We start from the raw sequence: 57,419 nt of genomic DNA, 5'->3' as shown, positions 1-57,419 counted from the left end.
GGCGTAGGAGTCGGCGGAGAAGAACACCGGCGGGTTCCGCTTGCTGTGGAACTTGTCCGCGAACATCACCAGCTCCTCCTCGACCGACTCGGCCAGGTAGTCCGCCTCCGGGACGGGCAGCCCCTGGTCGCGGATGTCCTCGCGGGTCAGGCCCACCCCGGTGTGGTGCGAGCAGAAACGGCACAGCGCCTCGGGCAGCCCCTCCTGGGCGAGGATTTCGTGGCCGAGCACCCCGTGGCTCACGTAGCGCGCGTGGTCGAGCCGGCCGGAGGAGTCGTACAGGCGGTAGACCCCGATGTCGTGCAGCAGGCATCCGGCCCGCACCAGGTCGCGGTCCAGCGCGAGGTCCGAGCGGTCGATGAGCTGCTCGGCGATGGCGCAGACGATCTCGCAGTGGGTGTGGACGAGGTCGAACGCCTCCCGGGTGGGCGCGTACCGTTCGTGCAGCGCACGGATCTCTTCGTCGTTCGGGATCACCATGCTCAGACGGTAACCGGCATGGAGACCGCTCGAGGACGGGGCTGCGACGCGGCGCGCTCGCACAGGCCGGGGTCGGCGCCGGGGTGTGTGTTGTCCCGTGCCAGCTTCTGCGGGGTGATGTGACCCGCCCACGGGCGCGGCGGTGCACGAGGGGCCTCAGAGGCAGTGGCGCACGGTGATCGGATCGGCGCCGGCCAGGCGTCGTGGCGGACCGGCGGTCGGGTCCGGCCCCCAGAGGCCGCTGTGTGCATGGACCCCGGGAACGGCGATCAGCCGCCGGTCCGCTGTTGGACGGCGGGGAATCCACCAGGGTGGAGGTGCGCCATGAGCACTCGGAAGTGCTCCTGGGATTCGGCTTCGGTGCCGTCACCGATCCGGTACCAGACCGCATGGGTCAGGGGCGGCCCGACCGGGACCGCGGGCACCGGGGCGGCCAGTGCCCGTTCCGACCCGATCGAGGCCACCCCCTCCACGCCGATGCCCAGACCGATCGGCAGGGAGGGGCCGGAACGGCGTGCCTCATAGCCCAGGTCAGGTCGTCCGGTGCGACGGTGCACGCTGATCGTCTGGAGGACCCCTCGTGAGGTGAACTCCTCGACCAGAGCGGACAGGACCGACAGGTCGGGCTCCTCACCCGGCGAGTGTCCGACAGCGAGCGTGATGCTCTCCTTCACCCCTTCCGGCACGCGGGTGACGAGCAGGGTTCCGGAGAACGGCCGGGCCGGTGCGGTGCGAAGGGCGTCCGGTGGGCCGGTGAAGAGGAACCACGAACTTTCTGGAGCGCGTTCGCGGGCCAACGCGGTCAGGTCCGCGGTGTCCCACGCCAGGGTCGCGGGCTCACCGGTTCCCCACAGGGCCGGTACGGAGCCGGCCAGGGTCTGGGACAGGAACTCCACCGACCTCCCCAGGCGGAGCCCGGCATCGGCGGGGTTCAGGACCTTCAGATCGACGAGGATCTGGGTCCCCTGGTCCTCCTCCGCCCCCCGGAAGGCCGAATGCGGCACGTCCTCGGGGGCCGCGGTCGTGTCGCGGACGAAACCGGCCTCCTCGTTCCAGGCCAGGGGGACCCCGGAGAAGCCGTCGTAGTACCGGCCGTCCGGTGCCCGGACCACCCAGCGGGCCATCGGGTTGCCCAGGACCGAACGCAGCGCGTGGGTGATACGCGAACCCGAAGGGGTCACCAGCTGGAACGCCCGGCCCTCCTTCGCGTGCTCGGCGACAGCGTCCACCAGCCATGTGGAGAGCGGGACCACCGGGCGGTCCTGGACGGCCAGCGCCACCCGGTCCGTGACGCGAGTGATCGCGGGGTGGTCGGTGGCGCCGGTCAGCAGGGGATCGTCGCGGTCGAGTCGGCGCTCGGGCTCCCAGACGAGGCCTCCGAACTCCGCTACGAGGGCATCGGCGAAGGCGCGGACCGCCCTGGCCGTGTCCGCTCCTCCCGGGCCGGTCTCGGCTCCGCGTGCCTCCACCCACCACGGCTGGGCGGGCAGGTCGTCGGCGATCCCTTCGGCGAGCAGGCGGTCGGCCTCGAAGGACGATGCGAGCCTCTGTGCCGCTTGGACGGCCGCGACCATGCGTCCCGACCCGTCGCGGAGCTGGACGACCGCGCCGCCGGCGACGGCGCGGACCTGTAGCTCCGGTCCCGCCTGGACCAGGGCCCTGGTCATGCCGCGCAGGGTGGGTGCCCTCTCGAGCAGGGCGACCACGTCATGTGTCATGGGGTTCCTCGGATCAGAGACGCTCGGTCACGTCGAGTCCTGTGATCTTCGAGCCGCCGCGCGGTGCGGCCACACCGTAGTGGAAAGCCGTGCCGAAATAGGTGGGTTCTCCCTTTTCGGTCTCGCTCCCGAGCCTTGTTTCGAGGGCTCTCAAAGCCTGCGCCAGTCGGGGGGCATTGCCGTCATGGACCTCGGGATGTGGGCGTCCGAAGAAATCGTTCTCCGCCCAGATGTCGTGGTGAACGCTCAGTTCGACCATGGTGTCCTCGGTAGCGACGTCGACGGAGACACTCACGAGTTCGGGTTCGCCTCTCCTGCTTCCGTTGGGCGCGATCCAGTTTCCGGGGCCGAGAAGAAGCAGAGTCTCCGGGTGGGACTCCGGTCGGCTTACGGGTTGGGAGCCACGAACCCTGTCTGCCAGAGCGGTGGCGGTGAGCTCTCGACAGTGAAGGATCCGGGATCGGTAGCCGGTGTGGCCGGTACCGAACTGGAACCAGTCCACGTCGACACTGTCGAGGTACAGCAGATCGCTGTCCTGGAGAACCTGTGCTATCGACATCGCGGCAGTGCAGCCCACCTCCAGTGCATTCGAACCCTCATCGTGCTCGACCACCCACGTCCACGTGGCGGTGGCCTTCGGGGACCTCGTCAACAGGGCCATGCTTTTCCGGGGAACGGTCGGGAAGTTATAAGTCTTTCTATTCCTCACCCGAAGGTGTGGTAGGGCGTTCTATGATTGGCACGTCGTTCTCGTCGAACCCCAAGGCCAGGCGCCACGGTGTGGCTTCCGAGAGGCGTCCGAAAAATGAACGCGCGTTTTCCTTTGCGTTTTCCCGGGAAGTTCCGTAAACATCCATGGCCGTATAGAATCCTGGGTAGATATCGATTTCCTCTATGTCCAGCACCAGATTGTCGATTCGCGCCTCGGTGACGCCGGTGTTGCGGCCCGGGGAGACGGAGGCCTCGATTCTGCGCATGAGGGAAACGACTTCTTCCGGTGTTGCGGAGATCATGATCGTTTCTGAGTATGCCATACTATCAACTCTCTCATGGCCATGAAATAACGTAGTCGTTTCCGATGATGAGGACCTCTTCGAGATCGCCTCCGTATCGTCGTAGCGAATCGCGGAGAGCCGACATCGAAGTTTCCTTCGGTGTGTTGACGGAACGGACGTCGATGACGAGGCGGCTCGACTGTTCGCGCCCCTTCCGAAGATTCTGGATGATCGCGTTCTTGGAGGCCGTCTCCGGAGTCTTGAACTCGATGGTCACGTCCCTTCCGACAACCACGGAGTCGGGTGACTTCACACCGTCTGACCGGGCGACATCCACCGACCGTACCTCGATGCCGTGCTCACGGAGGTATTCCGCGATGGCTTGTTCCTTGCTGTCGTAGAATTCCCAGCCCTCGCCGATACGGTCGCGCAATTCGTCCACCGTCGGTTGGTTGTACCGTGCCGGCGCTGTGTCCTCGGGTCGCGGCAGCTGTCCGTCGTGGGGGACGGCGTCCTCGAAGTCACCCAGCAGCCGTTCTTGCCGGGGTGGAGGGTCGGCGTCCGGGCCGGGGGGCTCCGGTAGTCCACCACCCTCGGGAAGGCTCGGCCCCCTCGGTGGCTCCGCAGGGCCTCCGGAGGTCGGCCCACCGGTGGTTGGCTCGGCTGGGTTCCGGGGCTCCGTTCCCTGCACGGTGACCGGGTCGCTGTCCTCGTCGAGCCGGGGCCCGTCGCCGTCGGCGCTGTTGTTGATCGTGCCGTCGGCGTGCATCTCCATGCCGTCGGGGGTGACAGGGACCCGGGAGTTCTCGTTGCCGCCCGGGCCGTCCCCACGTCCGGCGGAGCCGCTGTTCTCCAGGGCGTCGATGGTCCAGGGCGCCTCACCGTCGAGTTCGGCCATCCGGCCTCCGTCGGCGGTGTCCATGTCATCGGCGAGGTCCTCGTTGCGCCGCGCGATCTCGGAGAAGGCCGCGTCGACCTCTGCGGTCGTCGGGTCGCGCCGCGCATCCTCGTCCGCTCGCTGACCGGGTGTGTCGGTGTCCTGAGAACCGGCACCGTCCCTGTCGGACTCCGGGAGTTCCGGGGGGTTGCTCTCCGGGGTGGCGGGCTCGGCGGGTGGTGCAGAGGGTTCCGGCGTCGGATCCGGGCTGTTGCCCGGTGCAGGGGCCGGGTCCGATTGCGGCCCCTGGTTCTGATGGGCCTCCAGGCCGCTCAGAGACTCGTGCATGTCCCCGAGACCTGCGGGGACGCCGCTTCCGTCGGGCTCGATGTTGTCCGGTGCGGTAGGCGCGTCCGGGTGGGTGCCGTCAGGCCGGAGAGTGGGGCTGGACCCGTTGTTCGCGGAGTTGGAGGAGCCGTCGGAACCCTCGGAGCCGCCCGCGTCGATGCCCCCGCTGATGGGGCCGTCGCCGGTTCCGGCGCCTCCCAGGATGCGCGACACCCGGGCGGCGATCATGGGCACACCGACCACTGCCCCGACACCTGTGGCGCTCAACGCCGCGCCACCCGCGATCATGCCGATGTTGGTCAGAACGGTGCCGAACACGTAGCCGGGACGCTCTCCCAGTTCGGTCCAGGGGAAGAAACCGTGGATCGCGTCGCCCCAGGCGCCCCTGGCGGTGTCCCACCACTCGCCGGGGCTGTTCACCATCTCACCGGTCTGGGGGTTGTAGAAGCCGGTCATGGCTCCGAGGCCCGCGATCGAGTCGCCCCAGTACGAGGTGAAGTTGTCCCCCCAGCCTCCGGTGAACCAGCCCTCGGAACCGTGGATCCCGACCGCGCCGCCCATGTCCTCCAGGCTGCCCATGAGGACGTCCCCGCCCCCGTGGATCGCGTCCACGTACCACATGTGGTCGGTGCCCTGAGGCGATCCCCACGGGGTCCCGACGTCCTCGGGCGCCTCCTCGAAGCCGTAGACGGCCTCGCCGGCGTCGGGCTGGGTGGTTCCGTCGGCGTTGCTCGCGATGAAGGTGGTGCCGCCGAACAGTGCGGTGATGGCGTTGGCGCACTCCCGTTCGGCCTCCTGGTACTGCTGGTGGAGCGAGTTCACGTGGTTGAGCAGGTTGTTGTGCTCCTCGACCTTGTCGCTCTCGCCGCCGAAGAAGCCGCCGTCGTCCCAGTCGTCGTCGCTCCGGATCTCCGCGACCAGGTCTCTGGCGTCCTGGCGGGCCTGGACCAACTCGGAGCGCAGCTCACACGCCCTCTCGGCGAAGGTCTCCAGTGCGGTGGCCGCCGTGCCGAAGTCGGTTTCCACCGAGTCGCCCGTGGTGGCGACGGGGTCGACCGCCAAGTACAGGGTCTCGGCCTCGGGTGCGCTGTAGACGGCCTGGAGCCCGGCCCATGAGCTTTTGATGCTCTGTCCTGATTCGGCGATGTTCTCGCCGTCGGTCCTGAGGCCGCCGGCCGCGCTCTCCAGCAGCACGGTGTTCACGATGGGGACGGGGATCGCATCCGGGTCGATCAGGTCATCACTCACTGAGCATTCGCTATCCGTGTAGGGGGTGCACTTCAGCGGTGGCTGGGGCGAGGCCGGTCTGTGTGTCGTCTTACGTCGCGTCCGCGGAGGAGGGGTCTCGTGACCTTGGTACGGGTCGTCGGAGAAGGAGTGCCTGCGGCAGTGCCGTGGGGCCGGAAGGCGCTGTGGAGGCTGTCCCTTCCTCCGTCGGGGAGTTCGGGTGGCACGTTCATGGAGTGGACGTGATCCCTGGAGGGAGCGTCCCTACGCGATCTCTCCCGCGTTGGCCTGGGCGTCCGCGGCCATCTGCAGGTTGCCGTTGACATAGTGCAAGGTGGCATCGCTGGCGCCCCCGACCGCACTGGCGCTCTTTTCGACCATGCCGCCGACCTCGTCGAAGTAGTGCTCGGCGAACTCGGAGAGGGCTACCCCGATCGGGTCGCTGTTGGCCGCGCTGTTGGCCTCGTTCAGATGCGTTTCCATCGAATTCAAGTGCGAGGTGAGCCCTTGGCTGCCCTCTTCGTCGCCTATGTGTCCGGAGACGCCTGAGAGGACGCCGAAAACCTCTCCGGTCTGGATGTTCCAGGCTGACATGGGGGTCTCCCCTCTGTCTCGGGGCGTGGGGACGGGGTGGTATTTCTGGTGGCGATGCAGACTCTATTGCCATGGTTTCGCCCCGTGCATCACTGTTTCCGCGTCCTCAGAGGTCAAGCGGACGATCGGTGGCCGATTCCGGCCAGTACTGCTTCGGCAGGGCACAGGAGAGGTGTGGGCCTGGGCCCAACTGTGTCGGTCCCATGCGCTTCGGAAGGCATGGGCATTCCAGCGCGATCATGGCCGATCAAGTGTCGGACTCAGGCCTCGACCACCTTCGTTCGCCATTGCACGGGCAACCCACCGAAGGCACCCGGTCCCCGCATTGCCATACAGACGGAAGAGGGACCTGCTGACAGGGTGTTTGCTGCAGAGAGCTCGGTTCGCGCGCAGGGCCGGCGGAGGGCACACCGGAAGCTCACAGCGGACCGACCATCTGCCGACTGGTCGGACGACCGCGCCGTCGGCATGGTGGCCCTCCCTGGACCAGGGCCCTGGTCATGCCGCGCAGCATGGGCGCCTTCTCGAGCAGGGCGACCACGCCATGCGTCAGGGGGTTTCTCGGTCCTGCCCCGCTTCCCGGAGTTTCTGAAGCAGCCACTCAGGGATGTGCTCCTCGTCGCGGGGGAAACGCTGGTGGTCGAGTCGGTATTCGTGAGGGCCGGGTTCGGGAGGGAGAAAATCCGGTTCGTCATTGTAGTCGTAATCGACATTGAAGGAACCGTTGTTATCCAAAGTGAAGGTCGCTGTGTACCATGCGCCCTTTCCTTCGTGGTACATCAGTTCCCGAAGACGCATGAAGTGTCCCGAGATCTTGCCTGGCGTGGTGATTCGAGTCTCGCCTCGGCCTCCTGGGGAAACGTAGACCAGGCATTGGCCCACGTGTCCGACCGCTGACATGCGGGCTTCGACCGACGTCCACCCCTCCGGTGCCGAGCCGAAGAGAACGGTGCCGATCTTCTGTAGGTGCTCCTGTGTGCCTTCGACGTTCATATTTTGTTCCTTCGACCTTTGGTTCGACCAGGAGGACTCTCTCAGAAGCAGCCGCAAGGGATGTTTCCTGTCGATGGAGTCAGGTCTGTTCTCCGAATGCCCGGACGCAGAACTCGACCCTGACGTCGGAGGTCCGGTACCGTTTTTCGTGCCATCGGGTGGGTCCTGGCCGCCGGTGCTCTCGGGTGGAACCATCATGCAGGGTTTTTTCCCGGGTGGAACTGTCGGGTGTCAGGGGCTACCGGTCCAAGAGATCCAATGCTTCTGCATCGATGGATGTCTTTGCTTTGTCGGCCCGATGGCTCGCGGGGGATCCTCGCTTCATGGCCGCGTAGTCTACCTGAATCATTCCTGTGGTGTCGATGCCGAAGCCTCCTCCGCGTTCATAGAATATGACCAGCGGATCGAACATGTCCGGCAAATCTGGCAGGGCTTCTCCCGAGTCGCGCAGTGCGCTGAAATGAAGCGCCCAGACGCAGGTGTCCATGACCAAGGGGAACTGATGGATTATCTCCTCCTTCTCGATGATTTCGGAAACGAGTTCCTCGCCGGCGCGCACATTCGGGTTGGCCAGTGCGGCCGCGTCGAAAAAGGGCCATTGCTCGGCGCGGAGCTGGTGCGACCACAGGGCCGCGCGCCGAAGATACTCCTTCATCAGGGCGACTCGGGACCGTGTGTGGTTGAAGCCTCCGTGCCAATCGGCACGGATCAGGCGTTCGGTCAGTGCGGAGGCGTGGTCTTTCAAAGCGGTCCTCGAATTCCATGGAAATATTCACGATCTCGTCCAAGTCGGAGAGAACATCGGCGATCCCGAAGAGTGGTTCCATCATCCCGTGACTCCTCCAGGGCCTGAAGACGGCTCTGTTGTCCTCGGGGAAGGCATGTCGTGGGCACCGTGCTGATCGGGATGGGGGAGTGGGCCTCGCCGTCCCACGCCTCGGGTCCATGACCGCAGAAGCGGCCCGGTTCGGGCGCAGTACGGACAGAGGGCACGCAGGAAGCCGAGAACCGTACCCGGACTCCTGCGCCGAACAAGCCGGTGGTCGCGACCTCCTCGGTCGGCAGAGGTGACGCGGGCGGCGGGTGCCGCAGCGCCGGACGGACAACGGCCCATGAGCGAAGCCGACCGGGGCGCACACCGAATCCGGATACGGCGCCGACCCGAGGAACCGCTCACCCCCAAGAGCCTGAAACACGAGGTTTGCCACCGAATATGGTCTGATGGGATCAGATATCTTTTTCGGTGGACTGGACCAGGTGAAGGGGTGTCCGGGGTGGACGTCCTCCGCAGGAACAACGTGACGATCACCGGGACGGACGAGGGGCCCACGGTGGTCCTCGCCCACGGGTTCGGCTGCGACCAGAACTTGTGGCGCCTGGTGGCGCCGGCCCTCGCTGAGCGGTACCGGGTGGTGCTCTTCGACTACGTCGGCTCCGGCGGGTCGGACCTGGCCTCCTGGAGCGAGGAGAGGTACTCCTCGCTGGGGGGCTACGCCCAGGACGTGGTGGAGCTGAGCCGGGCGCTGGACCTCGAAGGAGCCGTGTTCGTGGGCCACTCGGTCAGCGCCATGGTCGGCGTTCTGGCCGCTCAGGCGGTGCCGGAGCGCATCGGCGCCCTGGTGATGGTGACCCCCTCGCCCCGCTACATCGACGACGGGGACTACCGCGGCGGCTTCAGCACACAGGACATCCACGAACTGCTGGACTCCCTGGAGTCCAACTACCTGGGCTGGTCGTCGGCCATGGCGCCGATGATCATGGGCAACCCGGAACGGCCCGAGCTGGGCCAGGAGCTGACCGACAGCTTCTGCGCCACCGACCCCGACATCGCCCGGGTCTTCGCCCGCACCACCTTCCTGTCCGACAACCGCGCGGACCTGAAGGGCGTGGAGGTCCCGACCCTCGTTCTGGAGTGCTCCCAGGACCTCATCGCGCCCCGCGGGGTCGGCGCCTTCGTCCACGACTCGATCCCCTCCTCCCGGCTGGTCACGCTGGAGGCCACCGGCCACTGCCCGCAGCTGAGCGCACCGCAGGCCACCGCGGAGGCGATCCTGGGCTTCCTGGACACCCTGCGGCGCACGCCGTGACCGGGGAAGCCGAACCGTCCGAGAGGAGCGGCCGCCCCGACACGGCCGTCGGCGCGCTGCTGAAGCAGGGGGAGGAGGAGCTCTACGAGTTCGCGCCCTGCGGGTACCTGTCGACGCTCATGGACGGCACGATCGTCCGGATCAACGCCACGCTGCTGGAGTGGCTCGGCCTGGAACGCGACGCCGTGGTGGACCGGATGCGCTTCAGCGACCTCCTCACCGTGGGCGGCAGGCTCTACCACGAGACGCACTTCGCGCCGCTGCTGTACATGCGGGGCCAGGTCAGCGGTATCGCCCTGGAGATGAGGGTCGCCGGGGGCGCACGCCTGCCCGTGCTCGTCTCCTCCGCCGTCAAGCACGACAGCGCGGGCGAACCGCTGCTGATCCACACCAACGTCTTCGACGCCACCGAACGCCGCGCCTACGAGGAAGAGCTGCTGCACCGGCGCAGGGAGGCCGAACGGGCCCATGCCGAGGCCGACCGGGCGCGCGAGCGGGCCGACACCGACCGGGCCCGCCTGAAGGACGCGCTCACGGTCCTGCGGAAGGCCCTCCTGCCCGACAGCCTGCCCGCCGTGCCGGGCATGGAAGCGGCCTCCTACTACCACCCGGCCTCTCCCGACCAGCTGGGCGGCGACTTCTACGACCTCCTCCGCCTGGACGACACCCGCTGGGTCTTCTTCCTCGGCGATGTGCGCGGCAAGGGCCCCGAGGCCGCGACCCTGACCTCCCGGGCCCGCTACGCCCTGCGCGCCGCCGCCCTGCACACCTCGGAGCCGGCCGAGGCCCTGGGCACGCTGAACACCGTCCTCCTGGAGGGCCAGGCCCACGACGAGGAGGCCCGCCACTGCACCGTCGTCCTCGGCACCCTCGAACCCGGCAGCGACGGAGGGACCGCCCGGGTCCGCCTGGCCTCGGGCGGCCACCCGCCGGCCCTGGTCCTGCGCGCCGACGGCCGGGCCGACCTCCTGGACACCCCCGGAGGGATGCTCGTCGGCGTGCTTCCCGGCGCCGAATTCGCCACGGCCGAGACCGTCCTGGCGCCCGGCGACACCCTCCTGCTCTACACCGACGGCCTGACCGAGGCCCGCACGGGACCCCGGCGCGACACCCTGTACGGCGAGGACGGCCTGCTCGCCTTCGCCGCCGAACACGCCCCCTCCAGCCCCTCCAAGGTGATCAACGCCCTGAGCGACCTGCTCTGGAGCTTCGGTGAGGGGCTCGACGACGACACCGCGCTGCTCGCGCTCGGGGCGCCCGCTGTCCCGGGTACCGCTGCCGGGAGGGCGGCCACCGCGTGAGGGCCGCCGGGGGCTGTGTCGTCGCGGGCGGCCCCCGGACCTGCTTCAGCGGAGCCGCTGGCGGATACTGGTGCCCATGGCGATCATTCACAGTGCGACCCTCACACCGAGCAAACCGGCCCTGATCGGGGCCTGGCTGGACGGCCGTCCGTGGGCGGGGCAGGGGCCCGACGAGGTGCTGGGCGCGTACCGGTTCGACGACCCGGAGGGCGAGGTCGGGGTGGAGGCGTTCCTGGTCCGGCGCGGGGACCGCCTGCTCCACGTGCCGCTGACCTACAGGGGCGCGCCCCTTGCCGGTCACGAGGAGCACCTCGTCGGAACCCTGGAGCACTCCGTCCTCGGGCCGCGCTGGGTCTACGACGGAACCCGGGACGGGGTGGCGCTCGCGTGCTTCCGGCGGGCCCTGGCGGGCGAGCAGGAACAGGCGGAGCTGGAGATCCACGAGGGTGGACGCGTCGTGGGACGCAGGCCGCAGCAGGTCCTGGTCTCCAGGGAATCCGGTGAGGAGAGTACCGGTGCCGGTTCGGCCCAGGGCGGGCAGGTGCTGATCCCGCGCGTGCTGGACGCCGAGGCCGAGGGCAGGTCGCGCCTCCGCGCCCGGTGCGGGGACCTGCAGGTGGTGGTCGCGACCCTGTCCTGATCCGAGGTCCTCCGACCCCGGCCTCCGTCGTGTGCTCCACCGAAGCCCCGGCGGATCGCGGACGATGCGGTCGACTCCGCCGGCCCCGGCCGTTCCGCCCGGATACGGCCCGCCGACGTCCCCCGCGAACCGGATCGGACGGCGCAGGCCGCCGGGGCCGCTCCCTCCCCACCGAGAAGTGAGGAGGGAACGGTCCCGTGCGGCTCAGGCCGGGGAGGGTTCCAGGCCCAGCTCCCCGGTCAGGAACCGGCGCAGGTGCGCGCGGGCCTGCTCGATGCTCAGCGGCGGAGCCCCGCGCAGGCGGCGCAGGGCCAGACCGTCGACCAGGGCGTTGAAGCGGGTCGTGGTCTCGGCGACGTCGCGGCAGCGGAACTCACCCCGGTCGCGGCCCCGGGCGATCAGCTCGGCCACCCGGTCCGACCACTCCTCGTACCGGCGGTGCTGGCGCGAGTCCGGCTCCAGGCTGGCGTCGGCCGCCCAGTTGTCGAACCACAGCCGCCAGTGCCGGTCGGTCTCCGCGCTGAACACGCCCTCGATGAGCGTGGTCAGCCCCTCCGCGGCGGTGGGGCACGCCAGCATCCGCTCGCCGAGCGGGCGGTAGTAGGCGTCGATCTCGATCGACACCGCCTCGCTGAGGATCTCCCGCACACCGCCGAAGTGGTACGTGACCGTGCCCACGGACACCCCCGCCGCGCGGGCGATGTCGCGCACGCCCACCCGGCTCGCCCCGTGCTCGATCACCAGCGGCACGACGGCCTCCAGGATGAGCCGCCGCCGCACCTCGGTGGGCTGGCGGGTGCGCTTGTCCGGTGCGACCGCGCGGCGCCTGGCCCCCGCCGTCCCGGCGGCCGGCGCCCCCTCGGCAGGGCCGGTCATCCCGCGGTCCTGGGGATCTCGCGCTCCCAGCGCCGGGTGGCGACGACCTTGCCCCCGGAGCGGGCCTCCACCGTGCTGTGCACGACGAAGTGGTCCGCGGTGGCGGTCAGCTCGCTCGACGTCCGCACGGAAACGTCCCAGTCCTCCCGGCGCATGGTGATCTCCCACTCGGATCCTGCCATGGCCGACAACGGGTCGTCGACCCGGATCCGGTACCGTTCCCGCGCCTTCTCCGTGTACACGAGACCGTTGGGGTAGGTGCGCGACCCGCCGTAGTTGGGATCGACGTCGAGCACCCACTCGCCGGTCCCGACGTCGTGCGACACCAGGCGCTCGGGCCGGGGCTCCGACGCGCCCAGCTCCACCGCCAGCGGCGGTGCCTGCTCCGGCTCCTCGAACTCCACCGGCGCGCGCCCCTCGTCGGTGCCCGCGGGCCGCACCGGGAGCAGCAGCGCGCTCCGGTCGGGCCACACGGTCAGGGACGGGTCGTCGGGCTGCGGCCACACCCACGGCCAGTACGCGGTCGACACCGCCACGCGGATCCGGTGCCCGGCGGGGAAGGCGTACCCCGTCCCGGTGAGCTCCACCTCCACGTCCTCGGGGTTTCCCGGCTCCCACGGCACCGACCGGTCCCGGCCGTACCGGCTGCCCAGGTTCAGCACGCCGCGGGTGACGAGGGTCGAGGCCCCGTCGGGGGCCACGTCGCACACGCGCACGATCACGGTGCCCCGGGGCCTGTCGGCGTCCAGGCGCAGGCGCACCCGCGCCCGGCCCAGGACCTCGACGCGCTCGGCCAGCGGCTCGCCGTCGAAGCAGGTCGACCGGCCGTCCTCCTCCCGCTGGTCGGGGGGCAGGTCGGTGGCGTTGCCGTAGGGGAAGAAGCGGCCCGCGTCCACGCCCGTGTGCTGGGGGCTGTGCACCGTCACCGGCGCGCAGCCCGCCGCGCCGAGGGCCTGTTCGGACCAGCGGGTCGCCGGGGAGGGCCAGGCGTCGTCGGTGACCCAGCGGCCGGGCCGCTCCGTGTAGGCGGTCGCGGGCGGCACCGGCTCCTGGACCCAGGAGCGCAGCCGGGGGGTGTCCATGGCGCCGTTGTCCGCGTCCTTGAGCCAGTGGTCCCACCAGCGCAGGGTCTCCTGGAGGAAGCCGATGTGCGGGCCGGGCGGCCGCGCGATGTCGGGGTACTGGTGCGCCCAGGGCCCCAGCAGCCCGCGCACCGGGCCGGGCAGGTGCTCCACCAGCCGCAGCACGGTGTCCCGGTAGGGGTCGGCCCAGCCGCCGACGGCCAGCACCGCGGCGTCGATCGCGGAGTAGTCCTCGCACACGCTGCCGTGCCGCCAGTAGTCGTCCCGGGTCTGGTGGTCCAGCCAGGTGTGGACGAACGGCTCCAGCGCGTCGAGGCGCTCCTTCCACATCGGCAGCCACGCGTCGCCGACCGTGATCGGGTCCGGCGGACGCGACGTGAACGCCAGCATCGTGCCGGACCAGCCGGCCATGTCGATGCCCAGCACCGAGCCGCCGATGTAGTGCACGTCGTTGTCGTAGCGGTCGTCGGCCGAGCACACCGTGACGATCGCCTTGAGCGGCTCGGGGCGCCGGGCGGCGATCTGGAGCGAGTTGAACCCGCCCCAGGAGATGCCGAACATCCCCACCCGGCCGGTGCACCAGGGCTGTGCGGCCAGCCACTCCACGACCGCGACCCCGTCGGCGGTCTCCTGTTCGGCGTACTCGTCGAGCATCACGCCCTCGGAGTCGCCGGACCCCCGCAGGTCCACCCGCACCGACGCGTAGCCGTGGCCCGCGTAGTAGGGGTGGCGCTGGGCGTCGCGCGGCGACGTCCAGTCGCCCTTGCGGTAGGGCAGGTACTCCAGCAGCGCCGGGACGGGGTCCGCCAGGGCGTCCGCCGGCAGCCACACGCGCGCGTGCAGCCGCGTGCCGTCGGCCATCGGGATCCAGTCCTCGCGGACCTCGACCTCGCGCGCGAAGTCCTCTCGGTAGCGCATGCTCCCCCGTTCGTCTCTCGTGTGGGCCCGTGCGTGACGGGACCGTTCGTGTGCCAGGAACCGTGTGTCAGGACCCGTGTGTCAGGACCGCGGGCCGGTCCCGTCGGCGTCCCACCGGCGGATCCGGTGGCCGCCGCCCAGGTCGATCCACTCCGGGTCGGGGACCTCCGCCAGGTCCCGGGGCAGGGCGGCCGTGTCCCCGGCCGTCTCCCCGGCCGGCTCGGACGCCTGCGCGGTCGTGCCGCCGCCCGCCCCGACCGGCCGCGGTTCCAGGACCGCGTCCAGCAGCCGCCGGGTGTAGGGGTGGTTGGGCCCGGAGAAGACCGCTTCGACCGGGCCCTCCTCCACGACCAGCCCGTCGCGCATGACCGCGACCCGGTCGGCGATCCCGCGCACCACCGCCAGGTCGTGGCTGATGAACACGAACGCCAGGTCCCGCTCGGTGCGCAGGTCGTCCAGCAGCGCGAGCACGGCCGCCTGGACCGACACGTCGAGCGCCGTGGTGACCTCGTCGGCGACCACCACGCGCGGGTCCCCGGCCAGGGCGCGGGCGATGCCGACCCGCTGGCGCTGCCCGCCGGAGAGCTGTCCGGGCAGCCGGTCCGACAGCGCCGGGTCCAGGGCGACGTCCGCGATCAGCTCGCGCGCCCGGTCGTCGGCGCGGGACCGCTCGGCCAGGCCGAAGAACCGCAGCGGCCGGCGCACGGCCTCGCGGACGATCCGCCGCGGGTTGAGGGAGGTGTCGGCGTTCTGGAACACGAGCTGGACGCGGCGGCGGACGCCCGGCGGACGCAGCCGCGCCCGCACGGCCAGGTCGCCGTCGCCGTCCTGGTTTCCGTCCCCGGGGCGGTCCCCGCCCCCGGTGTCCGCGCCGAGCAGCCGCATGGTTCCGGAGGACGGTGCGCGCAGGCCCGCCAGGGACCAGGCCAGCGTCGACTTCCCGCTGCCCGACTCCCCGACCAGGGCCAGCACCTCGCCCCGGCGCAGACCGAGCGAGACCCCGTCGACGGCCCGGTGCGCGCCGTAGTCGATCGTGACGTCACGCAGGGACACCACCTCGGGCGCGTCGTCGGGGACCGGCACGCGCTCGCGCACGGTCCGCGTCCCGTCCTCGGCGACCTCGGCCAGTCCCCGGTCGCCGATCCTGGGCACGCTCGCGAGCAGGCGGCGCGTGTACGGGTGCCGCGGAGCGTCGAACAGCTCGGCCGCCCCGGCCGCCTCCACGACCTCGCCCTCCCGCATGACCACGACGCGGCCGGCCATCCGGGCGACGACCCCCAGGTCATGGCTGACCAGGACCGACGTCAGGCCGAACTCCTCGCCGAGCCCGGCCACCAGGTCCAGGATCCGCGCCTGGGTGACCACGTCCAGGGCGGTCGTGGGCTCGTCCAGCACCAGCACCTTGGGCCGTGCCGCCAGCGCCATGGCGATCGCCACCCGCTGCTGCTGCCCGCCGGAGAGCTGGTGCGGGTACCGGCGCACGATCCCCCCGGGATCGGGCAGCCCGACCTTCTCCACCAGGGAGCGGACCCGCTCGCGCCGTTGCGCGCGCGTCAGCCCCTGTGACAGCAGGGACTCCCCGATCTGGGCGCCGACGCGCATCGACGGCGTGAGCGCGTGCCCCGCGTTCTGCCCCACCATCGCGATGTCGCGGGTGCGCAGCTCCCGCAGGCCCCGCCGGTCCAGGGACAGGACGTCCTTGCCGTCGACCAGTACCCGGCCGCCGGTGACCCGGGAGCCGTGCCGCAGGTGGCCGAGCAGGGCCCCGGCGACGGTGGACTTGCCGCTGCCGGACTCGCCGACCACGGCCACCGTCTCCCCTGCCGCCGCCTCGAAGGACACCTCGCGGGCCACGGTCACGTCGGCGCCGCCGGAACGGTAGGCCACGGACAGCCCCTCGACCCGCACCAGGGGGCCTGACTCGGTGCCGCTCATGAGCTCTCCTTCGCGCGGTCGACGCCCCAGGCCCGGGACAGGCCGTCGGCGGACAGGTTCAGCCCGACGACCAGGGTCGCCAGGGCGATGATCGGGGCGAGCGTCGCCCACGGCACCACGACCATGGCGGTGCGGTTCTCGGCGACCATCAGCCCCCAGTCCGGGGTGGGCGGGTTGGCGCCGAACCCGAGGAAGGACAGCGAGCTGATCAGCAGCACGACCCACGAGGCCCGCATCGCGAACTCCACCGACACCACGTGGGCGATGTTCGGCAGGACCTCGCGGACCAGGATGGAGACGGTGCGCTCACCGCGCGCCCGCGCGGCGGTCACGTAGTCGAGCGGGGCCACTCCCAGCGCCGCGGCGCGCACCACGCGCACCACCTGGGGCGCGTAGACCACGGTCACGGCGAGGACGATCACCGCCGGGCCCGTCCCCAGCACGGTCACCACGACCAGCAGCGCCAGGATCGGCGGGATGGCCAGGATCGCGTCCAGCACGCGCATCAGCGCGTCGTCGAGCCGGCCGCCCTTGAGCGCGGCCGCGCAGCCCACGACGGTGCCGAGCGCCACCGCGCAGGCGGTCGCGGCGAAGGACACCGTCAGCGCGTAGCGGCCGCCGTACAGCACCCGGCTCACCACGTCGCGGCCGTAGGCATCGGTGCCCGCCCAGTGGTCGGCGCCCGGGCCGAGCAGCGCGCTGCCGGGGTCGTTGGCGGTGGGGGAGTAGGAGGTGAGCAGCGGTGCGAGCAGCGCCAGCAGCACGTGCAGGGCGACCAGGGACAGGCCGACCACGGCGGGCGTGGACCGCGCCAGTGAGCGCAGCGTCGTGCGGGCCGTTCCGGTTGACCCGGTTGACCCGGTCGTCTCGGCGGGCCCGGAGGCCCCGTGCGGGGACCCGGTCATCGGGCGCTCCTCTCTCCGGTGCGCAGGCGCGGGTTGAGCGCCATCGCCCCCAGGTCGGCGGCGAGGTTGCACAGCACGTACACGGCCGCGCTGACCACGGCGATGGCCTGCAGGACCGGCAGGTCGCGGTTGTGCACGGCCTCCAGCAGCATCCGGCCGACGCCGGGGTAGTTGAAGACGTTCTCGACCACGGCCACGCCGCCGACCAGCCACGCCACGTTCATCGCGATCACGTTCAGCGTGGGCAGAAGCGCGCTGGGCAGGGCGTGGCGCACCACGACCCGGCCCGTGCCGAGGCCCTTGAGCCGCGCGGTGGTCACGAACTCGCTCTCCATGACGTCGATGACGCTGGTCCTGGTCATCCGCACGATGTAGGCGGTCATCACCACCGACAGCGCGATCGTCGGCAGGACGACCGCGGGCAGCAGGTCGGCGACCGGCGCGGACGCCTCGTCCAGGACCACGGCGGGCAGGACCGGCACGGTGATGGACAGCGCCAGCACGAGCAGGGTCGCCACGACGAACTCCGGCACGCTCATCCCGATCAGCGTCAGGGTGGAGACCACCGTGTCCGGCCAGCGGTCCCGGTACAGGCCGGCGACGACGCCCAGCACGATCGAGGAGGTGACCGCGACGGCGATGGTGGCGACCGCGATCAGCATGGTGTTGCGCAGGTGCAGCCACAGGGTCGCGGAGACGGGCTCGCCGGAGACCAGGGACACCCCGAAGTCGCCGCGCACCGCACCGGTGATCCAGTCGAGGAACCGCAGGACGGCCGGGCGGTTCAGGCCCATCTGCTCGCGCAGCGCGGCCACGGCGTCGGGGGTGGCGTCCTGGCCGAGCACCTGCGTGGCCACGTCGCCCGGGAGCAGCTGCACGGCGGCGAACACGATCACCGACGCCAGGAGCACGGTGACGACCGCGGACAGCAGCCGCCTGGAGATGTAGACGATCATCAGGGCCTCAATCCGATGTTGAGGTAGTCGAACTCGAAACCCGACTCGTGGTAGTTGAGGACGTCCCGGGACAGGCCCACCAGCCGGTCGGCGAACATCGGGGTCATCGCGCCGCCCTCGTCCACGACCATGCGCTGGGCGTCCTGGTACAGGGTGCGGCGGCGGTCCTCGTCGGCCGTGGCGCGGGCGGCGTCGAGCAGGTCGTCGAAGGCGCCGTCGGACCAGGCGGTCTCGTTGTAGGAGGAACCGCTGCGGAAGACCTGGTTGAGCAGCTGGTCGGCCGGACGCCCCGTGTACCAGTACGTCGCCATCAGCGGCTTCTGCATCCAGATCTGGGTGTAGTAGGAGTCCGCCGAGGTGTTGCGGACGGTGATGTCGATCCCGGCCTCGGCCGCGGAGTCGCGGTAGGCGAGCGCCATCGGGGTGAACACCGGGTCGTAGGCGGAGGTGTAGAGCTCCAGGCTCAGGTCCTCGTGCCCGGCCTCGGCGAGCAGGGCGCGGGCCCGGTCCGGGTCGCGTTCGACCGCGTAGTCGGTCCAGTAGGGCGTGTCGGGCGGGACCGGGTTGTCGTTGCCCGGCACGCCGGTGCCCTGCAGGGCCACGTCGATGACGTGCTGCGGGTCGTAGGCCAGCTTCATCGCCCGGCGCACGCGCGCGTCGGTGAACGGCTCGGCCGTGGTGAGCATCGGCAGCACGTACCACTGGGCGTTGACCGAGCGCGCGATGGTCGCGCGCTCGGAGGCCTCGACGACGCGGGCGGTGGCGAAGTCCAGGTTGGTCTGCGAGATCAGGTCGACCTGGCCGGCCAGCAGCGCGTTGGTCCGCGCCTGGATGTCGGTCATCGAGAACATCTCGATGGCGTCCAGGACGGGCCGCCCCTCCCAGTGGTCGTCATGGGCGACGATGCGGCCCCGGCCGCCGGGGGAGAAGGAGTCGAGACGGAAGGGCCCGGTGCCGATGCCGGTCGCGCCGATCGTGTCGCCGTCCCCGTCGGGGACGACGTAGCAGTGGTAGTTGGTGAGCAGCGCCGGGAACTCGAAGTTGGGCGTGGTCAGCTCGACCACCAGCACGCCCGGCTCGGGGGTGTGCACCCGGCCCGGGTCGACCAGCGGGCCCAGGACCGTCCCCTGCGGCGAGGCGAGGTCGGGGTCGACGATCCGGCGGAGCGTGTAGGCGGCGTCCGCGGAGGTGAAGCCGCGGCCGTCGTGGAAGCGGACCCCGTCGCGCAGCCGGAAGGTCCACACCAGGCCGGCGTCGTCGGACTCCCACCCGGTGGCCAGGTCGGGCACGGTCTGCCCCTCCGCGTCCATCCGGACCAGCCGGCTGTACAGGGCGCCGAGGTACTCGTAGGCCGACAGGGAGCTGGCCGGGTCCAGGGTCTCGGCCTGCGACGCCGGCGGCCGGGCCATGCGCAGCACGCCGCCGTCGGCGGTGGCGCCCGTGGCCGCGGCCTCCGGGAGCGCCGGCGCCGCCTGCGGACCGGACGCGGCGCAGCCGGGGAGCAGGACCGCCGCCCCGAGTACCCCGGCTCCCCCCAGCAGAGCCGTTCTGCGCGGGATCCGCGGCGGGGCGCCCTCGGCCCCCGGTGAACGCGGCATGTCTTCCCCTCCGTGGTGTGCTGCGAACGGATCAATCGTTCACTGAACGATTGATACGACTCATGCACGATAGAGGTCGGAAGTCGATGGTTCAACGGGTGGTAAAGCGGGTAAACGCGAGGGGTCACGTGTGTCCGCCGCCGATCACCGCAGGTCAGCCGTGTCAGCGGACGGTAGGCCTTCCGCGCGCCGACACGGAACCGACGCCGCGCGCACCAGCTGCTTGCACGGTGCCCACCGCCCGCCGACGGGAAGAGGCGGTGCCGGATGCGGGCCGGCAGGCCACGGCGGCGGTGCGCGGCAGTCCGAGCGCGGACACGGCGGTGCGGCGGAGCCGGGAACGCGGAAGAAGGGGGAACTTTTACCGCTCACAACGGCGACACGTCCAAGACCCTTGTGCGAAGATCGCACACATGAGGGAAGAGCTGAGTTGGGCGCAGATCGGCGAGCGGGTACGGGAGAGCAGGGCCGCCGCCGGACTCTCCCAGCACCTCCTCGCCGAGAGAGTCGGCTTGGAGCGCAGCATGGTCTCCAAACTGGAGAACGGTGAGCGCCGTATCGACGCCGTCGAACTCACCCGCCTCGCCCGCGCACTCGACTATCCTCTGTCCCACTTCCTCCACCCCGCCCCTGAGGTCGTCTCCCGCAGGGCTGCCATAGCCGACGGCGGAGACATCGGGGAGAGCCGGGCCGCGCGCGACGCCTATCGGACCGAGGCCCTGCTCTCCGAATGGCTGAGAGACGTACGCCGACTCATCGGGTTCGGAGTCCTGGAACCGCGACGGATGCTCCTGTACCCCGAGCAGGTACGGGACGCGCAAGAGGCGCGCCGGTCGGCCCTGTGGCTGCGCGACCGGCTGGATCTCGGCACGGGTCCCATCGAATCCGTCTCCGCCGTGTGCGAGCAGGCGGGGCAGTTCACCGCCGTCGTCCCCCTGCCCTCGGACGGCGCCTCTCTGGTGGACGCAGATGTCGCGGTGGCCGTGGTCAACAAGGAGCAGGCGCCCGGCCGGAGGCGCAGTACCGCCGCGCACGAGCTCGGGCACATGGTCCTGGGGGACGAGTTCTCCAGCGACCTCGGTGTACACGCCTCACGGGAGGACCGGGAGAAGGTGGTGGAGGCGTTCGCGGCCGAGTTCCTCCTGCCGACCTCGGAGATGGGGTCGGCCGTCGAGCAGGACGGCGAGAAGGCCCGGCGCCGTGAGCTGGTCCGGTTGTCGGCGACCTACCGCGTCTCGTGGGGTCTGGCGGTGACCCAGCTCCGGCGCACCGGAGAGGTCGAACCTGAGGAGGTGCGCAGGCTGCGGACCCGCACGCCGACGGACGTCGAGTTCAAGGACGCCCTGGGGTGGAAACCCCAGCCCGACCTCGCCTCCATCCGGGTTCCCCCGGGTTACGCCTCCGCGGTGGTGATGGCGATGGAGACCGATAAGATCACTCCCCACCGGGCAGTGGAGATGCTGCGCGGCCAGGTCTCGCTCGCAGCCCTCACCGAGGAAGCAACGGATTGACTCCTCCTCCCGCGGTCCCGGTCCCACTGCTGTTCGACGCCTCCCCGCTGCTGCACGCCGCGAAGGCCGACCGTCTCGATGTCCTGGGCGACCTGGTCAGCGGATCCTCGTGTCTGACCACCCAGGCCGTGATCGACGAGGTCGGCCGCAGGCATCCCGGTGCCCGCTCGGAGGTCGTGGCAGCCGCGTGGCTCACGGTCGTCCCCACCGACTCACTGCTGTTCCTCGTGGCCTACGGCGAGTGGAGCGCACGCATGGGTCTGGACGATGACCACAACATCGGGGAGACCACGCTGTGCGCCTACGCCGAACTCCACGGCGGGGTCCTGGTCCTGGACGACAAGAACGCGCGCAAGGTCGCCACGCAGTACGGCCTGAGCGTCCGCGGAACGGTCGGCCTGATCGCCGACGCCTGCTCTCGGGGGGACTGCACCGTCACCGGAGCCTCCGTGCTCGTCGACGACCTCCACGAGTCCGGTATGCGGCTGCCCTTTCCCAAGGGCGGGTTCGAGCAGTGGGCCAGGGAGAAGAAGCTTCTGGGGTAGCTGCGCTGCCCCCTGTGTCGGGGGAGCCGCGCGAGAGACCCCTTGCGCGTTCCTGCTGCCCGCTTCGTGTGGCCCGGTCGTGTGAGCGGAGCCACGACCTGGGTACCGAACGCGCGGAGGAACCCCCGGCCCGGGGTGTGGGCCGGTCACACCGCAGCGCGCCTCGCCCCCTCCCGGAACACGCGGCCGAACACCAGGGGCGCCGTCAGGAGCAGGGCCCCTCCGGCGATGAACGGCACGTGGAGCCCGAACCCTCCCAACAGGCCGCCGGTGAAGACCCCCAGGAGGACGGAGGCCTGGGCGAGGAGCATGCGGGCCATGGACGCGCGCCCCAGGATCGGCATCGGCGTCACCGCCTGGAGGATGGAGGCGGCGCTCACGGAGATCGTCGTCGCCGCCAGGCCGAACACACCGAGGGCGAGGGCTCCCACGACGACGTGGGGGAAGAGCCCCATGGTCAGCAGGACCCCGCCCCCGAGGATGTGGGCGACGATGAGCAGGAGCCCGTGGCCGCACCACCGCCCCAACGGGGCGCACAGGAACGAGGCCGTGAGCGCGCCCACCGCGGACAGCATCGTGTAGACCCCGAACAGTGCTTCCGGGACGTCGAGGGTCCGGGTCACGTAGAGCACCAGGATGGCCGACACCCCGCCGGTGGCGAACCCGGAGAAGGCGGCGGCCACGGCGAACCCCCGTTGGACGCGGTCGTCCGTGACGAACCGGAGCCCGTCCAGCGCCTCGCGGGTCAGCGAGGCGCGATCCGGGACCGGGGCCCGCTCGCCCTCGTCCCTCCCCTCCCCGCCGAGGGAACGGGCCGCGACGGCCGCGGAGAGCAGGAACAGCGCCCCCACCAGGTAGGCCCCCGCGTTGAACAGCAGCGCGGTCCCCGTGGAGAGGGCGAACAGCAGACCCGCGATCGGGCCGCCGAGGAAGTCCGAGGCCACCACACGCGTCCCCTGCAGGCGGCTGTTGGCCCTGATCAGGAGGTTCCGCGCGACCAGCGCGGGGAGCAGCGCCCGGGCCGAGCCGTCGTGGAAGACCTCGCAGACCGCCAGGGCGAGGACGAAGAGGCACAGCCCCCAGACGGGAACCGGGCCGAACCAGGAGACGACCGCGAGCACTCCGAGCAGCACGCAGCGCAGGAGGTTGCCGACGACCATGGCGCGGCGCTTGTCGATCCGGTCGATCAGCGCCCCGGCGTGGAGGCCGAACAGCAGCCAGGGGGTGTAGGCCGCCGCGGTCAGCATCGAGACCGCGAGGGGGTCGGAGGTCAGGGCAGCGGCCATGAGCGGGAAGAGGGTCAGGAGGACGCCGTCGCCGAGATTGGCCGACGTGTGTCCGGCCCAGAAGCGGTGGAAGGCTCCCCCCAGCCCCACCGCCGGCGGATCGCCCCTGGCCTGCGAGGAGTCGATGTCCATGCGCTTACTCGAACCTGGCCTTCCGGGAGCCCTCCAGACTCATCGGCGGGTGGGAGAGGACCGCGTCCCCGTTGGCGTCCACGGCGGGGACGCCGGCGGAGAGGACGTACAGCGCGGTCTCCCGGACCCCGTCGACGCCCAGCAGCTCCTCGACGGCCGAGTCGTTGAAGGCCGCGGTCTGGAAGGGGCCCAGCCCCAGCGCCGTCGCCGTCAGGACGAAGGTCTGGCCGAGGTGCCCGGAGTTCATCAGCATGACCCGGTAGGCGCGAGGGTGCCGGTACTTGAAGCTCAGGCGTGGGACGACCGCGGTCAGGACCACGGAGAAGGGCGCTTCGCCCACCCCCGACTGCGAGTCGCACGCACGGGTCAGGCTGTCCCGGAACTCGCCCTCCCTGAGCAGTTCCAGGGAGTGCTCCCGGACGTTGTAGTGGTATATCCCCGGGGCGATCCCGGCTACGCCGGTGACGACCGTGTACGCCTCCAGTTCGTGACGGGCGCCGCCGGCGGGGCTGGTGCGCAGCATGAGGGCGCCGAACTGCTGGGCGTCGATGAAGTCCTTCACCCCGAAGGTCATCGCCATGAGGGTCGAGAAGACCTCCCGTCCGACAGGCGCGTCGGCGAAGTCACGATGGGTCCTTCGCCGGTAGAGGACCTCACGGTAGGAGCGGCCGGGATCTTTCTGGTGCCGGGGGAGGAAAATCCTGTCCGCGTCCTTGTACTCCTTGAACAGGGGAGGCGACGGGTCCTTGGTGAGCTCCTCCCGGATCTCGTCGGTGCTCTCCGTGAAAGGGGCGTCCCTGGTGGAGAAGTGGAACGAGAGGCCCTCCCTTCCCCAGGGCGCCCAGGCGTCGAACCCCTCTGTGCCGATTCCGGCCCCGTCCTGCTCCTCGGATTCGAGGAAACCGAGGGTTGAAAGGGAGGACGCCGCACTGTCCAGGACGTCCTCGTCCAACCCCAGTTCCTGTGCGACATCAGAAACGGACCGCAGCTCGGAAAAGCTGTGGAGAACGCTCGCGGTGATCGGATCGGTGCTGATTTTCGCTTTGGTCAGAGGGTTCTTGACGAAGAAACCGGATGCGTCCCAGAAGCATTCGAGGTGTTTTGCCGACCTGTACTTCACAGTGGTGCTCCCTGTAAAAGGAGGAGGTCGGCCCCGCCAGGGGGCCGACCTCCTCGGGCCGCGTGCTAGCTGGGGCTGAACTGGATGATGATGGTCAGCTCTTCGACGGGCTCGATCTTGATCATGGCCTTCTCCTTAGCTGTTGGAACCGGGTTCCAACTGGGGGATTTCCGCGGTCAAGCCACGGAACCTGTACGTCGGGCGACGTACAGAGCCTTGGGGTGTCTTCCGTCGTCCAGGCCGTCCTCCAGAGCTCCTCCGTGGAAACCGCGGACGGAGACGAACTCCAGGCCTGCGGAGGCGATGCTCGCGAGGATCCGCTCGTGCGTCAGATGACGCAGCCGGTGCCGTGTGACGGAACGCTCCCAGAGGTCGCCCGCCACCCGCGCGAAGGAGTCCACCTCGAGGTCGATGGCCTCGCCGGGGGAGAAGTCGGCCGGCGCCAGAGGCGAGAAGGAGATGAATCCGTCGTCGGACCTGCGGATGTTGGGAGCCTGGGAGAGCACGCGGAAGGACAGCTCGGTGTTCACTTCCACGATCAGAAGGCCGGCGGGAACCAGCACCCGCGCAGCCTCGGCGAAGGCTGCGTCCAACTCCTCGTCGTCGGAGAGGTAGTGGAACACCTCGCCCGCGGAGATCGCGGCATCGAATTGCGCATCAGGGATGGGGAGGTCGGTCAACCCTCCTACGAGAAAATCGATCCCCCGCATCTCCTCTTTGTCCTTGGCCGCCGCCACCATCGCGGGAGAGAGGTCGACTCCGGTGACCCTGTATCCGCTCTTCTGGAGTTCCACAGAGCTGTTGCCGGTGCCGCAACCGAGGTCGACCAGTCGTTCTCCTGGGGTGCTGAATTCTTTCAGGAGATCGCTGAAAAGGTTCATCCAACGGTGGTAGTCGGAAGTTCTCGAGGTCGCGTCGTATTGACTGGCAAGCCCTTCGTAGGCTTCCAGGGGAGACGCCGAGGGGGGATGAGTGGAAATCTTCGGCCTCCAAATTCAACCCTGAGGTTATTGGGTAAAAATTATGGTAGGGCCCGTCTTCGGTCAAGGGGGTGGCCACATACGGACAGCGGTGGAACGGCGGTGCATCCAAACTGGTGATATTCGACGAAGAGCCATGTGGCCGAGTTTTTCCAAGGAAACAGGGGGCTGGTGTCGGCAGGAATAAGACGCTATGGGCCTGACTTGACCCCGGGCACTTGTGAAGATCCCGATAGGTCATAACCCATGACAGGATCGTCCCCTGAACCGGCGGCTTCACGCCGTCCCGGTTCTGCCGTGCCCGGCGTCCCCCGCCGCGCGGTCGAGCTCCTCGGCCGACGCCCCCATCGGTTGTGGTTGCGTCGGCGGCTCGGAGGAGCCGGAGGGGCAGCGGACGGGCGGTCGCCCCGGGCCTCATCGGAACCGACACGCCACGCGCGGGCCCTACCCGCGCCCCCACCTGCGGGAACCTACAGTCGGTGGCAGTCCGGCAGGTGGCCGACGGGTGTGCCGAGGGGTCGGGACAGGGGGAACGCGTGTCCTGTGACAGGAGCGACCAGGAGCGGGCCTACGCCCTGCTCGACCTGGGGGACGAGATCGTCCACGCCCGGGCGCTGCAGATCGCGGCCGAACTGGGCATCGCCGACCTCCTGGCTTCGGGGCCCCGCTCGTCCGAGGACCTGGCGTTGCGCACGGACTCCGACCCTGGGGCCCTCCACCGCATGATGCGGCTGCTGGCCTCCCGCGGCCTCTTCCACGAGACCGGGCCCGGTGTCTTCGAGCTGACGGAGACGGGCGGCCCGCTCCGCTCCGACCACCCGGCGTCCGTGCGTTCCGTCCTGGCCCTGGCGGGAACGGTGGCGCCCCTGGTCCTGGGGGGAGTCCGGCACAGCCTGAGCACCGGCGAGGCCACCTTCCCCGTGGTCGCGGGGGAGCACATCTACGACTACATGGCACACCGCCCCGAACACGGTCGCCTGTTCGACGAGGCGATGCGGGAACTGACCCGGGTCGCGGCGCCCGCGGTGCTCGACGCCTACGACTTCGCGGGCGCCTCCCGCATCGTCGACGTCGGCGGCGGATCGGGGGCCCTGCTGAGCGCGGTCCTGCACCGCGAGCCCGGCGCGAGCGGGGTCGTCTTCGACACCCCCGGTGTCGCGGACTCCGCCCGGGAGAGGATCCGGGACGAGGGTTTGGCGGACCGGTGTTCGGTGGTCGGCGGGGACTTCTTCCGCGAGGTGCCGCCGGGCGGCGACCTCTACGTGCTGAAGTGGGTCCTGCACAACTGGTCCGACGAGCGCGCGACCGCCATCCTGCGCAGCTGCCGGAGGGCCATGGGGGAGGACGCGAAACTCCTTCTCATCGAGTCGGTGCTGCCGTCGGACGGCACTCCCCACCCGGGGAAGGCCATGGACCTGTCCATGCTCGTCCTCTCCGGTGGTCGGGAGCGCACCGAGGAGCAGTTCGCCGAACTGCTGGCCGGGGCGGACCTGGAACTCCGACGCGTCGTCCCGACCTCTTCGCCGCACAGTCTCGTCGAGGCCGTGCCCCGCTGAACCGCTCCTGTCGCGCACCGCCTCCCAACGGGGAGGGAAGATACCGGGCTCAGGGTCCCTCACCGAGCCAGACCGGGGTGATGTCCACCGTGTGGAACCGCCAGGCCGTGCCCGCACGCCGGTAGGTGTTGTCGTACCAGCCGCCGACCGACCACCAGTCCGTGGGGTCGTCCGCGCTGCGCAGGTGGACGGCGTGCATGGAGGAGCGGGACGTGGCGCGGTCGCCGTCGACCTCCACCCGGTGGTTGGCGCTCAGGTGGTGGGTCCGGTGGTAGTGCCCCAGGTCGGCCTCCACGTACTCGGCCAGGCCGGCGCGGCCGCGGTGCTCCCTCCCCGGCATGCGGAGGACCCCGTCCTCGGTGAACAGCGCCGCGTATCCGGTGAAGTCCCGGTCGTCGAGGCAGCGGACGAACTCGGCCAGCAGGTCGTAGATGTCGGCGCGGTCGAACAGCGAGCGCAGGCGCGCGGTCTCCTCGTGCACGGTCCCTCCCCGAGTTCGGTGCGGCGGCGCGGTTCACGTGCCCTGGAGCAGGGCGGTGTACAGGGTCAGGCCGGGGCCGAAGGTCATGGCGACCCCGTGCTTCCCGGGAGCCAGGGGGGTGGTGTCCTGGAGCTCGGCCATGACGAGCGGGAGCCCGGCGGAGGAGCAGTTCCCGTACTCCTGGAGGACGTGTCGTGAGGCCCGGGTCGCCGCGGGACCGAGGGAGAGGCTCTCCTCGGCGGCTTCGATGATGCGCCGGCCGCCGGGGTGGACCGCCCACCAGTCGACGTCCCCGGGGGTCAGCCCGTGAGGGGAGAGCAGGTCGGCGACCAGGCCGGGCAGGCAGGTGGCGATCAGGTCGGGGATGGCCGCGGAGAGGCCCATCCTGAACCCCTGGTCCCCCACCTCCCAGGTCATGTGCTCCTCGTGCCCGTGGTCGGTGTGGGAGGCCAGGTCCAGCACGAGCGGCGCGGGGTGGTCCGGGGGCCGGCCCGCGTCCCCTTCGACGACCAGGGCCACGGCCGCGTCGCCGAACAGGGAGTTGATGACGAACTGCTCCACGTCCCACGGCGGGGGCTGGAGGTGCAGCGAGGACAGTTCGAGGCTGAGGAGCACCGCGGGTTCCGGGTGGCAGCTCGCGAAGTCGACGCACGCGGCCAGGCCGGGAAGCGCGGCGAAGCATCCCATGTGGCCGACCACGAGCCGCCGGGTGGAGGGGCGCATCCCCAGGTCGCGGAGAAGCCGGGAGTCGACCCCGGGGGTGCCGTAGCCGGTCGAGGAGACGAGGCACAGCAGGCCGACCTCTTCCGCTGGGACCCCGGCCCGGTCGAGCGCTCCCCCGACCGCTGCCGTCGCCAGGGGCAGGCCCTCGTCCTGGAACCGGCGCATCCGGGTGGACGTGGACCAGTGTGAGCCGTCCTCGACACGGGGGTCGATCACCAGATGGCGTTTGCGGATCCCCGAACCCGCCAGGATCCTGCGCAGAAGCCGCTCCCCGGGGTGGTCGGCGGGCAGCAGACCGGGCAGCTCCGCCTGGTCCAGGGCAGCGGGCGGCAGGGCCGTACCGATACTGCTGATCTGCACCGCTTCCATGTCGAAGCCTCCTCGCCGCACCGGTGGACGCCGTACCGCCGTGTCCACCGGGTACCCGCTGCTCGCCCCGGTCGGGGAATGTGCCCCAATTCCTCCCTTTTGTGTACTTCCCTACCCAGAATCACGGTGTGCCCCCTGGTCAGGGCCGGGACACGCTTCCTCCCCGACGGCCTCCGCTGTGTCGCCGGCCGTGCCCGCCGGGGTTCCGATCCGTGTGGACCAGGGCATGGGCGGACGAGCGTTCCCGAGCCCCCACCGGGCGCGCGGTGTCGGTGGGATGTGGTTGTCTCACCCCATGGGTGTTGAGATCGAGCGGTTTCTGCGGTTGGTACGAGCTCTTCCGGGGTGCGAGCACACGGAGTCGGACCGGTACACGACGTTCCGCGTGCGCGGCAAGCCGTTCGGCTACCTGTGGCCGGACACCGCCACCGTGGGGCTGAAGCAGACCCTGCTGGAGCAGACCGCGCTCGTGGCCGAGCGGCCCGAGGTGTTCGAGGTGCAGTTCACGGCGGGCGGGTTCGGCTGGGTGGTCGTCCACCTCGACGGAATCGACCTGGACGAGCTCAGCGAGCTCACCCTGGAGGCCTGGTACCTGACCGCGCCCGACGAGCTGCTCACCGTTCCGCCGACCCCGGCGGCTCTGGTCGAGGCCTGACCCGGATCTCGGTAGCCGAGCCTCGGCCTGCTCATCAGAGTTTTGTGCTCTCGGCCCCGGCCCGCCGGACCGGGGCCGAGCGAAGGTCAGCAGAGGTAGGGGAGCAGCTCACGGAGGACGTGGGCGGCGTTGCGTGCGGCCAGGTCGTGGCTGTCGTCGTTCTTCTTCTGGTCGGCGTTGTCGGAGATCCCCCGGACCACGAGCCAACTCGGATTGGTACTGCCGCCCACGGAGTTCTCCTGCCAGTACTGGCTGAGCCCTCCGGACTCCATGTCCACGGCCAGGACCTTGTCGTTGTAGTGCTTCAGGTATCCGCGGACCTCGCTGTCGCGGGCCGCGATCACGGCTTCCCCGGAGCCGATCAACCCGGGGAGGGCCGCGTAGGGCTCGGTCTCGTAGCCGGGCGCCTGACCCCGCAGGGGAGCCGGAGAGCCCCGGTCGCTGAAGTAGGCGTTGACCGCGTGGACGATCTCGGCCGGCGCCTCCCTGTCCTCCCCGCGGTGCTGCACCGACTCGCCTTCGGTGATCTTGCGCTGGTCGTAGTAGACGACACGTGTGGAGACGATGACGTTGCCCATACGGGCGTCCACGGGGTCGAGTCCTCCTCCGATCCCCAGCAGGACCCACCGCTTGGGAGCGAATCGGCTGCCCAGGTGTCCCAGGGTCGACATCACCGAGCGCTGCCCGGGGCTGTGCGTCTGCATGGCGGCGATGCGCAGGGTCTGGTCGCCTTCCCGCACCGTTCCGGTCCGGAAGTAGAGGCCCGTGCTGTCGCGTTCCGAGCGGAGTGCGAAGGCGTCGACCACGGCCCGTGTCTCCACCGGCAGGATCGTCACCACACCCAGGTCCCAGCGGTCCGTCGCGGTGGAGTCGGACGCCTCGGCGGGTGTGAGGAGCGCGGTGGGCGGGAGCGTGTTGGTGACGCTGGCGCCATGGCCCATGGCGCTGTTGCTGATCCGGGCGTTGTCACCGAGGTTGAAGTCTCCGCTGTTCACTGCTGTGCCTCGCTGTTCTGTGGTGCGTGGGGATGCGGTCCCCCGCCGTGGTTGTTCGCGTGAGCTCCGTGGCCCATGGCGCTGTTGCTGATCCGGGCGTTGGGGCCGATGTTGAAGAAACTGTTCTGGATGATGTGATCAGCGCGTTTCCTGAACTCCGAGGTGTCGACACCCCTCTCCTCGAGGAAGTCCTGGGTGGTGTCGAGCAGGCGCTGTTCGACGATCTTCATGTGGCTGAGGATGCGCGTCTTGTCGAACTGGTCCGTGCTCCACGCCTGGGTGTGCTCCTCGCGGACGCTGATCTTGGTGGCGATGCCCAGGTTCCTGATCGGGGTCCGTGTCATGTCGTGCGGCAGGAGAGCCCTGACCAGGTAGTAGGGGTAGCGGGCGAGGCGCATGCACTCGGCCGCCTCCCTGGGGAGGCCGAGCAGGCCCCGGAACGCCGAGGCGAGGACGGCGCGTTTGCCGTTCTGGCCGTACTCCTCGGCCCGCTGGAACTCCTCCGGGGTCCGGGTGAGGGCGCAAGCGGCGAAGAACAGGCTCAGGGTGTTCCCCTGGGACCTGACGTGCAGGAGTGCGGTGGCCACGAGTTCCGAACCGTAGTCGGGCACACTCACCTCGAGGAAGTGCAGGCCACTGGCCTTGTCGCCGTCGATGATCCGGCGCATCTCCGCGGTGGGGATCCCCTCCGGCGACAGGTAGCTCCTGTCCTGGGACACCTCGGTCTCGGCCATGTACACCCGGTCGCGCACCTCGAGGGGCAGCCGGGTCCGGGCCCTGTCCCTGTTCAGGTCCCCGACCGCCGTCAGCAGCCGTTCCACGAGCTCGTGTGTGTGGAAGGGCGGGTTCTTGTACTCGCGTTCCCGCCGGGGTTCGTCGTTCTCACGGGGGCGACGGAGCCGGATGACCATGGGGTCCCACTCGTGGATGAGCTCGCCCGCTCCGACGAAGGGGGACTCCTTGTCGAACAGCCTGAAAGAGGACGGCTCGTACTTGTCGGCGTCGCTGTGCTTGGGCCGTCGGTAGACGACGCAGGCGTGGCTCTGCTGTGCGCTCACTTCCCGTTCGCGCTTGGAGAACCTGCTGGGCGTCAGCGTCACCGCCCGTTGAATGCTGTTGATCCGCGCCTGGCGAACTGCTCCGGCCAGTATGAACACCGCTGCTGTCGATCCGAGCAGAAGGACCGCCGTTCGCCCCTGTTCGGGCTGAGCCAGGCCGACGACGAGGAGCGCTACGGCAATTCCCGCCATCCATTTCCCCACGGCGCTCAGACTCCTCGCCTCGGGACGCCAGGCCCAGGCGCTTACGGGGAACGGCCTCCACCGCTGTTCGCGCTGCGACTGGGGAGTGGTTCGCCGTTCCTGGCGGGCGATGTCGCGGAGGAGGGTGACGGCCAGGTGGAGCAGCGCGAGCAGGGCTCCGGTTCCACCCATCAGCAGACTCGCCCACGGGCTGCCGAGGAACACCGGAGCGACGGTGGCGGTGACGGCCGTCAGACGGGTGGCAGCACTCAGATGGGACGCCCACCACGCGTGGCGCATCACGGGGACGAGGTCGAACCCGTAGGAGGGCGCAACCCGGCGGTGTGGGGAGGTGCATACCTGTTTCAGAACCAGGTTGCGGAGCTTCTCGTTGATGTAGACGCCCGCACACAGGTGGCGAGTGGCACCGGTCGGGTTCTCCCGTACGGATTCCCGGCCAGGGGATGTCTGGATGGCGCTCATGTGTCTCCCACGAGGCTCGTTCTGGTCGTGGTGACCTTAATGGGTGAAGCCCTTTAGGGTCAAATTGACTTTAAGGAATTCCGGCGAATTGCGACATAAAGGCGTCGAACATCCGGCGCCTCGGCATGCCGACATCATCGCGACAGGGTGTGACAGTCCGGTGTCTCAACGTGCTGACCTGTGCGGACCCCGTGCCGGAGAGGCCGGCCTCGGCACGCCGTGCCCTCGTCGAAGGGGATAGGCCGGTTCGGGGCGGGCGGTTCCGGCTCGGCCGAGGGGCTGCGCCGCCACCGTCTTCGGGACCCGATCCTGGACGGTTGCCGCTGTGGCTGGTCACGGCGCTGGGAGTGCTGCCTCGGCCTCGGGAGTTCGGCGCCGTCCGCCTCGGGGCGCAGTCCTGGGAAGGGAAAGGCCGAGGTGGCCGGAGGCCCTCCGACGCGAGCCCGTGTAATCCACCTGGTCGTCCGGAGCGTCGCAGAGGTGTGCGTCCGTCCGGTGGGTCTGCCTTCCGGTTCGGACGCGGTGCCGTGTCCGCCGCTTCAGGAGGGCACGGCGCCTCCTCAATTCATCCCCCCGGAGGTGCGCGTGCTCTCCCAGAGGCGCTTACGGCAAGACCAGAACCCTCCACCGCCCCGGATAAGGCCCGCCGTTCCCGTCGTTGAGAGCGGTGGGCACGACACGGCGGCGCTGGTTCTCGGCTGACGAGGTGCCGCCGCGCGTGTGCGGCGGTCCCTGGTTCTCTCTTGTCGTTTCCCTTGTCCGGGATTTCACGAAGGGTGTGTCATGCAGTTCGAAGAAAAGGTGTCGGCGCTCGCCTCCAAGGTGCAGAAGCAGCGTGACATGACCCAGACGGAGGAGGCGGCGAAGAACGCCTTCGTCATGCCCTTCATCGCGACCATTCTCGGCTACGACGTCTTCGACCCGCGTGAGGTGGTCCCGGAATTCACCGCGGACGTCGGCATGAAGAAGGGCGAGAAGGTCGACTACGCCATCGTGCGCGACAACGAGGTGCAGATCCTCATCGAGTGCAAGAAGGCGAACGGCGAGCTGAAGGTGGAGCACGCCTCCCAGCTCTACCGCTACTTCTCCGTCACCAACGCCCGGATCGCGGTCCTCACCAACGGTGTGGAATACCAGTTCTACACCGACCTCGAAGCGCCCAACCGCATGGATTCCAAGCCGTTCATGGTGCTCGACTTCAGTGATGTCGACGAGAGCCTGCTCCCCGAACTGCGCAAGCTGACGAAGGAGACCTTCGACCTGAACTCCGTGATCGACGCCGCGGAGAAGCTCAAGTACCTCGGTGCGATCAAGCGCACCCTGGCCGAGGAGTTCCAGGACCCGGAGGACGAATGGGTGAAGTTCTTCGCCAGCCGCGTCTACGACAAGTCCTTCACCAAGCGGGCTCGTGAGCAGTTCACACCTCTCGTCCGGGAGGCCGCTGCCGCCTTCCTCGACGACCAGGTCAACATGCGGTTGAAGAAGGCGTTGGAGTCCACCCGCCCGCAGACGGAGGCGGAGGAGGAAGCGGTCGGCAGCCGGGAGGCCGCCGACGAGGACTTGGAGCGCGGCACCGGTATCGAGACCACTCTGGAGGAGCTGGAGGGTTACCAGGTCGTCAAGGCGATCGCGTGCAGCGAGGTCAAGCCGCAGCGGATCGCCCACCGCGATTCCAAGAGCTACTTCGCCATCCTCCTGGACGACAACAACCGCAGGCCGATCGCCCGCCTGCACTTCAACGCCCGGTCGAAGAAGTACCTCGGTGTCTTCGACGCGGACAAGAACGAGACGCGCCACCTGCTCGGGTCGATCGACGACATCTACCTCCACGCGGACAAGATCCGCGAGGTGGTGCGGAGCTACCTGTCCTGACGCCGTGCCGACGGCTTCCGTGTCGGCTCTGCGCCGCTGTACCCGCCGGACCGCCAGGGGCGTCCGGCGGTCTTTTTCTGTGCGGACCGTCGGCGCCCCGCTCACGTGGGGCCCGGGCCGTGGCCGGACCCGCCCTCGTCCGTTGCTGGCGCGAGGCACCCCGGTCACGACTCCGCTGCTCCCCGGTGAGGAGACGTCGCCACCCGTCCGTCCCGGCCGAGCCCGTGCGCCCCGGTTCCCTCGAACCGCCCGGCCGAGGAAGACCGAGAGGTTTCGAAATATTTCGAAAAAACGGACCTGAGTCCCGGCTCTGTGTGTCGACAAGTCGTGGGATGATCCGGATTTCGCTTTCTGCAACCTCCTGAACTGGACTTTTGGCCATCCGTGGCGCGCATCAGTTTACGAAACATTTCGGAAACCATTGACAACCCCGAGGAGGCGGACGAATACTGCCGGTCACGGCAATCCGCCGTTCCCCCAGCGCCGTACGGCACCGACGTGCGGTGACCGCCCCCGGTCGCCGTCATCCCCACCGGGTCGTGCCGCGCCGCCCGGCTCCGCGCCGGCCTCACGAAGAGGAGAGCGACCATGACCGACAACCCCCTCCGCCCGTTCGACCGCAGGAGATTCATCGGCATAGGCGGCGCCGGCGCCCTGGCGGTGGCGGCGCCCGGGCTGATGGCCGGACCCGCCCTGGCCCGGACGACCATCACCGAGAACCAGACCGGCACCCACAACGGGTTCTACTACTCCTTCTGGACCGACGGCGGCGGGTCGGTCTCCATGACGCTGGGCTCCGGCGGCAGCTACAGCACCTCGTGGAGGAACACGGGCAACTTCGTCTGCGGCAAGGGCTGGGGCAACGGCAGCCGCAGGAACGTGAACTACTCGGGCAGCTTCAACCCGTCCGGCAACGGCTACCTGTGCCTGTACGGGTGGACGTCGAACCCGCTGGTGGAGTACTACGTCGTCGACAACTACGGGACGTACCGGCCCACGGGGGAGTACCGGGGCACGGTCAACACCGACGGCGGCACGTACGACCTCTACCGCACGATGCGCTACAACGCCCCCTCGGTGGAGGGCATCCGGACGTTCCCGCAGTACTGGAGCGTGCGGCAGTCCAGGAGGACGGGCGGGACCATCACCAGCGGCAACCACTTCGACGCGTGGAACCGCGCGGGCATGGGGCTGGGAGCCTTCAACTACTACATGGTCCTCGCGACGGAGGGGTACCAGAGCAGCGGGAACTCCAACCTCGCGGTCAGCGGCTGAGGGACCGCACGGCAGGCGCTCCCGGGGGACGGCCCGCCCCGGATCCCGCTGAACGCCGAGCCTCTGCACCCCTGCACCCGCGCCACCGCCCCTCGCGACGGTGGCGCGGCGGACCGCGGCCGCCGCGCCACCCCGCGGACACCCGCCTCCGGGCGGCGGGGAGGGGCTCAGCCCGCCGCGCCGCCCAGGAGGTTCTTCTGGATCTTGCCCATCGCGTTGCGGGGGAGCGTGTCCACCACCCGCACCTCGCGCGGGCGCTTGTGCACCGACAGCTGGGCGGCGACGTGGTCGATGACGGCCCCGGGGTCGACGCCGTCCCCCACCAGGTAGGCGACGATCCGCTGGCCGAGGTCGTCGTCCGCCTCGCCCACCACGGCCGCCTCGCGCACCGAGGGGTGGCCGAGCAGCGCGGACTCGACCTCTCCGGCGCCCACCCGGTAGCCGCCGGTCTTGATCATGTCGACCGACATGCGCCCCACCACCCGGTGCCAGCCGTCCCGGTCGGTCACCGCGGCGTCGCCGGTGCGGAACCAGCCGTCGTCGGTCCACGCGGCCGCGGTGGCCTCCGGCAGGCCGAGGTAGCGGTCGAACAGGGTGGCGCCCCGGACCTGGAGCTCGCCGACGGCCTCCCCGTCCGGGGCGACCTCCTCGCCGTGCTCGCCGCGCAGCCGCGACTCCACGCCGGGCAGCGCCGTCCCCACCCAGCCGGTGCGGCGGGGCGCGTCGGCGCGCGCGGCCAGGGTGATCAGGGTCTCGGTCATCCCGTAACGCTCCACGGGGCTGTGTCCGCAGGCGGCCCGCAGGCCCTCGGCCACCGGGTCGGGGAGCGCCGCGCTCCCGGACACGAGCAGCCGCGCACCGGCCATGGCGCGGGCGGAGTCCGGGTCGCGGACGATCCGCGACCACACGGTCGGCACCCCGAAGAACAGGGTTCCGCGCCCCTTGCCCCTCGCGCCGCTCCTCGCGGGCGCCGCCGGGCCCGCGTGGTCCCCGCGCGCCGCTGCGGCGTAGGCCGCGGGGGTGGGGCGGACGGTGTGCAGCAGGGAGCTGCCCACGCGCAGGGCCCCCAGCACGCCCAGGACCAGGCCGTGCACGTGGAACAGCGGGAGCCCGTGGACCAGGACGTCCTCGGAGGTCCAGTCCCAGGCGTCGGCGAGCGCGTCCACGTCGGCGGCGACGGCCCGCCGCGACAGGACGGCGCCCTTGGGACGGCCGGTGGTCCCGGAGGTGTACATGATCAGGGCTGCGGCCCCGGGCGGGGGCTCGGGGGCCGTGAACGGGGCGCGCTCGGCCGGGTCGACCGGCACCACCGGGAGGTCGATCCCCTCCTGCGGGGCGCCCAGCCACAGGGCGGCCCCGGAGTCGCGCACGATGTGGCGGCGTTCGGCGGTGCCCGCGTCCGCGGGCACGGGGACCACGGGGACCCCGGCGAGCAGGCCGCCGACGACCGCGACGACCGTGGACAGGGAGGCCTCCCCGTGGACGGCGACGGCCCCGGCCCCGGAGATCCGGCGGGCCACGGCGCCCGCCGCGGCCCACAGCTCCTCGCGGTCGAGTCCCGCCTCGCCGACCCGCACCGCGGACCCCTCGCCTGCACTGGGGTTCAGCAGCATGCCCCGCTCCCGTCCGTCGCTTCCGATCCGGTCGCGAGCCAGTACACCACAGGCCGTCGGCCGCCACCGCCCCGGAGGGGACCACGTGGACTCCCCGTGAGGAGGCGGTGCGCACGCGGCCCCGGCCGCCGACCGCGGTGTGCTCCCCAAAAGCGTGGCCGCCCTCACCGCGCCGGAGGCGAGCACGTGTCGGGCGAGGCAGAGGGGCACTTCTAGCATGGAACCCATGAACGAACTCTCACCCGAGCAGACCGGGCGGATCATCGCCCTGGCCATGGACCTCGCCCGGGAGGGCGGGACGCAGGAGCTCATGGAGTTCCTCGACCACGGCCTGCCCGTGGACACCCAGGACGAGCAGGGCAACAGCCTGGTGATGCTCGCCGCCTACCACGGCCACGAGGGGACGGTCAGGTCCCTCGTCAACCGCGGCGCCGACGTGGACCTGCGCAACGGCAAGGACCAGACGCCGGTGGCCGGGGCGCTGTTCAAGGGCGAGGAGGGTGTGGTCGCGGCGCTCGTCGAGGCCGGGGCCGACCTCGACGCGGGCACGCCGAGCGCCCGTGCCGCCGCCGAGATGTTCGGCCGCACCGACCTGCTGCCCTGATCCGGGACGGCCGCTGCCCCTGACCTGCGCCTGCGAGGGCCCCGCTCCGGGCCCCGGTCCGCGGACTCCCGCCCCGGGAGCCCCCGGACCGGGGCCCTTCCAATGGGCGCGGCCGGGGCAGCGGCGGAGACGCGGCCCACTCCTCGGCGGGCACACGCGGTGCCGGTGCCGGCGAAGGCTTTTTCCTCCGTCCCCGTGTGCCACGAGGGGGCCGTGCCCGCCGGGGACCTAACGTGGCCCTGCGGGGGCCGCCCGGGGGCCGCCCGGGGGCCGGATCCCGCCGGCGCCTGCGGGAACAGCGGTGCCGGTGTCGGCGTACGGGCGGGCCGAGGACATCCGTGGTCCGGAGGGGCCGGACACCCAGCAGGGGAAAGGTGCGACGACATGGCGGGACCGATTCTCATCACCGGCGCGGGCAGCGGCTTCGGCAAGGAGGTCGCGCTGCGGCTCGCCGAGGCCGGACACGAGGTGATCGCGGGCGTGGAGATCATCGCCCAGGTCGGCGTCCTGCGCGCCGAGGCCCGGGAGCGGGGCGTCGGACTGCGGGTCGAGAAGCTCGACGTGACCGACCCCGGCGACCGGGAGAGGGCCTGGACCTGGAACGTGGAGGTCCTCCTCAACAACGCCGGTGTCTCCGAAGGCGGCGCCACGGCCGACATCCCCGAGGAGCGGCTGCGCCGCCAGTTCGAGGTGAACGTCTTCGGTCCCGTCCTGCTCACCCAGGGCATCGCCCGGCAGATGGCGGCCCGCCGCGGCGGGCGCATCGTGTTCATGTCCTCGGTCGCCGGCCTCACCGTCGACCCGTTCACCGGCGCCTACGCGGGCTCCAAGCACGCGGTGGAGGCGTTCGCCGACGCCCTGGACCAGGAACTCGCGGAGTTCGGTGTCACGGTGGCGACGATCAACCCGGGCCCCTTCCTCACCGGGTTCAACGACACCATGTTCGAGACGTGGAAGGAGTGGCGCGACGACCCGGCCGACCGCCTCTACGACTACGCCGAACTCGCCTTCCCGCACGAGCAGTACGACCCCGAGCCGGTCTACCGGCGGACCGTCGAGGTGCTGCTGGGCGAGGACCGCCGCTACCGGCACCTGCTCCCCGCCGAGATGGAGCCGCAGGTCCGCGCACAGGTCGACGCCCAGTGGGGCCGGCGGCTCAACGACGGACGCCGCCCCGACCTGGTGCGGAAGGCGTACGACATCGCCCCCGGTACACCGGTCGAAGCCTGACCCTCCCACTGCGGCGCGCACGGGGACGGCGCCGGGCGTGCTCCCCTCCCTCCCCGGGCGCCGGCATCCTCGCCGTGCCCGGCCTCCGTCCCCGGCCCGTCCCGGAAACGGGCCGAGCCGACGCGGTCGGGACCGCGTCGGCTCGGTGTCCTGGCACCCGGGTGCTCAGGCGTTCAGGCGTGTGATCAGGCCGGAACGTTGTTCGGGTTGGCCTCGGCCGGCGAGACCTTGCCCGCCTGCAGGGCCTCGATGGCCTTGCGCACGCCCTCGCCGTAGGCGGCGTCGGCCTTGGTGCAGTTGCCGATGTGGCGCTCGATGGTGGCCTGGGAGGCGCCGTCGATCGCACGGGCGGTGTTCTCGAACAGGACCTGCTGCTGCTCCGGCGTCATCTGGCGGAACAGGTTGCCGGGCTGCTCGAAGTAGTTGTCGTCGTCCTCGCGGTAGTCGAACCGGTCGGCGGTCGCGCCCACGGCCAGCGCCGGCTCGGCGTACTGGGGCTGCTCCTGCCAGCGGCCGTAGGAGTTGGGCTCGATGCCGGGGACGCCGCCCTGGTTGCCGTCCACGCGCATGGCGCCGTCGCGGTGGTAGGTGTTGACCAGCTTGGCGCCGCGCGGGTAGTTCACCGGGATCTGGTGGTGGTTGACGCCCAGGCGGTAACGGGCGGCGTCACCGTAGGAGAACAGGCGGCCCTGGAGCATGCGGTCGGGCGAGATGCCGATGCCCGGGACGATGTTGGCCGGGGTGAAGGCGGCCTGCTCGACGTCCGCGTGGTAGTTCTCGGGGTTGCGGTTGAGCTCGAACTCGCCGACCTCGATCAGCGGGTAGTCCTTCTTGGACCAGACCTTGGTGAGGTCGAAGGGGTGGAAGCGGTAGTCCGCGGCCTCGGCCTCGGGCATGATCTGGACGTAGAACGTCCACTTCGGGTTGTCGCCCCGCTCGATGGCCTCGAACAGGTCGCGCTGCGAGGACTCGCGGTCCTCGGCGACGACCTTGGCGGCCTCCTCGTCGGTGAGGTTCTTGATCCCCTGCTGGGTGCGGAAGTGGAACTTGGCCCAGAAGCGCTCGCCGGCCTCGTTGACGAACGAGAAGGTGTGCGAGCCGAAGCCGTGCATGTGGCGGTAGCCGTCGGGGATGCCGCGGTCCGACATGACGATGGTGACCTGGTGCAGGGCCTCGGGGAGGTTGGTCCAGAAGTCCCAGTTGTTCTCGGCCGAGCGCATGTTGGTGCGCGGGTCGCGCTTGACGGCGCGGTTCAGGTCGGGGAACTTCAGCGGGTCGCGGAAGAAGAAGACCGGGGTGTTGTTGCCGACGATGTCCCAGTTGCCCTCTTCGGTGTAGAAGCGCAGGGCGAAGCCGCGGATGTCGCGCTCGGCGTCGGCCGCGCCGCGCTCACCGGCGACGGTGGAGAAGCGGGCGAACATCTCGGTCTGCTTGCCGATCTCGGAGAAGATCGCGGCCTTGCTGTACCGGGTGATGTCGTGGGTGACCGTGAAGGTGCCGAAGGCTCCGGAACCCTTGGCGTGCATCCGGCGCTCGGGGATGACCTCGCGGTCGAAGTGGGCGAGCTTCTCCAGGAACCACAGGTCCTGGAGCAGCATCGGGCCGCGCGGGCCCGCGGTCAGGCTGTTCTGGTTGTCCGCGACGGGGGCGCCGTTGGCTGTCGTCAGCGGCTTGGTGTTGTCGTGCGACATTCGTTCCTCGTCCTAAGGTGGGATCTCTTGGTGCTGCGGTGGAGCACCGGTCGTGTGTCAGGCCTCTTGGCAGGCGGGGCATACGCCCCAGTAGGTGACCTCGACCTCGTCTATGGCGAAGCCGTGGTCCTGTGAACCCGTCATGCAGGGGGCGGCTCCGGTGGCGCAGTCCACGTCCGCGATCACGCCGCAGCTGCGGCAGACCACGTGGTGGTGGTTGTCCCCCACCCTCCGCTCGTAGCGCGCCGCCGACCCCTCCGGTTCGATCCTCCTGACGAGCCCGGCGTCTGTCAGAGCCCTGAGCACGTCGTACACCGCTTGTGTGGACACCGCACCGAGCTGGCCGCGGACCGCCTGGAGGACGGTGCTGGCATCGGCGTGCGGATGAGCCCCGACAGCCTCCAGGACCGCCACCCGTGGCCGGGTCACGCGTAGCGAGGCCTCCCGGAGGAGAGCCTCCGTCTCCGTCTGGTGCATGGGCCCATTCAAGCACTTTTCTGGAATGATTCCAACAAAGGCCATCCTAACTGCCCGTGAACACCGCCACCGCGATCAGCACGAGGAGGAGCTGCACGATCAGGGCGGCCACGAGCCCCGGGCGGACCTCCCACCCGCCCGCCGCGGCTCCGCGCACCACGAGCCTGCGCCCGAACCCCGGGTAGCGGTGCTCGACGATCCGGGTGGCCAGGTCGCTGATCCGGTCCGGGTCCCGGGTCCGGCCCAACTCGTCGAGGAGCCGCAGCAGCTCCTCCGGGGCGCGGTCCGCAGGCACCGCCGCGGGTTCCGGCCGGCCGGGGCGCCCGAGGGAGGGGACGACGGTCCCGGGCGCCGGGTCGGCGTCCGGCCGGAGGGCCGGTCCCCGGTCCGCCGGGGGAACACGCGGCCCGCCGGTCGCGGGGGAACCGGGGACCGTGCCCGGAGCCCCTTCCGTCCGCGACGAGGGGCGCCGGAGCGGAGGGGCCCGGTGCCCGGCCCGGCCGGTGCGCTCCGCCGGTTCGGCGGGGCCCGCGGAGGCGTTCGGGGCCGTGGGCTCCGCCGGCCGCAGGGCGTCCTCCATGGCGCTGGGCGAGAACCGGGGCGGGCCGCCCCAGGGGGCGCTCCCCCACCGGGAGGGGCGCGCCGACGACCGCCGCATGCGCCCGGCCAGGAGTTCCAGAACCCGGGGGTGCTCGGACGCGCGGTCCTCCTGCAGCCCTTCGGTGGCCTCGGGCAGGGTGCCCGCCTCCAGGTGCCCGACGAGCCAGCGGGCGAGGTCGTGGTGGAAGGACCCGTCGCCGCCGGAGAGGACGTCGAGCGCGGTGCCGGACCCCGCGCCGGCCGCGGGCCCCGGCGGCCGGAACGCGATCTTCGGCCGTGTCGGGACGGTGCCGCGTTCCGGCCAGGGCTCGTAGGTGGAGAACGACCAGTCGGACCGCCCGCCCCGGGGCTTGCGCTCGGTGCCGACCACGTCCCGCAGGACCACGTAGGCGCCCCACAGCAGGAGCAGCCTCGTCCTCTCGTCCGGGGCGGGGGCGCCCGCCGGGACGACGACGTCCACGGGGGAGCCGGGGGCCTGCAGCAGCCTCGCCACCAGGGGCGCCAGGCCCGCCTGGGCCGCGGCCTCGCGATTCAGCCGCCCGGGCAGGTCGGAGAAGCTCCCGGGGACGAGGGCCGGAGCCGTGCAGGCCCACCCCCGCTCGGAGTCCCAGGGCTCGGACAGCCACGCGCTCAGCTCGGGCACGGCCTCCAGCGCGACCAGGAGCGCGCGGGGCGCGTTCAGGTCGTCGCCGACCACCGCCTGGGCGCGGCTGCCCCGGCGGTCGGACGGGGCGGGTTCGGGCAGGCGGCGCAGGAGGACGCCCTGCCCGTCCTGGAACCTGCGGTACCAGTAGCTCGGCGCCGTGTGCTCGGGAGGCAGCTCCGGGGCCACCACCCCGTCCAGCCGGTCCCGCCACGTGACGAGCCGCATGTAGCCCTCGGCGCTGTCGGACAGCGAGGTTCCCACGGGTCCGATGCCCGTCCCCAGCAGGCCCTGCCTGCGGTAGCCGAACGAGATCCGCTCCAAGGGCTCCCTGCCGGTCCCCCCGGCGCCCTGCTCCGCGGTCACAGCCCCACCCCCCGCGCCCCCGGGGCCGTCGCGACCCCGGTCATCGCCATCAGCGTGAGGAAGGGCTGGAGGGTGCGCTGCGGCCGGACCGGGCGCGAGTAGCTGGGACTGTCCGGAAGCCGGGCTCCCCCCGTCGCGGAGACCGCGTGGATCGCGCTCCTGCCGAACTCGGTCCACGGCCTCAGGTAGCTCCCGCCCTTGTCGTACCGGTCGATGAACGCGTAGAGGTCCTCCGTCTCGGCCGCGATGCGGGAGGCGTCGTCCAGGCACACCCCGTCGCGCAGCCACCGGTCCACCGGGTGCTCGTAGCGGTACACGTCCGCCTTGCCCACCACCACGACGGCCGCCTTGTCCTGCTTGTCCTCGACCACGTCCAGGACCGCGGAGAAGGTGGTGTCGGCGCGGTCGTCCTCCAGGTCGTCGGGGGAGACGACGAACACGAACCCGTCCACCTTGTCGAAGAACGCCTGCCGGGAGACCTTGCCGACGGTGTCCATGACCTCTCCCGCGACGTCGAAGAAGGCCACGGCGCGCTGGTCGGAGCCGTCGGAGACCATCAGTCCGACCTCGAACTCCCACACGTCGTCGTTGGTGCGCGCCAGGACCCGGCCCTGGCCCAGGAGGGGGCGGACCCGGGTGTTGGTGAACCGCTCGTACGCGTTGACGTCCAGGGGGGAGGCCGACAGGCCGAACCGGTTCAGGCCCTGTTCCTGGATCGCGCCGACCATCGACGCGAGCAGGTGGGTCTTGCCGGACCGCGGCGCCCCGACGAGGGCGACCACCACCGGGTCGCGCCGCTGGTTGACGTACTGGTAGGGGAGGTGGTGCTCGGGGTACTCGTTGCCCCTGTTGGGGCACAGCACCTGGGCCCGGGTGCGCATGATCCGGAGCCGCATGTGCTCGGTGGCCCCGTCCGGGACGTACAGCGGGCGGTACTCGCCGTCCCGCCACTCCCTCAGCTCCCCGCTGTCCGGTCCGACCCGGCTCAGGCACACGGGGCAGAGGACCCGGGGGGCGTCCGCGGAGTCGTCGGTCATGGGTGGTCAGCCTCTCGGTCAGCCGAAACGGAGGAACAGGGCGACGGACACGGCCACCATCAGCACGAGCAGGAGCGCGAGGCCGACGTAGCCGGACCGGCCCGTCCCGCGGGCGGTCTCCACGTCGGGGACGGGGCTCTGGAGCGGGGGCCCGCCTGGAGTGGGCGCGGCGGGGGCACGGGGCGCGGGCCCCTCGGGCGCGGACCCGTCCCCGTCCGGCGGGACCCACCCGGCCGCGAGCCTCTTGCGCTCCCTGTTCTCCCGGAACCTCGTGCGGCCCTGCCGGAGGTGGTCGCCGACCCCGGTCCGGTGGGGCGGCACCGCGCCCGACACCCGGGCCAGGAGCTCCCCGGCCCCGGGACGCTCCTCCGCCTCCCTGGCGAAGACCCCCTCCAGCTGCACGGCCAGCCCGGGGTGCCCGTCCAGCGGAAGGATGCCTCCGCCGGACACGTCGTGGCCGCTCAGGGCCTGGAACAGGACCAGGCCGGCCGACCACACGTCGTCACGGGGGTCGCACCGCCCCACCGCCGCGCGCTGCTCGTGGGAGGCCCACGGGCCGACGCCCACCGACTCGCGCGCCACACCGGCCACGGTCGCGCTGGTGAAGCCGCACACCTGCACGCCCCCGCCCCCGCCGTCCCAGCGGACGGTCCCGGGCCGGATGTCCCTGTGCACCACTTCGCAGGCCTGCAGCCAGAACAGGGCCCGGAACAGGCCCTCACGGAAGGCCGCCCGCTCCTCCTCGAACAGCAGCCGCCTGCCCAGGACCGCGTCGAGGGGTTCGCCCCGGTAGGGCTCCAGCAGGGCGAAGGGCTCCGCGGGGTCGTCGCGGTAGCCGACCAGGCGGCTCAGCTCCGCCGGCGGGGGACCGTGCGAGGCCCTGGCCAGCCTGACCCCCGCGAGGATCTCGTTGTCCAGGGCGGCGAAGGCCCGGGCCCGGTCCTGGACGCGCTCGCCGTCGAGGGGGCGCACGGACAGCCTGAGCAGGTCGCGCCCGGACACCTCGTCGTGCACCGCCACCAGGTCCAGCAGCGGGTGCGTCGGCGCGTCGACGGTCCGGTCCGGGGCCGGGACCAGGCGGCACCGCGCGCCCTCCCGGCGGGGCGTCAGGTAGGCGGCCTCCACGGCACTGTGCTCGTTCAACGCAGGTAGTCCTCCTCCGGCCGGTCGGTCCCGGCCCCCCTGCCCTCCGCGCCCCCGCGGGGCCTGTCCGCGGGGTCCTCCCCGAAGGGCGCCTCCGGCGCCTCCGCCGGCCCCCCGGCCGCGCCCGCGGCGAACGCGCCCGCCGGGTCCTCCTCCGGGTCCGGAACGGGACGCCCCGCCGCGCCCCCGTGCCCGCCGTCCGACGGCTCCGTCCGGGACCACCGGGTACGCACCACCCCCGGGCGCAGCGGGACGAGCCGCAGGACTCCCGTGAGCGCCCCCTCGCGCGTCCACACGGCCGAACGGTCCGGGAACGCCGAGTCCGGGTCCCCGTACACAGCGGCCCCCGCGCGCAGCGAGTACGGGGCGAAGCGCACCGCCCGCACCGCGGGGGCGCTCTCGCCCAGCAGGGACAGGTGGCCCGGGTCGCACAGCTGCAACATGCGGTCCTCCGGGGCCAGGCGCAGCGTGTCCAGCGCCCGGTTCAGGTCGGGGCCGCCCCGGACCTGCCGGGGCGTGTCCGGGTCGGCGAAGCGGGGCGGGACGTGGGCGCCCGCACGGGCCAGGTGCTCCCGGTACCCCTCCAACAGGTCGGTCGCCGTGCCGTGCACCCTCCGGGAGAGGTCGCCGACAGGCGTACCCGAGCGCAGCCCGGCCAGCACCGGCTCCAGCGCGGCGCGCGCCAGTGCCGACAGGTCCGAGCGCACCACCGCCTCCAGTTCCTCCGGGTGCGAGGAGGGCGGCGGCAGGGCGGCGGCCGCCCCGGCGAAGGCGTCGGCGACGGCGCGCACCGCCCCCTGGGCGGACCGGGCGGCGTCGGCCACCCCGCTCCGCGCGGCCCCCGGGTACCAGGACTCGCGCGCACGCCGGTCGACCAGCGCCGCCAGGGCGGTGACGGACGCGTCGGCCCGCTCCGGGGCGATCCGGTCCCGCCACCTGCGGGCGAGCCGGGACCACGTGTACAGGAGCACGCCGCCCCCGGCCGCCGCGCAGGCGGGGAGCGCCAGGGACAGCCACACGGGCGGCGGCACCACGAGGCCGAGCTGCAGCACACCGCCCGCGCCCAGCCCCGCCAGGACCCCGGAGAACGCCGCCACCGCGTGCGCGACGGCGGTCGGCAGCCCGCCGCCCGGGCCGCGGGCCCTCCGTGCGCCCGCGGTGACCGCCAGGACCCAGGCCAGGGCGGTGGCGATCCCCCCGGCGATCCCCGCGGGGCCGCCGGCGAGCGCGGGCAGCACGGGCAGGAGGAAGGCCGGGAGCAGGAGCGGGGACAGCGGCCCCGGCAGGGGGAAGGGGGGCGGGTCCGCCAGGGACCGCAGCACGTCGTCGGGGTCCTCCGGGCCCGGCTGCGGAGGGGCGGCGCCGTCACGGGGGGCGACGCGCCGGGAGACCTCCTCCAGGTCCCGGGCGAGCCCGTCGAGCGCGACGCCCCCGCGCACCCCTTCGTCCAGGAGCCGGGCGAGCGCGCCCAGCGCCTCGTCGACCTCCTCGCGGGTGGGCGGCGCGCCCACGACCCCGGCCCGGCCCAGGGCGGCCGCGAGCCGGTTCCCGGTCAGGGGGGAGAGCTCGCGGAAGAGCCGGTCGACATGGGCGCGGTAGGCGTCCAGCGCCTCCCCGGCCGCTCGCAGTTCCTCCCGTCGCACGCGTTCGGGTGTGGTGCGCGCGAACGCCCCTCCCGGTGCGGAGAGCGAGGCCAGTGCCTCCTCCGCCGCGGCGGCCGCGTCCCGGGCGTGGCGCTCGCGGGCCCCGAGCTCCCCCGTGCCGCCGACGACGTCGACGGGGCGGGGCCGGTGGGCGCCCGCCACGAGGTCCGCCAGCAGGTTCCCCCGGGAGGGCGCGGCGGCCGGGACCGTTCCGGTCCCGCCCCCGGACGCGCCCCCTCCGGAGGCGTACCGCCGCAGGGCCGCGGCCAGCGCGGAATCGGCCGCGCCGCCGCCCCTGTCGGGTTCGGACCAGCACAGGCCGGGCGAGGCGGCGGCCTCGGGCAGCTCGCCGCTCAGCTCCACGACGCGGTCGAACACCTCCACCTGCCCCAGCGCGGCGAGCAGGTGCTCCAGGCCGGCCCCGGAACCGGCGGGGACACCGGGCCGGGGCCGGGGCGGCCCCGGTGGCCGGATGCCCCAGTCCACCCCCGTGGTGTCACCGACCCACAGGGTGGCCACACCGCGCCCGGGGCCCAGCTGGCCGGGGCGGTCCAGGAACCGGCGCCCGGCGTCCGCGGTCGGGGGGCCCACGGCGACGCACACCGCGGAGCGGACGCGGCCGCTGGTGAACACCGCCTCGTAGGCGGCCGCGTGTCCGGCCAGCAGCCGGGTCCCGTCCAGGAGGACGACCCGGTCGGCCCCGGTGAGGGGGGTGCCCTCCCCGAGCTCGCCGAGGACGGCCCCCAGGGCCTCCTCCGGGCTGCTCCCACGCAGGTCGAACAGGCGTACGCTCATCGCAGCGGGTCACCCTCCCGGCCGCCGGGCCGTCCGGGGCCGTTACCGACCCCGTCCCCGCCGAAGTCCATGCGGTCGGGACCGGGCTCCCCGGGGCCCGCGGTCCGGTACCCGTGTCCCGCCCCGCCGCCCGAGGCCGACGCCTCCGAGCGCAGCTGCCCCAGGTTGGAGAACAGCGGCATGTGCACCCCCGTGAAGTCCAGGTCCATGGCGGCGGGCACGGTGAGCTCCCAGAAGTCCCGTGCCTGGAGCAGTCTGCCGCGCGAGCTGCCGGGCAGGCCCTGCGCCATCCGTTCCAGCCGCCGCGCCTCGCTCCGGTCGTCGGCCAGGCGGCAGAAGGCCTCGAAGACCGGGTGCGGGGGCTCCGGCCTGCTGTCGACGCCGAACGGCACCTCCCGCATGAGCTGGGTGCTGAACTGCCCCGTGATGCCGTCCTCGCCGGTGAAGGCCCAGCGCTCGTAGGCCTGGAGCAGGCTGCCCCAGGAGGAGGTGCGGCCCAGGGGCGCCAGCCGCAGCGGCATGGTGACCCCGCCGCCCAGGGTGAAGCGGACCTCGTCCGGGGCCGACGGGTCGCCGACCACGGACGCCCTCCCGTTCCACAGGGCGCTGAGCAGCCGCTGCAGGATGCGGACCCGGTGCCGCTCCGTCGTGGCCAGGTGGCTGAAGTCGTACCCGAGCCGCTGGCGCCAGGGCAGGTGGTCGCCGGGCTCGTGGCGGATGAGCGCGTCGGACCACAGCCGCATGACCTCCCGGACCTCGGGGACCTCGGTGATGCCCATGGAACTGCGGAAGAGGACCACGCTGATGCTCTCGGCGCCGGTCACCCGGTACTCGAACCTGTGCCCGGCGCCCCGCGGCAGGTTGAGCATCTCCCTCAGGCACTGCTCGACAGCGGCGTTCTTGGTCGGGGAGTCGTAGGAGATCAGGATCTTGAGCGGGCCGTTTCCCTGGGGGTCGTACCCCACCGGGAGCAGGCCGGCCACCTGGGCGCGGAAGCGGGCCAGGTCCTCCTCGGCGATCCTGCCCGCCGTCTGCCCCGCGGCGTGGGAGAGCAGGTCCGCCAGCCGGGGCAGGAGGTGGGTCCTGGGGGACTCCGGGTCTCGCAAAAAACTCTTGACCCAGGTCTTGAGCCGTTCGCGAAGGAAGGCCACGGCCTCGGCCGGACCGCTCTCCAGGGCGGCGCCGAAGGCCTCCGCCCAGATGTGCGGTCCGAGGAGCGTCTGGACCAGTTCGGCGTCGGTGGGGGAGGCGTGCAGCTGCCCCGACTCGTGCAGGTCCCGAACCACCTGCTCCCGGACCCGCGCGAAGAACGGTTCGAGGTCGCCGCCGGACGGGGGGAGGAGGTAGGAGACCCCGGTGCGCTGCCGGTAGAGCTCGCGGGAGAGCCGTTCGAAGCGGGGGCGGTCGGCCCGGGCGTGCTCGTCCAGCTGCTGGACGAGCGCGGGCAGGTCCCGCGCCATCTGCGCGGTCTGCTGCTTCCAGCGGGGCTCGGCCGCCGCCCAGGCCTCGCTCCAGGCGGTCCGTGTCTGCCAGTCGTACCAGGCGTCCTGGCGCGCCCGGGCTGCGGAGGGCTCGGGGTCGGCGAAGCGGATCCTGCGCAGGCCGCCCAGCCGGTCCCGCATCTCGGGCAGGGCCGGGAACCCGTTCATGCCCTCCGGGGGCGGGGGTGCGTCGCGGCGCCGCTGGATCAGGCCGAGGACCCCCAGCTGCGCCGTCGGATCGCTGCTCCGGGGGTCGCCCGAGAGCACGCGCAGCGCCTGGAAGGGGTCCAGGCCGGAGAGCAGCGCGCGTACCCCGGCCCGGTGGTCGAAGCTCCGGGCCAGGTCTGGAGCCTCGCGGGCGAGGCGGGAGCGCAGGGCCGCCAGGCTGTGCTTCATGGCCTCGCCGCGGTCGTACAGGGCCCCCGCGACCTCCTTGGCGCCGTCCGCGGGCTGCGGTTCGGCGAAGCCGATGCCGGTCCGGGCCAGGAGCGGGTGCAGCTGGGCCTCGGAGAAGAAGTTCCGCAGCGCCTCCTGGATCTGCTCCGGGGGGAGCGCGCGCATCGGCGCCTGCATGTCCTCCACCGCCGAGCGCAGCAGCCGGGAGCCGATGATGTCGGCGATCTCGTCGACGGGCACGGTCATGGAGGCGACCAGGGCGGTCGACACGCCCTGGTTGCCGATGCCCGTCTCGGCCGAGGAACCGCGCTTGCTGTCCCCGTTGATGAAGCTGTCCGCGAAGGACTGGTACTCCTGCTGCGCAGCGGGGGCCTCCTCGGCCTTGTCGTCGGGGTCGGTCCCGGCCAGGGACAGCATCAGGGAGACCACCGAGCGGTGCAGGTCCTCGCGGTCGGTCCCGGTCGGCCTGTTGAACAGGAACGCCGTCTGCATCGTGGAGGACGCCATCTGGACGCGGCCCTCCACCGGGTAGTGGACGCAGGCCTCCTCGCGGCTGCGGAGCGAGGGACGGGTGTCGTCGGCCAGCTCCAGGGAGGCCTCGCGCCCGTTCTGGTCGTCGACGAGGCGGAACAGGTCCAGGAGGGCGCGGCCCGCGTTGAGCCGGGCGTTGCGCCCGCCGCCGAACCCCTCGTCGAAGGACGAGGGCATGAGGACCAGGGGGTAGATCTGGATGCGCATGCCCGAGCGCTCGAAGGCCCGGGCGATCAGGTGCAGGTAGTCGTAGAAGATCCCGGCCCCCGTGCCGCCCGCGACGGAGAACGAGACGAACACGTCGCACGCGCGGGGCAGCGCGCCGCCCAGCGCGGCCAGGTCCCCGGCCGAGGTGGCGAGCCGGTTGATCGCCTCGTGCAGGGGGGCGACGGCCGGCCCCACGCCGCCCCGGAAGGTCTCGAACAGGGCGGCCCGGCCCACCGTGGGGAACTGCCCGGCCCCGTGGTCCAGCGGCGCTACCCGGGGTTCGCCCGCCTCGGGCGGGAGCCAGTGCCCCACCGTCTCGCCCGCGCTCAGCCGCAGGCTGCGCGCGGCCTCCGGGTAGGTGCGGACCTCGGGCAGCAGGTCGCGCACGTAGTGGGCGGTGCGCTCGACCGCGGGGAAGTACTGGCGTCCGGGCACCACGCTCGAGGGCATGGCGTCCAGCTGGCTGCGGCTGACGTCGGCGTAGACGAACTGCACGCAGGACGGCAGCTGGTAGGGGAGGAGGTCGGCGCCCGGGCGGCGCCTCTGGAACTCGGTCCCGTCGGGGCCGCAGAACTCCTCGCGCATACGGCGTTCGAGCTCGGCGCCGATACGGCAGCCGGTGCCGCCGAGACCGACGTACAGAAGCGGCTGGTAGAGCTTCATCGTCATGGAGAGGGGAACCCTTCGGCTGTGCGTCGTTCCTCGGGAGGGGTCAGTCGATGTGGATGCCGTCGGTCGGCGGTCCCTGCTCGGGGGCGGCCGCACCGGGGCCCGGGGACCGGGGGTGCGCGTGCTGCGCGGGGGGAGGGGAGGGTTCCCTCCGGCGTGTTCGGCCGTCCTCGAAGGAGACGGTCAGGCCGCCGGACAGCGGCTCGTCGGCCTGGCCGAAGCGCAGGAGCCGCTCCCGGCCGTCGGCGGTGCGCAGCAGCACACCGCCCGAGCGGTGCCGCCGGACCTCGTGGACGCGGGCCGGACCGGGACCGCGGGCGTGGTCGAGCCGAGGGTCGGCCCCCGCCTCCTCGCGGACGGTGAAGGCGAAGACCGTGCTCCGCCTGGCAGGGGCCGTCAGGGGCGGGAGGAGGGCGCCGCCGTCCCGGTGGAGCGTGACGACGATCCCCCCGACGTCCCGTCTCTCCCGTGCCTTCTTCAGGCCCAGCAGGAGCGAGCCCCCGCCGAGGAGGACCAGGGCGGCCAGCGGGGCCCAGATCCACCAGTACCGCTCCAGGACGCCGGGGGCGGAGCGCACGGTCGTCGCGATCGTGGGGGAGGTGTGCAGGACCTCGCCCCGGGCGTCGACCGCCAGGACGTTGAGGGTCGCCGGGCCCAGTGCGGAGCCCTCTCCGAAGCGGACCGTGAAGTCGCTGCGGCTGCTCCCGGGCGCGAAGCCGGAGGTGTCCTGCGCGATGGTGGCGAGCAGGCCCTCCGAGGGGGCGAGCACCAGCTCGACGGTCTCCTCCCGCGGCCCCTGGTTGGTGACGGTCAGGGTTCCGGCCACCTCCTGGCCGGACCAGACCTGTTCGGGGAGTTCCCCGAAGGAGACGCTGGGCCGGAGGCTGCTGCCCCCGGGGTCGAAGGTGTACACGTACTCGTGCACGTCGTCGGGCACGCCGGGCCCCTGGACCCGGCTGGTGAAGGTCACCTCGTCCGTCCCCTCGGGGACGGAGACCGTGCCGGCGTACTGCCCGTCCCCGGCCGCGGAGTCGGGGGCCTCGCCCCCGTCGCCGATCTCCACGGGGGCGGAGGAGCCGTCCGGGAAGGCCGCCTCGGCGGAGAATTCGAGGTCGGCGAGGGCCTCGGGGGAGGTGATCGGGCCGCGGCGGGTGCGGATGTCCACCCGGACCACCAGCTCTCCGGGGTCCTGCCCTCCTTCCACCCGGAGGAAGGTGTTGATGAAGCCCTTCCACTGGGCGCGCGCCGTCACCAGCTCCTCGGGGGTCCCCTCGGGCGAGGTGAGCCGGACGCTCCAGGTGCCGGGCATCGGGTCGACGAGGCGCAGCACCTCGACGGGGCTGTTCTCACCGCTGACGGTGATCGGGGAGCCGCGGTGCTCGGCGGCGCCGGTGTCCACCGTCTCGCCCTCGGGGTCGAGGTACTCCACGCGGATGGCCGGGTTGTTCTTGGTGACCATGAGTGCGCCGTCGGTCGCCACGAGCGGGATGTCGACCTCCAGCGTGGCCCGGCCCCCGCCCGCCAGGGTCTCGTCCGCGGGCTCCCCCACCTGGGAGCAGGAGGCCGCGGCCAGGGCCTCCTGGAGGGAGCGCGCCACGTCGGAGGAGTCGTCGGCCACGCGGGCCACCGGAGCGGACACCTCCAGGTCGTTGCAGGTGTCCTGCGAGCCGCCCGCGGCGAACGCGTCGAGCTGGTCCCTGTCGATGGCGCTCCCGAACCCCAGGGGCCAGATCCGCACACCGTTCTCCGCAGCCCGTTCCAGGTGCTCCCCGACCAGGGCGGCGGCGTTGTCGTTGCGGCGCTCGGCCGCGCCGTACTGGGGGCTGTCGCGTACGTCGAGTGCGCCGTCGGTGAGCAGGAAGACGATCTTGGACGATCCGTCCGGTGAGTCCGCGCCGGTCAGGTGGCCCAGCGCCGCTCCCAGCGCCTCGGCGTGGTCGGTGTCGTCGCCCTCGGAGTCCTCGCGGCGCTCCAGGCCGTCGACGCAGTCGGCCAGGTACTGGCGGCCCCCGTCCTCGTCGACGAGGGTGGGGCGGCACACCTCCCGGGCGGCGATCTGGCCCGACTCGCCGTTGTTGCTGCCGAAGCCGACCACGGTGACGCGCGATCCGGGGTCCAGGACGCTCTGCGCGATGGTCGAGGCCGCGTTGGCCTCCGCCTCGACGTCGTCCCGGTCCAGGGAGCCGGACTCGTCCACCAGGACCACGATGTCGAGGGGGACCGGGGCGCTCTCCCCGGGCTGCGGCGCGCGTGCCCCGGCGTGGGCGGGGAGCGGGACAGCCGGTCCGAGGAGCAGGAGAAGTGTCGCGACGAGGGCCGTGCGGCTCCCGGCCGGCTTCACGCGGGGGGTCGTGGCCAAGCCACCTGTTCCCTTCTCGTCGAGGTGGTGAGAGAAAGCGATCCTTTTTTCACGTGAACAAGATGCTTGTCATCGGAAAAATATAGGGGAGGCATACTGTACTGCTTTCCGAGAGGTGCTTCAACGGATTCCGGTGCGGTTTTCTGTTCCATATATGTGGCCGATGGGATCTCTGGGGTGTTTCTTTCTTTGTGGTGTTCGGGTGTGTCTCTGGGGTCGTGGTGGTCATTTTTATCGGGGTTGTGGCTTGTTCGGTGTTTTCCGACGGGGGGTTCGGTTTCCTTCTCGATCGGGTCTCGGTGGCCCCTCTGGGGTGTTCCCCCCGCGGGGTCGGGTTCCGTGTGCGCCGGCGGTGGCCGAACGCCGCCCATCTGCTCTTCGGTGGGGGTGCGACGTCGCGGTCCGGTGCGGGAGGCCGACCGGGGGCGGCGGCGTCCAGGCGTCAGGGGCGTTTCAGGTCCTTCGTCCCAAAGGGAAAGGGGGCGACGGGCGGTCGACGCCACGGAGGCGCCCACGCGGGTGGATTCGTCCCGCGCCCCGCACACGGGAACCCGTCGCAGGGGGCGGGGTGAAGGAAGGAGAGGGATCGGGCGGCGGATTTCCCACCCCTTTCCCGAGGGCTCGCCGGGGCGGGCGCGGCTTCATCGGTGGATCGACCGGTCCTGCCCCAGTGCGATTGACAGCCGATTTTCGGTGTCGAATATTCGGGGGACAGCGCGCCTGAGGCCGCTGTCCCCGCACCCCCTGAGGAGACACGAGATGGAACCGCGCACACCCGGCCGCCGGACGGCAGCCGTCCTCGTCGCCCTGCTGGCCGCCGCCCTCCTCCCTTCGGCCCCCGGCACGGCCGCCGCCGACCGCGTGGAGGCCGCCGGCGGAACGGGCCCCTACGACGCCGGGTACGTCACCACCCTCCGCCTGCGCGACCACACCATCTACCGGCCCGTCGACCTGCCCGGGGACGAGACGCTGCCCGTCGTCGCCTGGGGCAACGGCGCCTGCCGCGCGGACGGGACGTGGTTCGAGAACATCCTCACCGAGTTCGCCTCGCACGGGTTCCTGGTCATCGCCAACGGCCGCCCGGGCGGGACCGGCAGGACCGACCCCGAGATGCTCACCGAGGCCGTCGACTGGGCGATCGCGGAGAACAGCCGCCTGTTCAGCGAGTACCGGGGGAGGATCGACACGGAGAACATCGCCGTCATGGGCCAGTCCTGCGGCGGGCTGGAGACCTACGAGGTGGCCGACGACCCCCGGATCACCACCACCGTGCTCTGGAACAGCGGGCTGCTGAGCGACTCCGACAACCACCTGCTCGACGACCTGCACGCCCCGATCGCCTACTTCGCCGGCGGGCCGACCGACATCGCCTACGAGAACGCCCTCGACGACTGGGAGCGGATCCCCTCGGACCTGCCCGCGTTCATGGGCAACCTCGACGTCGGGCACTTCGGGACCTTCGCCGAACCCAACGGCGGCGAGTACGGCAGGGTCGGGACCGCGTGGCTGAAGTGGCGGCTCAAGGGGGACGAGGAGGCGGGGGGCGAGTTCGTCGGCGAGGACTGCGGCCTGTGCTCCACCGAGTGGGACGTCCGTCAGCGCAACCTCTCGTAGACGGGGAGCCGGCCGTACGGAGCCCCGTGCCCCGCCGCCCGCCGGCCCCGGCCGGAACCCCGGCTCGTCGCCCCGAGAGCTGCGGCGATGCGTGACTCCGCCGTCACACTGTGCGAATTTTACGGAACCGGCCCGCGCTCTTCCCGCGGGCCGGTTCTCGAACGGGGGCGGGGTACATGGGGGACTTCCTGACCGGGGTCGAGGGCGGCCTGACGATCGACTGGGCGACCATGCCCACGTACAACACCGTGATGTCCGTCGCCGCGGGCGCCGGACTGCTGCTGGTGGTCGCCCTGGGCCGCGCGCTGCTGCGGGGCGGGCGGATCGTGCCCGACGGATGGGCGCTGGCCTTCGGGGCACTCGGCCTGCTCCTGGCGACCACGGGCCTGCACATGACCCTGACCTGGCCGCTCGCTGCGGGCGGGTTCCCGTTCGACAACATCGTCTTCGGGGAGCCGAGCCTCGTGTTCGGCGTCCTGCTCCTGGCGGCGTCCCTGTACCTGTGGAAGCGCGGCGAGGCCCTGAACGGGCACGAGAACCCCGCCGCGCACGCGGCGCGGGTCGCGGGCCCCCTCTCCGTCCTGGTGTTCGGCATCGGCCTCGCGGCGTTCGGCATCGCCGCGGCGGGGTGGGCGTTCATGCTCTTCGCGGCCCCTCCGCAGGAGCCCATCTCCGGGGTGTTCGGCGCCTACCCCTGGCTGGAGGCCACCTTCATCTCCGGCCTCTACGTACTCGTGGGGGTCGGCGCGGTCCTGTTCCCGTTCGGACTCAGGTCCCTGGGATCGGGGCTGTGGACGGTGATCGGTGTCGCGTGGGGCGTCGCCGGGGCGGCGTTCCTGCTGTTCGGGGCGTTGAACTACTACACGCACATCGGTCTGGTCATCAACACCATGTGACCTGTCGGCCCGCCGGGCGCCCGTGGCCGGGGCCCTTCGGTCGCCGTGCCGGAGCCCGCGCGTCCGGGACCGCCCACGGCCCGGACCGGCCACAATGGGGGGATGTCGCAGCGAAACCCACGCACCAGCCCCCGACCGCACACCACGGCGGCAGGCTCCCCCTGCCCCTGCGGGAGGCCGGAGTCCTACGGGGACTGCTGCGGCCGCCTGCACAGCGGGACGGCGGCGGCCTCCACCGCCGAGCAGCTGATGCGCTCGCGCTACAGCGCTTTCGCCGTCGGCGACCGCGACTACCTCCTGCGGAGCTGGCACCCCCGAACCCGGCCCTCCGACCTCGACCTCGACGCCCGCACGCAGTGGGTGCGGCTGGAGATCCTGTCCACCGGCGAGGGCACGCCCTTCCACAACGAGGGCACGGTCGCCTTCCGCGCCGTGTACCGGGAGAACGGCCGGGAGGGCGAGCTCGTCGAACACAGCCGCTTCCTGCGCCACGACGGGGCCTGGGTCTACCTCGACGCCCTCCCGGAGTGACCCCGCGGGGCCGGGCGGGCCGGAGGCCCCTGCGCACCGGACGGCGGGCCCGGCGACCGGTGAACCCCCGGCGACGGGCGCGCCCCGCGGTGCGCGCCGCCGCCCCGGCACGGTAGGAAGGGTGCGCGAACGTCGCCGAACGGACACGGAGAGCACCATGAACGCCTCGACGCCCGGCCCGCTGGAACAGGGCCCCCTCCTGCAGGACCTCGCGGGCCGGCTGGTCTCGGCCGTGCCCGAGGGATGGCAGCAGCTCACCTACCTGACCAGGGTCATCGGCGCCCACACGGACGAGACCCTCGCCGTCCAGGACACCGACGGCCAGGTGAGCCAGGTGGAGGTCCCCGAGGGGGTCGGCGAGCTCGTCGGCGCCCTCAAGCGCGCCGGGTACCAGGAGGGCAAGGGGACCTGGCTCTCCATGATCGTCTCGGTGCACCACACCCACCAGCTCAACGTCGAGTACAACCACGACACCGAACCCGAACTGGCCCCCGGAGCCGCCCCCCTCGCCTACGCCCAGGAGCTGGAGCGCTTCCCCCGCGACGAGGAGGCGGTCCCCGCATGGCTGCGCGCCAGGCTCGCGGAGGCGCGGGAGCTGCCGACCGAACAGATCACGGCGGACTTCGGCGCGGCGCTGGTCGAGGCGTGCGCCGCCGAGGGGCTGCGCGCCGAGTACCTGCCGCCGACCGGCCTGCGGGTCTCCCTCCCCGACGGCGGGGTCCTCATGGACAACGACCTCAAGGACACGTTCGACCAGGCGGCCGTCCTGCCCCCGGAGCAGCGCCTCGGCCTGGCCACCCACTTCGGGGGGTACATGGCCCGCGCGGCAGGGGAGCGCGGGGCCCCCGGCGGAGCCCCCGCGGCGGACTCCGGCGCGGACGACGCGGTCGCGGGCGCCCTCGTCGCCGCCTTCCGCGAGGAGGGCGTCGAGGTCTCCTTCGAGGAGGCGGATACGCTGGTCGTGCCGCTCCCCGACGGCAACCGGGCCACCACCGACATCAGCGGGTTCCGCTCCGCCCTGGCCGACGCCGCCCCCGACCAGCTCGCGCACCACGCGGCCGGGTTCGCCCGCGCGGCTGTCGACCAGCTGGCAAAGGCCACCCGGCCGGACGGCGCCACCGGGGCCCCGGCGCCCGACGGCGACCCCGGGGCGGACGGGGCCGGACGGCTCCGGGTCCGCCTCTACCCCGCCTCGGCCTTCCCCGAGGGGATCCTGGAGGAACTCCTCGCCCGGGAGATCGCCCCCGGCCTGTGGCAGACCGTCGTGGTCGACAGCCCCCAGAGCCTGCAGCCCCTCTCCCGCAAGGCGCACGAGGACACCGGCCGCCCCGACGACGAGGTCTTCGCCGAGGCCGTGGCCGGCTCCCTGGACGAACCCGTCGAGGTGAGCGAGCACGACCTCGACGGGGTCCGCCTCGTACACATCGGCGGACCGCACCCCTACGTGGCCGCGCAGGCGCACGCCCTCGGACGACACATCGGCGAGGCCCCGCACGGAGCCCTCGTGGCCTTCCCCGTCCCCGAGGTGCTCATCGCCCACCCGCTCGGCCAGGGGCACCCCCTCGCGGCGATGGAGAACCTGCAGGAGATCGCCGGGAAGTTCGCCGCCGACGCCGCCAAGCCCATCGGCGCGCAGCTCTACTGGTGGCACCCCGGCTCGCTCGCCGCGGGACAGGAGGCCGTGCCCGACCTGCGGGCCGTGGGGATCGAGGTCGACCACGAGGCGAAGTCGGTCTCCGTCCGCACCTCCGACGAGGAGTTCGGCCCCGTGCTCGACTCCCTGCTCGGTTAGCCCGCGCCGCCCGGGCGCGGACGGCCTCAGGGTCGGTCGCGGTCCTGGGACCGGTGCCTGCCGCGAACGCGCCACGGGTTCCGGGGGCGCCGCCGGAACCAGTTCCGGACCCGGAACCGCCCCCTCCCGTCCTCCCGCCCCGTATCGGGGGCCTCCGCGGCGCCGCCCTCGTACCCGGGGTCCGCCGCCCCTCTCGACCAGGGACGGAACGGGTTGCGGTGGGCGGGAGGAGAGAGCCCGGGCCGCCTCCGCAGCTGGGCCGCCGCCCGGGCGCGGACGGCCTCGCGGGCCCGGGCGGCGGTGGACGCGTCGGGATGGTGGCGGCCGACCGCGTCCAGGACGGGGAG

Annotated in this window: 46 protein-coding genes (2 of these 46 cut by a window edge); 15 read left to right on the top strand and 31 right to left on the bottom strand. The window is 71.8% G+C overall.

The genetic code is table 11. The features are described 5' to 3' along the window. The 8 genes from ACWGL3_RS00675 to ACWGL3_RS00640 all read right to left on the bottom strand — a co-directional run. Positions 1-480 carry the 5' portion of an HD domain-containing protein gene (locus tag ACWGL3_RS00675; protein ID WP_267949289.1) on the bottom strand. It extends 117 nt beyond the left edge of the window, so only the first 480 of its 597 coding nucleotides appear in the window; its start codon is at positions 478-480; its stop codon lies beyond the left edge, outside the window. Positions 481-749: 269 nt separating this feature from the next. After that, positions 750-2,198 (bottom strand): DUF6177 family protein, encoded by a 1,449-nt coding sequence (locus tag ACWGL3_RS00670; RefSeq protein ID WP_452460595.1) that lies wholly within the window; start codon positions 2,196-2,198, stop codon positions 750-752. 13 nt (positions 2,199-2,211) lie between these two features. Next, entirely contained in the window at positions 2,212-2,811 is a 600-nt protein-coding gene (locus ACWGL3_RS00665; protein ID WP_452460594.1) for a hypothetical protein, read from the bottom strand. Between the two features lie 85 nt (positions 2,812-2,896). Beyond that, positions 2,897-3,232, bottom strand: a complete 336-nt coding sequence (locus tag ACWGL3_RS00660; RefSeq protein ID WP_452460593.1) for a hypothetical protein — start codon at positions 3,230-3,232, stop codon at positions 2,897-2,899. A 13-nt stretch (positions 3,233-3,245) separates the two neighbouring features. Next, complete coding sequence (locus ACWGL3_RS00655) at positions 3,246-5,666, bottom strand: CdiA C-terminal domain-containing protein (RefSeq protein WP_452460592.1); 2,421 nt, start codon at positions 5,664-5,666, stop codon at positions 3,246-3,248. Positions 5,667-5,909: 243 nt separating this feature from the next. After that, entirely contained in the window at positions 5,910-6,239 is a 330-nt protein-coding gene (locus ACWGL3_RS00650) for a DUF6507 family protein (protein ID WP_267949293.1), read from the bottom strand. A gap of 549 nt (positions 6,240-6,788) precedes the next feature. Further along, positions 6,789-7,232: an immunity protein YezG family protein gene (locus tag ACWGL3_RS00645; protein WP_267949294.1), complete on the bottom strand. Its 444-nt coding sequence runs from the start codon at positions 7,230-7,232 to the stop codon at positions 6,789-6,791. Positions 7,233-7,470: 238 nt separating this feature from the next. Continuing rightward, on the bottom strand, positions 7,471-7,977 hold the full coding sequence (locus ACWGL3_RS00640; RefSeq protein ID WP_267949295.1) for a hypothetical protein: 507 nt from the start codon (positions 7,975-7,977) through the stop codon (positions 7,471-7,473). A 529-nt stretch (positions 7,978-8,506) separates the two neighbouring features. On the opposite strand from ACWGL3_RS00640, the gene ACWGL3_RS00635 reads away from it, so the two are divergent. From ACWGL3_RS00635 to ACWGL3_RS00625, 3 genes are all read left to right on the top strand, one after another. Next, complete coding sequence (locus tag ACWGL3_RS00635; protein ID WP_267949296.1) at positions 8,507-9,319, top strand: alpha/beta fold hydrolase; 813 nt, start codon at positions 8,507-8,509, stop codon at positions 9,317-9,319. Continuing rightward, entirely contained in the window at positions 9,316-10,620 is a 1,305-nt protein-coding gene (locus ACWGL3_RS00630) for a PP2C family protein-serine/threonine phosphatase (RefSeq protein WP_452460591.1), read from the top strand. Before ACWGL3_RS00635 ends, ACWGL3_RS00630 begins: the two co-directional genes overlap by 4 nt. Positions 10,621-10,696: 76 nt before the next feature. Next, positions 10,697-11,260 (top strand): CG0192-related protein, encoded by a 564-nt coding sequence (locus ACWGL3_RS00625; protein ID WP_452460590.1) that lies wholly within the window; start codon positions 10,697-10,699, stop codon positions 11,258-11,260. Between the two features lie 204 nt (positions 11,261-11,464). Here the strand turns inward: ACWGL3_RS00625 and ACWGL3_RS00620 are convergent, their stop codons facing one another. The 6 genes from ACWGL3_RS00620 to ACWGL3_RS00595 form a co-directional block, all read right to left on the bottom strand. Then, positions 11,465-12,136 carry a TetR/AcrR family transcriptional regulator gene (locus ACWGL3_RS00620; protein ID WP_267949299.1) on the bottom strand — a complete coding sequence of 224 codons (672 nt, stop codon included), beginning with the start codon at positions 12,134-12,136 and terminating at the stop codon, positions 11,465-11,467. Beyond that, entirely contained in the window at positions 12,133-14,136 is a 2,004-nt protein-coding gene (locus ACWGL3_RS00615; RefSeq protein WP_452460589.1) for a CocE/NonD family hydrolase, read from the bottom strand. The genes ACWGL3_RS00620 and ACWGL3_RS00615 overlap by 4 nt, the downstream gene beginning before the upstream one ends. Before the next feature lie 81 nt (positions 14,137-14,217). Next, on the bottom strand, positions 14,218-16,071 hold the full coding sequence (locus ACWGL3_RS00610; RefSeq protein WP_452460588.1) for a dipeptide ABC transporter ATP-binding protein: 1,854 nt from the start codon (positions 16,069-16,071) through the stop codon (positions 14,218-14,220). Beyond that, positions 16,068-16,976: an ABC transporter permease gene (locus ACWGL3_RS00605; RefSeq protein ID WP_452460587.1), complete on the bottom strand. Its 909-nt coding sequence runs from the start codon at positions 16,974-16,976 to the stop codon at positions 16,068-16,070. The genes ACWGL3_RS00610 and ACWGL3_RS00605 overlap by 4 nt, the downstream gene beginning before the upstream one ends. Continuing rightward, complete coding sequence (locus ACWGL3_RS00600; RefSeq protein WP_267949303.1) at positions 16,973-17,932, bottom strand: ABC transporter permease; 960 nt, start codon at positions 17,930-17,932, stop codon at positions 16,973-16,975. The genes ACWGL3_RS00605 and ACWGL3_RS00600 overlap by 4 nt, the downstream gene beginning before the upstream one ends. After that, a complete protein-coding gene (locus ACWGL3_RS00595; protein ID WP_452460586.1) occupies positions 17,932-19,530 on the bottom strand; it encodes an ABC transporter substrate-binding protein in 1,599 nt (532 codons plus the stop codon). Before ACWGL3_RS00595 ends, ACWGL3_RS00600 begins: the two co-directional genes overlap by 1 nt. A gap of 413 nt (positions 19,531-19,943) precedes the next feature. Here ACWGL3_RS00595 and ACWGL3_RS00590 point away from each other — a divergent pair, with 413 nt between their 5' ends. Both ACWGL3_RS00590 and ACWGL3_RS00585 read left to right on the top strand, forming a co-directional pair. Further along, on the top strand, positions 19,944-21,041 hold the full coding sequence (locus ACWGL3_RS00590) for a helix-turn-helix domain-containing protein (protein WP_452460585.1): 1,098 nt from the start codon (positions 19,944-19,946) through the stop codon (positions 21,039-21,041). Continuing rightward, positions 21,038-21,586 (top strand): hypothetical protein, encoded by a 549-nt coding sequence (locus tag ACWGL3_RS00585; RefSeq protein WP_452460584.1) that lies wholly within the window; start codon positions 21,038-21,040, stop codon positions 21,584-21,586. The genes ACWGL3_RS00590 and ACWGL3_RS00585 overlap by 4 nt, the downstream gene beginning before the upstream one ends. Before the next feature lie 146 nt (positions 21,587-21,732). Here ACWGL3_RS00585 and ACWGL3_RS00580 read toward each other — a convergent pair whose 3' ends face one another. From ACWGL3_RS00580 to ACWGL3_RS00570, 3 genes are all read right to left on the bottom strand, one after another. Further along, positions 21,733-23,004, bottom strand: a complete 1,272-nt coding sequence (locus tag ACWGL3_RS00580; RefSeq protein WP_452460583.1) for an MFS transporter — start codon at positions 23,002-23,004, stop codon at positions 21,733-21,735. Between the two features lie 4 nt (positions 23,005-23,008). After that, the gene (locus ACWGL3_RS00575) at positions 23,009-23,956 is read right to left on the bottom strand and encodes a SagB/ThcOx family dehydrogenase (RefSeq protein ID WP_452460582.1); all 948 of its coding nucleotides are present in this window, start codon (positions 23,954-23,956) and stop codon (positions 23,009-23,011) included. Between the two features lie 344 nt (positions 23,957-24,300). Then, positions 24,301-25,005 carry a class I SAM-dependent methyltransferase gene (locus ACWGL3_RS00570; protein WP_355011237.1) on the bottom strand — a complete coding sequence of 235 codons (705 nt, stop codon included), beginning with the start codon at positions 25,003-25,005 and terminating at the stop codon, positions 24,301-24,303. Positions 25,006-25,640: 635 nt separating this feature from the next. Here ACWGL3_RS00570 and ACWGL3_RS00565 point away from each other — a divergent pair. Continuing rightward, a complete protein-coding gene (locus tag ACWGL3_RS00565) occupies positions 25,641-26,660 on the top strand; it encodes a methyltransferase (RefSeq protein ID WP_452460581.1) in 1,020 nt (339 codons plus the stop codon). A gap of 49 nt (positions 26,661-26,709) precedes the next feature. On the opposite strand, the gene ACWGL3_RS00560 is transcribed toward ACWGL3_RS00565, so the two are convergent. Both ACWGL3_RS00560 and ACWGL3_RS00555 read right to left on the bottom strand, forming a co-directional pair. Beyond that, entirely contained in the window at positions 26,710-27,141 is a 432-nt protein-coding gene (locus ACWGL3_RS00560; RefSeq protein ID WP_267949309.1) for a nuclear transport factor 2 family protein, read from the bottom strand. 33 nt (positions 27,142-27,174) lie between these two features. Next, positions 27,175-28,233, bottom strand: a complete 1,059-nt coding sequence (locus ACWGL3_RS00555; RefSeq protein WP_452460580.1) for a type III polyketide synthase — start codon at positions 28,231-28,233, stop codon at positions 27,175-27,177. Between the two features lie 295 nt (positions 28,234-28,528). Here ACWGL3_RS00555 and ACWGL3_RS00550 point away from each other — a divergent pair, with 295 nt between their 5' ends. After that, a complete protein-coding gene (locus tag ACWGL3_RS00550) occupies positions 28,529-28,888 on the top strand; it encodes an MmcQ/YjbR family DNA-binding protein (RefSeq protein WP_452460579.1) in 360 nt (119 codons plus the stop codon). Positions 28,889-28,974: 86 nt separating this feature from the next. Here the strand turns inward: ACWGL3_RS00550 and ACWGL3_RS00545 are convergent, their stop codons facing one another. Beyond that, positions 28,975-29,883 (bottom strand): 5'-methylthioadenosine/S-adenosylhomocysteine nucleosidase family protein, encoded by a 909-nt coding sequence (locus ACWGL3_RS00545; protein ID WP_452460578.1) that lies wholly within the window; start codon positions 29,881-29,883, stop codon positions 28,975-28,977. Beyond that, positions 29,880-31,607: a hypothetical protein gene (locus tag ACWGL3_RS00540; protein WP_452460577.1), complete on the bottom strand. Its 1,728-nt coding sequence runs from the start codon at positions 31,605-31,607 to the stop codon at positions 29,880-29,882. Before ACWGL3_RS00540 ends, ACWGL3_RS00545 begins: the two co-directional genes overlap by 4 nt. A gap of 783 nt (positions 31,608-32,390) precedes the next feature. On the opposite strand from ACWGL3_RS00540, the gene ACWGL3_RS00535 reads away from it, so the two are divergent. After that, positions 32,391-33,479 (top strand): type I restriction endonuclease, encoded by a 1,089-nt coding sequence (locus ACWGL3_RS00535; protein WP_267949314.1) that lies wholly within the window; start codon positions 32,391-32,393, stop codon positions 33,477-33,479. Positions 33,480-34,067: 588 nt separating this feature from the next. After that, on the top strand, positions 34,068-34,754 hold the full coding sequence (locus ACWGL3_RS00530) for a glycoside hydrolase family 11 protein (protein ID WP_452460576.1): 687 nt from the start codon (positions 34,068-34,070) through the stop codon (positions 34,752-34,754). A gap of 167 nt (positions 34,755-34,921) precedes the next feature. On the opposite strand, the gene ACWGL3_RS00525 is transcribed toward ACWGL3_RS00530, so the two are convergent. Further along, entirely contained in the window at positions 34,922-36,367 is a 1,446-nt protein-coding gene (locus ACWGL3_RS00525; protein WP_452460575.1) for an acyl-CoA synthetase, read from the bottom strand. A gap of 226 nt (positions 36,368-36,593) precedes the next feature. Here ACWGL3_RS00525 and ACWGL3_RS00520 point away from each other — a divergent pair, with 226 nt between their 5' ends. Together ACWGL3_RS00520 and ACWGL3_RS00515 are read left to right on the top strand one after the other, a co-directional pair. Continuing rightward, positions 36,594-36,971 (top strand): ankyrin repeat domain-containing protein, encoded by a 378-nt coding sequence (locus ACWGL3_RS00520; protein WP_267949317.1) that lies wholly within the window; start codon positions 36,594-36,596, stop codon positions 36,969-36,971. Between the two features lie 384 nt (positions 36,972-37,355). Beyond that, positions 37,356-38,201 carry an SDR family oxidoreductase gene (locus ACWGL3_RS00515; RefSeq protein WP_267949318.1) on the top strand — a complete coding sequence of 282 codons (846 nt, stop codon included), beginning with the start codon at positions 37,356-37,358 and terminating at the stop codon, positions 38,199-38,201. A 185-nt stretch (positions 38,202-38,386) separates the two neighbouring features. Here ACWGL3_RS00515 and ACWGL3_RS00510 read toward each other — a convergent pair whose 3' ends face one another. From ACWGL3_RS00510 to ACWGL3_RS00475, 8 genes are read right to left on the bottom strand one after another with little or no spacing between them, the layout of a single operon-like run. Next, on the bottom strand, positions 38,387-39,892 hold the full coding sequence (locus ACWGL3_RS00510; protein ID WP_267949319.1) for a catalase: 1,506 nt from the start codon (positions 39,890-39,892) through the stop codon (positions 38,387-38,389). Between the two features lie 57 nt (positions 39,893-39,949). Further along, positions 39,950-40,369: a Fur family transcriptional regulator gene (locus ACWGL3_RS00505; protein WP_267949320.1), complete on the bottom strand. Its 420-nt coding sequence runs from the start codon at positions 40,367-40,369 to the stop codon at positions 39,950-39,952. Positions 40,370-40,415: 46 nt separating this feature from the next. Then, positions 40,416-41,978: a hypothetical protein gene (locus tag ACWGL3_RS00500; protein ID WP_267949321.1), complete on the bottom strand. Its 1,563-nt coding sequence runs from the start codon at positions 41,976-41,978 to the stop codon at positions 40,416-40,418. Continuing rightward, positions 41,975-43,015: a TRAFAC clade GTPase domain-containing protein gene (locus tag ACWGL3_RS00495; RefSeq protein WP_267949322.1), complete on the bottom strand. Its 1,041-nt coding sequence runs from the start codon at positions 43,013-43,015 to the stop codon at positions 41,975-41,977. Before ACWGL3_RS00495 ends, ACWGL3_RS00500 begins: the two co-directional genes overlap by 4 nt. Positions 43,016-43,033: 18 nt before the next feature. After that, the gene (locus ACWGL3_RS00490) at positions 43,034-44,158 is read right to left on the bottom strand and encodes a hypothetical protein (protein WP_452460574.1); all 1,125 of its coding nucleotides are present in this window, start codon (positions 44,156-44,158) and stop codon (positions 43,034-43,036) included. After that, positions 44,155-46,596: a hypothetical protein gene (locus ACWGL3_RS00485; RefSeq protein WP_267949324.1), complete on the bottom strand. Its 2,442-nt coding sequence runs from the start codon at positions 46,594-46,596 to the stop codon at positions 44,155-44,157. The genes ACWGL3_RS00490 and ACWGL3_RS00485 overlap by 4 nt, the downstream gene beginning before the upstream one ends. After that, positions 46,593-49,880, bottom strand: a complete 3,288-nt coding sequence (locus ACWGL3_RS00480) for a tubulin-like doman-containing protein (RefSeq protein ID WP_452460573.1) — start codon at positions 49,878-49,880, stop codon at positions 46,593-46,595. Before ACWGL3_RS00480 ends, ACWGL3_RS00485 begins: the two co-directional genes overlap by 4 nt. A gap of 43 nt (positions 49,881-49,923) precedes the next feature. Continuing rightward, positions 49,924-52,239 carry a vWA domain-containing protein gene (locus tag ACWGL3_RS00475; RefSeq protein WP_452460572.1) on the bottom strand — a complete coding sequence of 772 codons (2,316 nt, stop codon included), beginning with the start codon at positions 52,237-52,239 and terminating at the stop codon, positions 49,924-49,926. A 759-nt stretch (positions 52,240-52,998) separates the two neighbouring features. On the opposite strand from ACWGL3_RS00475, the gene ACWGL3_RS00470 reads away from it, so the two are divergent. From ACWGL3_RS00470 to ACWGL3_RS00455, 4 genes are all read left to right on the top strand, one after another. Next, positions 52,999-53,853 carry a poly(ethylene terephthalate) hydrolase family protein gene (locus ACWGL3_RS00470; RefSeq protein WP_452460571.1) on the top strand — a complete coding sequence of 285 codons (855 nt, stop codon included), beginning with the start codon at positions 52,999-53,001 and terminating at the stop codon, positions 53,851-53,853. Positions 53,854-54,029: 176 nt separating this feature from the next. Beyond that, positions 54,030-54,749 carry a DUF981 family protein gene (locus ACWGL3_RS00465; RefSeq protein ID WP_267949328.1) on the top strand — a complete coding sequence of 240 codons (720 nt, stop codon included), beginning with the start codon at positions 54,030-54,032 and terminating at the stop codon, positions 54,747-54,749. Between the two features lie 102 nt (positions 54,750-54,851). Beyond that, a complete protein-coding gene (locus tag ACWGL3_RS00460; protein ID WP_330156252.1) occupies positions 54,852-55,280 on the top strand; it encodes a YchJ family protein in 429 nt (142 codons plus the stop codon). A gap of 157 nt (positions 55,281-55,437) precedes the next feature. Beyond that, positions 55,438-57,072: a hypothetical protein gene (locus tag ACWGL3_RS00455; RefSeq protein WP_452460570.1), complete on the top strand. Its 1,635-nt coding sequence runs from the start codon at positions 55,438-55,440 to the stop codon at positions 57,070-57,072. 26 nt (positions 57,073-57,098) lie between these two features. On the opposite strand, the gene ACWGL3_RS00450 is transcribed toward ACWGL3_RS00455, so the two are convergent. Beyond that, on the bottom strand, positions 57,099-57,419 hold the end of the coding sequence (locus ACWGL3_RS00450) for a hypothetical protein (RefSeq protein WP_267949331.1). 1,335 nt of this gene lie beyond the right edge of the window; only the last 321 of its 1,656 coding nucleotides appear in the window; the start codon falls outside the window, past its right edge; it ends in the stop codon at positions 57,099-57,101.

It is taken from the genome of Nocardiopsis sp. NPDC055824 (assembly GCF_053616335.1).
The sequence above is the reverse complement of the archived record's forward strand: the minus strand, read 5'-3'. Positions and strand labels throughout refer to the sequence as shown.

What these genes read in the sequence shown, in the direction of transcription:
- ACWGL3_RS00605 (WP_452460587.1), bottom strand. Translation starts at nt 16,976, where the DNA reads ATGACCGGGTCCCCGCACGGGGCCTCCGGGCCCGCCGAGACGACCGGG.
- ACWGL3_RS00610 (WP_452460588.1), bottom strand. Translation starts at nt 16,071, where the DNA reads ATGAGCGGCACCGAGTCAGGCCCCCTGGTGCGGGTCGAGGGGCTGTCC.
- ACWGL3_RS00510 (WP_267949319.1), bottom strand. Translation starts at nt 39,892, where the DNA reads ATGTCGCACGACAACACCAAGCCGCTGACGACAGCCAACGGCGCCCCC.
- ACWGL3_RS00520 (WP_267949317.1), top strand. Translation starts at nt 36,594, where the DNA reads ATGAACGAACTCTCACCCGAGCAGACCGGGCGGATCATCGCCCTGGCC.
- ACWGL3_RS00660 (WP_452460593.1), bottom strand. Translation starts at nt 3,232, where the DNA reads ATGGCATACTCAGAAACGATCATGATCTCCGCAACACCGGAAGAAGTC.
- ACWGL3_RS00600 (WP_267949303.1), bottom strand. Translation starts at nt 17,932, where the DNA reads ATGATCGTCTACATCTCCAGGCGGCTGCTGTCCGCGGTCGTCACCGTG.
- ACWGL3_RS00480 (WP_452460573.1), bottom strand. Translation starts at nt 49,880, where the DNA reads ATGACGATGAAGCTCTACCAGCCGCTTCTGTACGTCGGTCTCGGCGGC.
- ACWGL3_RS00460 (WP_330156252.1), top strand. Translation starts at nt 54,852, where the DNA reads ATGTCGCAGCGAAACCCACGCACCAGCCCCCGACCGCACACCACGGCG.
- ACWGL3_RS00535 (WP_267949314.1), top strand. Translation starts at nt 32,391, where the DNA reads ATGCAGTTCGAAGAAAAGGTGTCGGCGCTCGCCTCCAAGGTGCAGAAG.
- ACWGL3_RS00595 (WP_452460586.1), bottom strand. Translation starts at nt 19,530, where the DNA reads ATGCCGCGTTCACCGGGGGCCGAGGGCGCCCCGCCGCGGATCCCGCGC.
- ACWGL3_RS00620 (WP_267949299.1), bottom strand. Translation starts at nt 12,136, where the DNA reads ATGACCGGCCCTGCCGAGGGGGCGCCGGCCGCCGGGACGGCGGGGGCC.
- ACWGL3_RS00505 (WP_267949320.1), bottom strand. Translation starts at nt 40,369, where the DNA reads ATGCACCAGACGGAGACGGAGGCTCTCCTCCGGGAGGCCTCGCTACGC.
- ACWGL3_RS00555 (WP_452460580.1), bottom strand. Translation starts at nt 28,233, where the DNA reads ATGGAAGCGGTGCAGATCAGCAGTATCGGTACGGCCCTGCCGCCCGCT.
- ACWGL3_RS00645 (WP_267949294.1), bottom strand. Translation starts at nt 7,232, where the DNA reads ATGAACGTCGAAGGCACACAGGAGCACCTACAGAAGATCGGCACCGTT.
- ACWGL3_RS00615 (WP_452460589.1), bottom strand. Translation starts at nt 14,136, where the DNA reads ATGCGCTACCGAGAGGACTTCGCGCGCGAGGTCGAGGTCCGCGAGGAC.
- ACWGL3_RS00670 (WP_452460595.1), bottom strand. Translation starts at nt 2,198, where the DNA reads ATGACACATGACGTGGTCGCCCTGCTCGAGAGGGCACCCACCCTGCGC.
- ACWGL3_RS00550 (WP_452460579.1), top strand. Translation starts at nt 28,529, where the DNA reads ATGGGTGTTGAGATCGAGCGGTTTCTGCGGTTGGTACGAGCTCTTCCG.
- ACWGL3_RS00515 (WP_267949318.1), top strand. Translation starts at nt 37,356, where the DNA reads ATGGCGGGACCGATTCTCATCACCGGCGCGGGCAGCGGCTTCGGCAAG.
- ACWGL3_RS00590 (WP_452460585.1), top strand. Translation starts at nt 19,944, where the DNA reads ATGAGGGAAGAGCTGAGTTGGGCGCAGATCGGCGAGCGGGTACGGGAG.
- ACWGL3_RS00495 (WP_267949322.1), bottom strand. Translation starts at nt 43,015, where the DNA reads ATGACCGACGACTCCGCGGACGCCCCCCGGGTCCTCTGCCCCGTGTGC.
- ACWGL3_RS00470 (WP_452460571.1), top strand. Translation starts at nt 52,999, where the DNA reads ATGGAACCGCGCACACCCGGCCGCCGGACGGCAGCCGTCCTCGTCGCC.
- ACWGL3_RS00485 (WP_267949324.1), bottom strand. Translation starts at nt 46,596, where the DNA reads ATGAGCGTACGCCTGTTCGACCTGCGTGGGAGCAGCCCGGAGGAGGCC.
- ACWGL3_RS00465 (WP_267949328.1), top strand. Translation starts at nt 54,030, where the DNA reads ATGGGGGACTTCCTGACCGGGGTCGAGGGCGGCCTGACGATCGACTGG.
- ACWGL3_RS00525 (WP_452460575.1), bottom strand. Translation starts at nt 36,367, where the DNA reads ATGCTGCTGAACCCCAGTGCAGGCGAGGGGTCCGCGGTGCGGGTCGGC.
- ACWGL3_RS00650 (WP_267949293.1), bottom strand. Translation starts at nt 6,239, where the DNA reads ATGTCAGCCTGGAACATCCAGACCGGAGAGGTTTTCGGCGTCCTCTCA.
- ACWGL3_RS00455 (WP_452460570.1), top strand. Translation starts at nt 55,438, where the DNA reads ATGAACGCCTCGACGCCCGGCCCGCTGGAACAGGGCCCCCTCCTGCAG.
- ACWGL3_RS00540 (WP_452460577.1), bottom strand. Translation starts at nt 31,607, where the DNA reads ATGAGCGCCATCCAGACATCCCCTGGCCGGGAATCCGTACGGGAGAAC.
- ACWGL3_RS00530 (WP_452460576.1), top strand. Translation starts at nt 34,068, where the DNA reads ATGACCGACAACCCCCTCCGCCCGTTCGACCGCAGGAGATTCATCGGC.
- ACWGL3_RS00625 (WP_452460590.1), top strand. Translation starts at nt 10,697, where the DNA reads ATGGCGATCATTCACAGTGCGACCCTCACACCGAGCAAACCGGCCCTG.
- ACWGL3_RS00580 (WP_452460583.1), bottom strand. Translation starts at nt 23,004, where the DNA reads ATGGACATCGACTCCTCGCAGGCCAGGGGCGATCCGCCGGCGGTGGGG.
- ACWGL3_RS00570 (WP_355011237.1), bottom strand. Translation starts at nt 25,005, where the DNA reads ATGAACCTTTTCAGCGATCTCCTGAAAGAATTCAGCACCCCAGGAGAA.